The organism is Pseudomonas sp. KBW05, from assembly GCF_003852405.1.
Taxonomy (GTDB): domain Bacteria; phylum Pseudomonadota; class Gammaproteobacteria; order Pseudomonadales; family Pseudomonadaceae; genus Aquipseudomonas.
In genome coordinates, this window is the sequence record NZ_QAJM01000019.1 from 172,397 (window position 1) to 227,519 (window position 55,123).

Sequence of the window (55,123 nt, forward strand, 5' to 3'; positions counted from 1 at the left end):
CGGTCCTGTCATTCGTTTTCACTGCGGGTTTCAAGCATCCACTCGTCGCCATGGACCTGTAGATCGAAAATGATCGGGCGGCAACACACCTGGCAGTCCTCTATATAGTTCTGGTCACCGCCAGACAAATCCACCGTTGTCTCAACCTCTTCACCACAATAAGGACAATCGTACGTCGCGGTTTCCAGCATCGCAGCCTCCAGAGTGACTTGTGCGTATAATCGCCGGTCTATTTACAGGGCTATTTCCGGCCGGGCCCATTTCCCGGACCGTTCCCTGGCATTTCCTTTACTTACCCTAGCCGTTTCTAACAAGAGAGCATGATGGGCCAATTCGATACCATCCGACCTTACAACGACAGCGAAGTCCCGGCAGTGCTGGACCGGCTGTTCAGTGACAAGGCCTTTCTGGACATCCTGACCCACTTCCGCTTTCCGCGCTTCGCCGGCGCCCTGGGCTGGCTGCTCAAGCCGATGATCGCCCGCAAGCTGCGCCGTGAATTCGCCGGCGTCACCACCGTGGCGACGCTGCAGGACAAAGTCGAGTACTACGTCGACCACACCATCGACCGCGCGACCGACGGCGTGACCTACACCGGCGTCGAGCAGCTCAAGTCCGGCACCGCCTACCTGTTCCTGGCCAACCACCGCGACATCGTGATGGACCCGGCCTTCGTCAACTACGCCGTGTACCACGCCGGCCTGCCGACGCCGCGCATCGCCATCGGCGACAACCTGCTGCAAAAGCCGTTTGTCAGCGACCTGATGCGTCTGAACAAGAGTTTTATCGTGCACCGCTCGATCACCGGGCGCAAAGAGAAGATGGCGGCGTTCAACCTGCTGTCGGCCTACATCAACCATTCGATCCGCAACGACTGCGAGTCGATCTGGATCGCCCAGGCCGAAGGCCGTGCCAAGGATGGGGATGACCGCACCGAGTCGGCGATCCTCAAGATGTTCCACGTCAGCCGCAAGGACGAGCCGTTTGCCGAGGTGATCCAGTCGCTGAACCTGACGCCGGTGTCCATCAGCTACGAATACGACCCCTGCGACTCGGCCAAGGCCCGCGAGCTGTACATCCGCGCCACCACCGGCACCTACTGCAAGGCACCGGGCGAAGATGACGTGAGCATCGCCCTGGGCATCACCGGCTACAAGGGCCGGGTGCATGTGAACTTCGCCCCGCCGATCACCGAGCGCTTCGAAGACACCAAAGTGCTGGCGATGGAAATGGACCGGCAGATTCTCGGCGGTTACCGGTTGTTCCCGGTGCATTACCTGGCGTATGCGCAATGGAGCGAGGCTGACCCGCAGTTGCAGGTACCAACGGCAGCCGAGGTGTTCCCGGCGGATGAACTGGCCAAGGCGAAGGCGGAGTGGGAACGGCGCTTGAACGAATGCCCGGTTGAGCATCGGCCGTTTCTGGTGGTGCAGTATGCGACGCCGGTGCGTAACCAGTACCGCGTGAAAGCTGGTATTGCGCTATAAGCGCCGATGCAAAAAAATGTGGGAGCGGGCTTGTGTGGGAGCGGGCTTGCTCGCGAATGCAGTGGGTCAGTGAATGCATCTTTGCCTGACACTCCGCCTTCGCGAGCAAGCCCGCTCCCACACAAGCCAGCTCCCACATTTGTTTTAGGGTGTTGCTAAAGGCGGGTGCTGATCCAGGAGATCAGCAGCGCCAACCCCAGGCAGGCGAACCCGATGCGGTACGCCAAGCGATGCGCCCGTTCGGTGCGCACATCCAGAAACAGCATCGGCTGGTCAATCGCGCGCGCTTCGCTTTGTGCGGTCAGGTCGGCCATCGCACGTTGCTCGCGCAGGCGGGTGATCGCCAGCAGCGCCGCCCCCGGAAAAGCCAGCGTTAAAGCCACAGCATTGATCAATAGTGCGGGCAGCGCCATCGCAAACCTCGGTAACACAGTGTCTGGGTATCAGTTCGGATACATATCGGGACGTAACAGCCTCGTCAGCCACCACTCTTGCATCCCAACATGAACGGCTAATGTATCCAGTAATTTACGGCGTCACCTGAACGTCACCTTAACAAGCCACTCTGTTGCCCTTCGAACGTTCGGGAGCTTGTCATGCTGCACGCGCACAACCAGGATCGGCTGTATCTGATCGCCCCCAGCGACGAGCAAGAGGCGCTGGTCGGCGGCCTCGCGTTCAACGTGCAGGATCGCCACTGGCTGGTGTATTGCGCCCTCGGCGGGCACCAGCATGCGGACTTGCCGGAAGCGGATTTATTGACCGGTGTGAGCCTGCTGGACTTCTGTATCGACACCGCCGCGTGAAACTCAAGGCGCAAAAAAAACGGGCTCATCGCTGAGCCCGGTTTTTTTATGCAGTGGTTATTGCGAGCTGAGCAACGAACCGATGCTTGGGTCCTTGAACAGGCGGGTCAAGGCGTCGCTCAACACGTCGCTGACCAGCTTGGTGTTGGTTTCCTGGTTCGGCGACATGCCGAAGCGCTGGTTCAGCGATGCGCCGTAGCGGCCACTGTAGCGACGGGTGCCCGCCGTGACGTCGGACTTGAACGTCGCGCCGATCGAGGCTTCGGTCACATACAGGCCTTCCTTGGGCGACTGGTATTTCAGTTCAGCCAAAGTGATGGTCAACTGCGGTGCGCCCGGCGCGTTCGGGCTTGGGGTAAAGCCCAGCAGACGTACGGCGGCTTCAGCCTGGGCTTGCAACTTGGGCAGTACGTCCTGGCCGGTGACCGAAATCAGCGCAGTCTCCGGGTACAAGCCACCACGGGAGCCCAGGGTTGGCGACGGACGGCCGTCCACCACACGCACCGACACCGGCTGGCCGTGGCCCACTGGCGCCAGCTGCGTGGTGAGTTTCGGTTGCGGGCTGAGTTGTTGCGGGCTGTTGGCGCAGCCAACCAGGGCCAAACTGGTCACAGTGATCAAACCGAACAACAGGCGTTGCAACATGCGCTTCTCTCCAGAAATCAGGTACCGACAGACGGGCAGTATAGCGGTGCGCCACTGCCGGGAACTAGCATCAGTTACATCCTGTGACCGGCACCGGTCGCTACGGTTCGATGTCACCGAGATGTCACAGCCGATACATGCGCTCGTCATCCCGGGATGACAAGCTTTGCCTCAATCTCAAGAGGCAATCACCATGAATTTTCTCTGGTCGCTGTTCATGCGCAAACCCGCCCTGCGTCAGTTCGCCCTGCTCGATGCGCAAGGCCGCTGCCAGGCCTTCAAAGAGTGCAACCAACCACCGGTGGGTAATGGCTGGGTGGAAATCGACGAGATTCGCCTGAGCTGGATGCACCGCCCGCTGCCGGCCCGAGCCCGCGTAAGCCCGCGTCCAGCGCAGTCGTCCCGGCACCAGCCGTTGGCCGCCTGACCGAACACCTAATAAAAGTCATAAAACACGCCCATTTCCTTGGCGTTCTTCGCTACAATCTCCCCCCGATTATAAGGACGTCTCCTGATCGGGCCCCGCAACATCGTTAATGCCTCGGTATTAACCCCCCAATCGCCCACAGAGAGCCGCCCACACAGATCGAATAGAGCTGGCGTGCTTGCTGTTTTCGTTGCAAACCACCCCTCTTTATATCGCATCTGCCAGAGCTGCCATTGCGCTCGGCCACTTGAGTTGTTTGCCCGTTTTGCCGCGTGTCGGCAAGGTATCCGGGCCAGGTGCCAGGCTGAGGCAGCCCTTTTTTGAGGTTCACGTCTTCAAAAGAGCGTGAAAAAAACGGGTTTTCACAACTTCACAAGAGTGTGGCGAGCAAATGAATAGTTTGGCGTTTGTACAAGCACCATCAGCGTCTTTAACAGCCCAACCACACAGGACCGAGCACTCCTCAAAAACCGGAGCTTGAGCCTGTCCGCTACGGATTGGTTGCACGAATCGCACGCTTTGACCATAAGTCGAATTGCCACAGGCGCCCATGAATGCGTTCATAGGCAGATTAGCCCGGCAGGAAGCGTGTGCTGAAGTTGCAAAGAATTGCGAAACGGACATGGCGATCCTGGCCATGGGTAACCTGGGGCAACACGTGAACCGCCCCGTCACTCCTGGCAGCCATGCCGTCAATTTGGTGCTGCAGATTTTGGAGACGCGTTAAATGGCGCATAACGAAGCAGTCGACGTAGTACTGGTAGGGGCCGGCATCATGAGTGCCACCCTGGCCGTGCTGCTCAAAGAGCTCGACCCCGGCCTCAAGCTGGAAGTCGTTGAGCTGATGGATTCGGGTGCCGCGGAAAGTTCCAACCCGTGGAACAACGCCGGTACCGGCCATGCTGGGCTGTGTGAGCTGAACTACACGCCGCAGGCCGCCGATGGCTCCATCGACATCAAGAAGGCCGTGCACATCAACACCCAATTCGAGGTGTCGAAGCAGTTCTGGGCGTACCTGACCCAAAAGGGCACCTTTGGCTCGTCCAAGTCCTTTATCAGCCCGGTGCCGCACCTGAGCTTCGTGCAGGGCGAAAAAGGCGTGGACTTCCTCAAGAAGCGCTTTGAATCCCTCAGCCAGCACCACGCGTTTTCGGACATGCACTACACCGAAGACCGCAGCGAGATGGCCGAGTGGATGCCGCTGATGATGCCGGGCCGCCCGCTCGACGAAAAAATCGCCGCCACCCGCGTGCTCAACGGCACCGACGTCAACTTCGGCGCCCTGACCAACCAGCTGCTGGGTCACCTGACCAGCTCGCCGGACGCCCAGGTCAAGTACTGCAAGCGCGTCACTGGCCTCAAGCGCAATGGCGACGGCTGGACCGTGAGCATCAAGGACGTCAACAGCGGCAACAGCCGTGAAGTGGACGCCAAGTTCGTCTTCCTCGGCGCCGGTGGTGCGGCCCTGCCGCTGCTGCAAGCCTCGGGCATTGAAGAAAGCAAAGGTTTTGGCGGTTTCCCGGTCAGCGGCCAGTGGCTGCGTTGCGACAACCCGGACGTGGTCAAGCACCACCAGGCCAAGGTCTACAGCCAGGCCGCCGTGGGTTCGCCGCCGATGTCCGTGCCGCACTTGGACACCCGTGTGGTCGATGGCAAGAAATCCCTGCTGTTCGGGCCATACGCCGGCTTCACCACCAAGTTCCTCAAGCACGGCTCGTTCCTCGACCTGCCGCTGTCGATCCGCGCCGGCAACATCGGCCCGATGCTGGCCGTGGCCCGCGATAACATGGACCTGACCAAGTACCTGGTCAGCGAAGTGCGCCAGTCCATGGAGCAGCGCCTCGAATCCCTGCGCCGCTTCTACCCTGAAGCGAAAGCCGAAGACTGGCGCCTGGAAGTGGCCGGCCAACGGGTGCAGATCATCAAGAAAGACCCCAAGAAAGGCGGCGTGCTGCAATTCGGCACCGAGTTGGTCGCGGCCAAGGACGGCTCGCTGGCCGCACTGCTGGGCGCATCCCCGGGTGCTTCGGTGACGGTTTCGATCATGCTGGAACTGATCGAGAAGTGCTTCCCGCAGAAAGCGGCTGGTGAATGGGCAGCCAAGCTGCACGAGATCTTCCCGGCACGGGAAAAGGTTCTGGAAACGGATGCCGACCTGTACCGCAAGATCAACACGCAGAACAACATCAGCCTGGAACTGGTTGAGCCTGCCGCCGAGACCGAGAGCTACGCTTGAGGTTGTGCCGCATAGCGTCACCGGATGCATTCCCACGCAGAGCGTGGGAACGAGCGCCCCGCCCTCTGCATGAGGACGGGGCGTTTTTTTATGCCTTGGGAATCAGCCGCGGGCTTTTTCGATCAGTTCGATGTACTCGTCCGCGTTGCGCTGATCCTTGATCAGGTCAACGAAGGTCTGGCCATGCTCGTCCTTGCCGTCGAGGTCCAGGCCGGCTTCCTTGAAAAAGCCCAGGAAACGCTCGAAGTCGTCGATACGCAAGCCACGGTAGGCCTTGATCAGTTTGTGCAGGGACGGGGAAGTCGCGTCAACCGGCTCGAAGTCCAGGAACAACTTGATTTGATCGTCGCCGATCTCATCGCCAATCACCTGTTTCTTATCTTTACGCATTACCGACTCCAGCCTGCAGACATTTACACGGGACTGGAAGTCTACCTGCGAGACGCCGCCTTCGAAAGCGCTGGAGGACCAATGTGGGAGCGGGCTTGCTCGCTCCCACATTTGGATCTACGGTGTTCTGACTATTTGGTACGGACGGCACCGGTGTGCAGGTCTGCCCAGATGTGGCCATTGGCATAGCTGAGGAATTGCACATACAGGGTGTCGTTACGCAGCAAGTCGACGATGACGCGGTACTGCGCCACCGGATACGACAAAGTCAGGGTCTTGCTCTTATCGTCATACGCCGGCTTTTTCAGGCTTTTGCTTTCAGCGTCGAAATTGAGCACCACTTGAGTAATGGTCGCGCCCTTGTTCAGGGACTTGCCCTTGAGGCGGATCATCAGTGGCGACGTCACCGGAATCGGTTGCTGGCTGGATTGACGCTGATTCCCCACCACCACCGCGTACTCGGTGACTTGCAGCAATTGCTGCTGGTCGGGCGCTTCAGCGCGCAGGGTCAGGTCGTCTGGTGGCAGGAATTGGCTGTGCAGGGGGGCTGCAGCCAGGGGCAAACTGAGGGTCAGCGCCAGGGCGGCGCACGTGCGGATCAACAGGCTCATGACAGGCTCCAGACGCAGGGCCAGGCACTCTAGCATGCCGGCCCCACACCTGATGAAGCGCGTTTACATGCCTTTGACGGCGTAGATGCCGTTGGCATTGCGCCAGTAGCCTTTGTAGTCCATGCCGTAACCGAAGATGTAACGGTCAACGCACGGCAGGCCGACGAAATCCGCTTTCAGCTCAGGGCGTGCCTTGCGGTCGTGATCTTTATCGATCAGCACGGCGGTGTGCACTTTGCGCGCGCCGGCGTGTTTGCAGAAGTCGATGATCGCGCCGAGGGTGTGACCTTCGTCGAGGATGTCGTCGATGATCAGCACGTCGCGGTCGATGAACGACACTTCTGGCTTGGCTTTCCAGAACAGGTCGCCGCCGCTGGTTTCATTACGATAACGAGTGGCATGCAGGTAAGAAGCTTCCAGCGGGAATTGCAGATGAGTGAGCAATTTGCCGGCGAAAATCAGGCCGCCGTTCATCACACAGAAAACCACCGGGTTGGTGTCGGCCATTTCGCGGCTGATATGGGCGCCGACCTTGGCGATAGCCTCTTCGACTTGCGCTTCGGTGTACAGGCAGTCAGCCTCGCGCATGATTTGACGGATATGCTCGAGATCAGCGGACATGGCGCTCTCCAAGGGGGTGCTGTGGCAAGAAAAGCGGGCGAAGGTACGCTTCTCGTGCGCTTGGATCAAGCCTTAATGGACTAACGTACTAGATGTCTATAGGACAACACCCTCGGATAGATTAATCTAGGCCGGTTTTTTTGCCCGCCGCCGGAGCCTTTCCCATGCCCACTCGCGAGATCCGCCACCCGCTGATCCAACACAAACTCGGCCTTATGCGCCGCGCCGACATCAGCACGAAGAATTTCCGTGAGCTTGCTCAGGAAGTCGGAGCGTTGCTCACTTACGAAGCCACCAAGGATCTGCCCCTGGAAACCTACGAGATTCCAGGTTGGGCCGGTCCCGTCCAGGTCGAGAAAATCGCCGGCAAGAAGATCACTGTGGTGCCGATCCTGCGCGCCGGTATCGGCATGCTCGAAGGCGTGCTCAGCCTGATCCCGGGCGCCAAGGTCAGCGCTGTGGGCGTCGCCCGCAATGAAGAAACCCTGGAAGCGCACACCTACCTGGAAAAACTCGTCCCGGAAATCGACGAGCGCCTGGCCATGATCATCGACCCGATGCTCGCCACCGGCAGCTCCATGGTTGCCACCATCGACCTGCTGAAAAAAGCCGGTTGCAAGGACATTCGCGCCATGGTGCTGGTGGCCGCTCCCGAAGGTATCGCTGCCGTCGAGAAAGCCCACCCGGATGTGCAGATCTACACCGCGTCCATCGATCAGTGCCTGAACGAACACGGCTACATCATCCCAGGCCTGGGCGATGCCGGTGACAAGATCTTCGGCACCAAGCAGAAGGACGCGTGAGCATGCAGGATGAATTCAACGACCCGCTTTGGCGCCAGATCCTGTCTGGCGCACAAATGCTCTTCGTGGCATTTGGCGCGCTGGTGTTGATGCCGCTGATCACAGGTCTTGATCCAAACGTTGCACTGTTTACCGCTGGCCTGGGCACGCTGTTGTTCCAGCTGGTCACAGGGCGGCAGGTGCCGGTTTTCCTGGCGTCGAGCTTTGCCTTTATCACCCCGATCATTCTCGCCAAGCAGCAATTCGGCCTGGCGGCGACCATGGGTGGGGTGATGGCGGCCGGTTTCGTCTACACCTTCCTCGGCGCTGCCGTGAAGATCAAGGGCACCGGTTTCATCGACCGCTTGCTGCCACCGGTGGTGATCGGTCCGGTAATCATCTCCATCGGCCTGGCCATGGCGCCGATTGCCGCCAATATGGCCATGGGCAAAGCCGGTGATGGCAGCGAGCTGATTCACTACCAGACGGCGATGATGATTTCGATGCCGGCGCTGCTGACCACGTTGATCGTGGCGGTGTTCGGCAAGGGCATTTTCCGCCTGGTGCCGATCATCTCTGGCGTGCTGGTGGGCTTTGCGATGGCGTTCTACTTTGACGTGGTCGACACGGCGAAGATCGCCGCCGCGCCATGGTTCGCCCTGCCCCACTTCACCGCGCCGGAATTCAACTGGCAGGCGATCCTGTTCATCGTCCCCGTGGCCCTTGCCCCGGCGATCGAACATATCGGTGGTGTGATTGCGGTGGGCAGCGTGACCGGTCGCGACTACCTGAAGAAGCCGGGCCTGCATCGCACCCTGCTGGGTGACGGCATTGCCACCACGGCTGCCGGGATGTTTGGCGGCCCGCCGAACACCACCTACGCCGAAGTGACCGGCGCCGTGATGCTGACCAAGAACTACAACCCGAAAATCATGACCTGGGCCGCGGTGTTTGCTATCAGCCTGGCGTTTATCGGCAAATTCGGCGCACTGCTGCAAAGCATCCCGGTGCCGGTGATGGGCGGGATTCTGTGCCTGCTGTTCGGTTCGATTGCTGCGGTGGGGATGAACACGCTGATTCGCCACAAGATCGACCTGGGTGAGGCGCGCAACCTGGTGATTGTCTCGGTGACCCTGGTGTTCGGGATTGGCGGTGTGCTGGTCGGCACCGGTACTGGCCCGGACGATTTCGGCCTGAAGGGCATTGCCCTGTGTGCGGTGGTGGCGATTGCCTTGAACCTGCTGCTGCCGGGCAATGATGGCTGGAAGAACAAGAAGCCTGACGAGCCACTGCTGTAACTAACGCCGCAAAACCAATGTGGGAGCGGGCTTGCTCGCGAAAGCGGAGTGTCAGTCTAGAGATGTTTGACTGATACGCCGCCTTCGCGAGCAAGCCCGCTCCCACACAAAGCGCCTACCACATTCTTTGATATTCAGCGTGGCTTACAGCTCGCCTAGCCCATCAATCAACGCCTGGTTCTGCTCCGGCGTACCAATGCTGATCCGCAGGAACTGGGCAATCCGCTCCTGCTTGAAGTGCCGCACGATCACACCCTGCTCACGCAACTTGGCCGCCAGGCCGGCAGCGTCGTGCTTGGGGTGACGGGCAAAGATAAAGTTGGCCGCCGACGGCAACACTTCAAAACCCTTCCCTTCCAGCTGCGCAACCACGGTGTTGCGACTGTCGATCACCAGTTGGCAGGTCTTCTCGAAGTACTCACGGTCTTCAAACGCCGCCGCCGCGCCGACAATCGCCAGGCGATCCAGCGGATAGGAGTTGAAGCTGTTCTTGACGCGTTCCAGCGCCTCGATCAGGTCCGGGTGGCCCACCGCCAGGCCCACGCGCAAACCGGCCAGTGAGCGCGATTTGGACAGGGTCTGCGTCACCAGCAGGTTCGGGTAGCGGTCCACCAGGCTGATGGCAGTTTCGCCGCCGAAGTCGATATAGGCTTCATCGACCACCACCACCGAATCCGGGCTGGCCTTGAGGATCTGCTCCACCGCGTCCAGCGCCAGCACGCAGCCGGTCGGCGCGTTCGGGTTGGGGAAGATGATCCCGCCGTTCGGCTTGGCGTAGTCCGCCACGCGGATCTGGAATTGCTCGTCCAGCGGTACCGGGTCGGACTTGATGCCGTACAGACCGCAGTAAACCGGGTAGAAGCTGTAGCTGATATCCGGGAACAGCAGCGGCAAGTTGTGCTGAAACAGGCCGTGGAAGATGTGTGCGAGCACTTCATCCGAACCGTTGCCGAGAAACACTTTGCCCGCATCCACGCCATAGTACTTTGCAACGGCCTGCTTGAGCAGGTCGCTGTTGGGGTCGGGGTACAGGCGCAGGTTGTCGTTCAACTCGGCCTGCATCGCGGCCAATGCCTTGGGCGATGGGCCATAGGGGTTTTCATTGGTGTTGAGTTTGACCAGCTTGGTCAGCTTCGGTTGTTCACCCGGCACGTAAGGCACGAGGTCCTTGACGAAGGGGCTCCAGAATTTGCTCATGCCTCACTCTCCCTTGACGATGCGGTATTCGGCGCTACGTGCGTGTGCGCTCAGCGATTCGCCACGGGCCAGCACCGAGGCAGTCTTGCCCAGCTCGGACGCGCCTTGTGGCGAGCAGAAGATGATCGACGAACGCTTCTGGAAGTCATACACCCCCAGCGGCGACGAAAAGCGTGCAGTGCCAGAGGTCGGCAGCACGTGGTTGGGGCCTGCGCAGTAGTCGCCCAGGGCTTCGCTGGTGTGGCGACCCATGAAGATCGCACCGGCATGGCGAATCGATGGCAGCCAGGCTTGTGGGTCGGCTACCGACAGCTCCAAGTGCTCCGGCGCGATGCGGTTGGCCACTTCAATGGCCTGCTCCATGTCACGCACCAGGATTAACGCGCCACGGCCATTGATCGACTTCTCGATGATCTCGGCGCGCTCCATGGTCGGCAGCAGCTTGTCGATGCTCGCGGCGACCTTGTCGAGGAACTCGGCGTCCGGGCTGACCAGGATCGCCTGGGCGTCTTCGTCGTGCTCGGCCTGGGAGAACAGGTCCATGGCGATCCAGTCCGGGTCGGTCTGGCCATCACACACCACGAGGATTTCCGAAGGGCCGGCGATCATGTCGATACCTACCTGGCCAAACACGTGGCGCTTGGCGGTGGCGACGTAGATGTTGCCTGGGCCGACCACCTTGTCCACTTTCGGCACGCTTTCGGTGCCGTAGGCCAGGGCGGCAACGGCCTGGGCACCGCCGATGGTGAATACGCGGTCAACACCGGCGATACACGCAGCGGCCAGCACCAGTTCGTTGATTTCACCGCGCGGGGTCGGCACGACCATGACCACTTCGGTCACGCCCGCCACTTTGGCCGGAATCGCGTTCATCAGTACCGACGACGGGTACGACGCCTTGCCGCCCGGCACGTACAGGCCGGCACGGTCCAGCGGAGTGACCTTCTGGCCCAGCACGGTGCCGTCGGCCTCGGTGTAGCTCCAGGAATCCTGCTTCTGCTTTTCGTGGTAGCTGCGCACCCGCGTCGCCGCCACTTCCAGCGCTTCGCGCTGCGGGGCAGTGATGCGCGTCAGCGCCAACTCCAGGCGTTCGCGGGGCAGGATCAGGTCGGCCATGGACGCCACGTCCAGGCCGTCGAACTGGCGGGTGAAATCCACCAGCGCCGCATCACCGCGCTCGCGCACGGCCTTGATGATGTCGAGTACTCGCCCGTTGACCGACTCGTCGGACACGCTTTCCCAGCTCAGCAGATGATCCAGATGATGGGCGAAATCCGGGTCGGCAGCGTTGAGTCGGGCAATTGCAGTGGACGTGGTCATAGCGAGGGCCTCAATAGAATTGGCAAAAACTCAGGCGCCCTAAACTAGCAGTCGTTTCCGCTTGGGCACCTGAGAATTCTGGCTATGAGGCGGATAGACGGGCGCGACCTAGGGCCGCGCGGGTGAGTCAACCGCGGTGTCGCGACTCCACTGCCGTGCGCAGGGTGTCGATCAACGCCTGGATACGGGCGTGCTGCATCTTCATCGAGGCCTTGTTGACGATCAGGCGAGAGCTGATGTCGGCAATGAATTCCTGCGGTTCAAGACCGTTGGCACGCAGGGTGTTGCCGGTGTCAACCACGTCGATGATCTTGTCGGCCAGGCCAATCAGCGGCGCCAGTTCCATCGAGCCGTAGAGCTTGATGATATCGACCTGGCGGCCTTGCTCGGCGTAGTAGCGCTTGGCGACGTTGACGAACTTGGTGGCCACGCGCAGGCGGCCCTTGGGCTCGACGTCACCGACACGGCCGGCGGTCATCAGCTTGCACAGGGCGATACGCAGGTCCAGGGGCTCGTACAGGCCCTGGCCGCCGTATTCCATCAGCACGTCTTTACCGGCGACACCCAGGTCGGCCGCGCCATGTTCAACATAGGTCGGCACGTCGGTAGCCCGCACGATCAACAGGCGAACGTCGTCCTGGGTCGTGGGGATGATCAGCTTGCGGCTCTTGTCCGGATTCTCGGTCGGCACGATGCCCGCTTCAGCCAGAAGCGGCAAAGTGTCGTCAAGGATGCGGCCCTTGGACAGTGCGATGGTCAACATGGGAAACGTCAGTCCTTCATCAGGCTATTGCGGTCCGGTCGCAAACGGCGCCGGACACAGATCGAGGCCATGACAGCCTCGATTTGAAACAAATCCTGTGGTGAGAGAGCAAGCTCCCTCACCAGCATTGCAGCCTCGGGAACTAGCCCGGTACGCGGCGGATTTTCGCGCCGAGCATCTGCAGTTTTTCTTCGATGCACTCGTAGCCACGGTCGATGTGGTAGATGCGGTCGATCAGCGTGTCGCCGTCGGCGCACAGTGCCGAAATCACCAGGCTGGCCGAAGCACGCAGGTCGGTGGCCATGACTGGCGCGCCCTTGAGCTTTTCGATACCGGTGACGATGGCAGTGTTGCCCTCGACCTGGATCTTCGCGCCCATGCGGTGCAGTTCGTACACGTGCATGAAGCGGTTTTCGAAGATGGTCTCGATCACTGCGCCGGTGCCTTCGGCAATCGCGTTCAGGGAGATGAACTGCGCTTGCATGTCCGTAGGGAACGCTGGGTACGGAGCGGTACGCACGTTGACGGCTTTTGGCCGCTTGCCGTGCATGTTCAGCTCGATCCAGTCTTCGCCGGTAGTGATGTCTGCGCCAGCTTCACGCAGTTTTTCCAGGACGGCTTCCAGGATGGTCGGATCAGTGTCCTTGACCTTGACGCGGCCACCGGTGACGGCAGCGGCAACCAGGTAGGTGCCGGTCTCGATACGGTCGGGCATGACCTTGTAGGTCGCGGTGTGCAGACGCTCGACACCATCAATGGTGATGGTGTCGGTGCCAGCGCCGGAAACCTTGGCGCCCATGGCGTTCAGGAAGTTGGCCAGATCGACCACTTCCGGCTCGCGCGCGGCGTTCTGCAGGACGCTGCGGCCCTTGGCCAGGGCAGCGGCCATCATGATGTTCTCGGTACCGGTCACGCTGACGGTATCAAAGAAGAAGTTGGCGCCACGCAGGCCGCCTTCCGGCGCCTTGGCCTTGATGTAGCCGCCCTCGACGTCAATCACTGCGCCCATGGCTTCAAGACCACGGATGTGCAGGTCAACCGGACGCGAGCCAATGGCGCAACCGCCAGGCAGTGCGACTTCGGCTTCGCCGAAACGGGCAACCATCGGGCCCAGTACCAGGATCGACGCACGCATGGTTTTCACCAGTTCGTACGGTGCGATCAGGGTCTTGATGGTGCGCGGGTCGATTTCGACCGAGAGCTTCTCGTCGATCACCGGCTCAATGCCCATGCGACCGAACAGCTCGATCATGGTGGTGATGTCGTGCAAGTGCGGCAGGTTGGCCACGGTGACCGGGCCATCACACAGCAGGGTCGCTGCCAGGATCGGCAAGGCGGAGTTTTTCGCGCCGGAGATGCGGATCTCGCCATCAAGGCGGGCACCACCGGTAATAATCAATTTATCCATAAGAATCTCGACGCCTTGGGGGCTCAGGTGCGCTCGGCCCAGGCCGCGCGGCTGAAAAATTTCATAGTGACCGCATGGATGCTGCCATCGGTGATCCACGGGTTCAAATGGGCATAGATCTGCTGCTGACGCTTGACCGGGCTCAATGCCGCCAGTTCATCGCTAATCACGTTCAGCTGGAAATTGCAGCCTTCGCCTTCAACTGCAACCTCAGTATCCGGCAGCTTTCCTTCAAGGAAGCTCTTAACTTCTAGGGCCTGCATGCTCAACCTCTATCGGCGCCCAGTGCGCACGGGTCGCACATCATACAAAAAAGCCCCGCGCCTGCGAACCCCGCATAGCAGGACTCTGACGGGGGGCTTCTCTAATAATGTGTATTAAGGATGTGCCAACAGCTCGGTCAGACCGGAAACTTCGGCAATTTCACGCATGTCTTCGGGCATGGCACGGATGCTGACCGTTTTATTGGCCGCCTCGGCGTCACGCATGAAGCACAGCAGCAAGGACAAACCCACGCTGCTGGATTTGGTCACTTGCGAGCAATCCACCACCAGTGCGGGCGCGGTGCTGCTGTTGATCAGAGCCTGGCCCTGCTTGCGCAGGCCCGGCCCGGAGCGATAGTCCAGCACGCCACTGATGAACAACTCGCCGGCATCGCCGAGACGAACGGCCGATTCGGTCATTGCGCAGGCTTCCCGGCAGCTTGCTTGTCGGTTTCTTCCTTGGCCTTGGCGACTTCACCGGCCCAACCATTGATGGTCTTGTCCAGGTCGTTGCCATTGCGCTGCATGGCGTCGGCGAACTGGTCACGGAACAGCTTGCCGATGTTGATGCCGTTGATGATCACGTTGCGCAGTTTCCACTCGCCGTTGATCTTCTCCAGGGTGTACTGCACAGGATAGACCGCGCCGTTGGTGCCCTTGACGGTCATGCCAACGCTGGTGCGGTCACCGGATTCATCCTTGGCCGGATCGACGGTAATGCCCTGGTTGTTGTACTCAAGCAAAGCGTTGCCATAGAACTGGAACAGGCCTTTCTTGAAGTTTTCCTGGAAGGTCTGCATCTGTGCAGGCGTGGCCTTGCGCGAATACTTGACCGTCATGATGCTGCGGGAAATACCTTCGGCATCGACCACCGGGCCGACAATGGTGTTCAGCGCGTCGTAGAACTTGGTCGGGTCTTGCTTGTACTGTTCTTTGTTGGCCGTCAGGTCAGCCAACATTTTGTTGGTCGTATCCTGCACCAGTTCGTGCGCAGAACCTGCCGCGTTGGCCATCAGCGGCAACGCTGCAAGCAGTACCAGCAGGCCACGTCGCAAGGTAGAGATCATGAACAGATTCCTCATTTGGCGTCTTTATTGACCGTATTGAGCAGGAATTTACCGATCAGGTCCTCAAGCACCAGCGACGACTGCGTGTCGTGGATGGTCGAGCCATCCTTGAGCAGGGCTGTCTCCCCACCCACGCTGACACCGATGTACTTCTCGCCCAGCAAACCCGCAGTGAGGATAGATGCCGTGGAGTCAGTCGGCAGATTATCTACCTTCTTGTCCAACTGCATCGTCACTCGACCGGTGAAGCTGTCGCGATCCAGATCGATTGCCGTGACCTTGCCGATGGTTACACCAGCCATGGTCACTTTAGCTCTGACAGTCAAACCGGCGATATTGTCGAAGTACGCGTAAAGTTTATAAGTATCGGCGGTCGGGCTGGCCGAAAGGCCGCTGACTCGCAGGGCCAGCAACAGTAAAGCCAGGATGCCAGCCAGCAAGAAAAGGCCGACACCGATTTCCACAGTGCGGTTTTGCATCAGAAATCTCCAAACATCAAGGCGGTCAAAATGAAGTCAAGGCCCAGTACCGCCAGCGAGGCGTACACAACGGTCTTGGTGGTGGCGCGACTGATCCCTTCTGAGGTGGGCTCACAGTCGTAGCCTTGGAATACGGCGATCCAGGTCACTACAAAGGCGAAGACAATGCTCTTTATGATGCCATTGAGCACGTCACCGCTGAAGGTCACGCTGTTTTGCATGTTGGCCCAATAAGAGCCGTCGTAGACCCCCAGCCAGTCCACCGCCACCCACGAACCGCCCCAGATACCGACCACGCTGAAGATCATCGCCAGCAGTGGCAGGGAAATGAAGCCGGCCCACAGGCGCGGGGCAACAATGTACTTGAGCGGGTCCACGCCGATCATTTCCAGGCTGGACAGTTGCTCGGTGGACTTCATGTTGCCGATCTCGGCGGTCAATGCAGAACCTGCGCGCCCGGCGAACAGCAAGGCGGTGACCACCGGCCCCAGTTCCCGCAGCAGCGTCAGGGCCACCATCTGCCCTACCGCCTGCTCCGAACCGTAGCTGGAGAGGATATTGAAGCCCTGCAACGCCAGCACCATGCCGATAAAGACCCCGGAGACCACGATGATCACCAGGGACATCACGCCCACTGCGTGCAGTTGCTTGATCAGCAGGCCAAAACCGCCACCAATGCCGCCGCGGCCCAGCAAGGCGTGAAAGAGGAAAATCGTCGAACGGCCGAGCACTTCGATGATGTCGATGCCGGAACGACCGAAAAGGCGGACCTTCTCGATAAGTGAAGTCTTGCGCATCAACGCTTCCCCAGAAGATCTGAGCGGTAGTCCGCTGCCGGAAAATGGAAAGGCACCGGGCCATCGGGGTCGCCCGTCATGAATTGGCGAATGCGCGGGTTATCGGCGTTCATCAGTTCTTCAGGCGTGCCCTGCCCCAGCACCTGGCCATCGCCGACCACATAAAGGTAGTCGGCAATGCTCGCGGTTTCTGCCAGGTCGTGGGAAACCACGATACTGGTAATGCCCAGCGCATCGTTGAGCAGGCGGATCAGGCGCACGAGCACGCCCATGGCGATCGGGTCCTGGCCCACGAAAGGCTCGTCGTACATGAGGATCTGCGGGTCGAGGGCAATGGCACGGGCCAGGGCCACACGGCGCTTCATGCCGCCGGACAGCTCGTCGGGCATCAGGTCGATGGCACCACGCAGCCCTACGGCCTGTAGTTTCAGCAACACGATGTCACGAATCATTTCATCGGACAGCTGGGTATGCACCCGCAGCGGGAAGGCTACGTTTTCGAAAACATCGAGATCGGTGAACAGCGCACCGCTCTGGAACAGCACACCCATGTGCTTGCGCGCATCGAACAGATCGCTGCGCGACAACGTCGGCAGGTTCTGGCCGTTGACCCATACTTCACCGGCAGTCGGGCGCAATTGCATGCCCATCAGGCGCAGCAAAGTGGTCTTGCCGCAACCGGAAGGCCCCATGATGCCCGTGACCTTGCCGCGGGGAATGCGGATATCGACGTTATTGAAGATGCTGCGCGTCCCGCGCTTGAAGGTAAGGCCCTTCAGCTCGACCGCGTAGGCGTTATCGGCACTCATCTAAACTCCTTGGGATGCAGCCTTTCACTCAGACACCATGTTTGCGCCAAACGTTTGCAACGTTCGTGCAATAGTTAGCCACATGGGCTGGGCGGACCGAACTGGCGGCGAACTATATCACTGCTGGTACAACGCGCCCAAGGCCGGAACCGTGCTTGTTCAGACACAGGACAGGGAAAAAGCGTTGCTTTAGATGAATCTCACGGGCATTGCGAATAAACCCTGACGAACTTGCGTGAGGGAATTGCGCATTGCCGCTATAATCGCCGACTTTTCGTCAGGCTATACGATTTCAGACATGAGCCAATCCAGCGACCTTATTCAATCCGCACAACGCACCATCCGCCTTGAGCTTGAAGCCGTAGAAGGCTTGCTGGCCCATATCGACGCGGATTTCGTACGCGCTTGCGAGATGATTCTGGCCAGCAAGGGCCGCGTTGTCGTGGTCGGCATGGGCAAATCCGGCCATGTCGGCAACAAGATTGCCGCCACCCTGGCCAGCACCGGGACCACCGCATTTTTTGTGCACCCCGCCGAGGCGAGCCACGGCGACATGGGCATGATTACCAAGGATGACATCATCCTGGCATTGTCCAATTCGGGCACCACCAACGAGATCGTGACCCTGTTGCCGCTGATCAAGCGCCTGGGCATCAAGATGATCAGCCTCACCGGCAACCCCGATTCGACGCTGGCCAAGGCTGCCGAAGTGAACCTCAATGTTCACGTAGCCCACGAAGCCTGCCCGCTAAACCTGGCGCCGACCTCGTCCACCACCGCCGCATTGGTCATGGGCGACGCCCTGGCCGTGGCGTTGCTGGAAGCCCGCGGCTTTACTGCAGAAGACTTCGCATTTTCCCACCCGGGCGGCGCCCTCGGCCGTCGCCTGCTACTGAAAGTAGAAAACGTCATGCATTCGGGCGATGAATTGCCCCACGTCCAACGCGGCACGCTGCTGAAAGACGCGCTGATGGAAATGACCCGCAAGGGCCTGGGCATGACAGTGATCCTGGAAACCGACGGCAAACTGGCCGGCGTCTTCACTGACGGCGACCTGCGCCGCACCCTGGACCGTACCATCGACATCCACACCGCGACCATCGACGCAGTGATGACGCCCCACGGCAAGACTGCCCGCCCCGAGATGCTGGCGGCCGAAGCCTTGAAAATCATGGAAGACCACAAGATCGGTGCGCTGGTGGTCGTTGACAGCAACGATTGCCCAATCGGCGCCCTGAACATGCACGACTTGCTGCGTGCGGGAGTGATGTAAATGACCAGCGACCTGCTGCAACGCGGCAAACACATCAAATTGGCGATTTTCGACGTGGACGGCGTGCTGACTGACGGCCGCCTGTATTTCCTCGAAGATGGCAGCGAATTCAAGACCTTCAACACCCTCGACGGCCAAGGCATCAAGATGCTGATGGCGGCGGGCGTGCAAACGGCGATTATCAGCGGCAGAAAAACCCCCGTTGTGGAACGCCGCGCACAAAACCTGGGGATTCCTCACCTGTATCAGGGCCGCGAGGATAAACTGGTGGTCTTGGACGAGCTTCTTGGCCAACTCAACCTAAGCTATGAGCAGGTCGCCTACTTGGGCGACGACTTGCCTGACCTGCCGGTGATCCGCCGGGTCGGCCTGGGCATGGCCGTTGCCAATGCGGCGGCGTTTGTTCGCGAGCACGCCCACGGCATCACCACCGCCCGCGGCGGTGAAGGTGCCGCCCGTGAGTTCTGCGAGCTGATCCTGCGTGCCCAAGGCAGCCTTGAAGCGGCCCACGCCGCCTACCTATAGAGCGTTTTATGCTGAGTAAAAAGATTCGCAACTTCCTGTTATTCGGGGTCATCGCCGCGCTGTTCCTGGCGGTGGGCTACTGGAATATCAGCCCGGAGCGCTTTCTCGACCAGCCTGTCGCGCAGGTTGATGAAGGCGCTATCGACTATTACGCCACCAATGCCTACAGCATCCAGTATCTGCCGGATGGCAAGGTGCAGTACGAGATCACCTCGGACAAGGTCGAGCATTTGAAGACGTCCGAAGTCACCCTGCTGACCAACCCGGACATGAACATCTACCGCGGCACCGAGTTTCCGTGGCACGTCACCAGCAAGCGTGGCGAGGTCAACCCGGACGGCACCGAAGTGGAACTGATCGACTCGGTACGCGTTGCGCGTACCGATGATAAAAACCGTGACACCGTGATTACCAGCAGTCGCATGACCGTATTCCCGCAGAAGCAATATGCGCAGACCGAGCAAGACGTTAGAATCGACGGCGCTGGCGGGGTATCGACTGGCAAGGGAATGAAAGCGTATTTGAAAGAAAGCAGGATACACCTGCTATCGAACGTAAGAGGACAGTATGAGGCTCGTTAAAACTCTCCCTATTTTGCTCAGTCTGGGCGCAGCACTGGGAAGCGTGAGCGCCTGGGCTCTGCCGAACGATAGCCAGCAACCGATCCACATTTCGGCTGACGATGCGCAACTGGATGACAAGCAAGGCGTCGCCACCTACACCGGCGGCGTAATCATCACCCAAGGCTCGATGAAGATCACCGGCAACACGGTGACCCTGACCCGTACCGCCAATGGCGACATTGACGTGGTGACCTCGGTGGGCAACCTGGCTTACTTCGAACAGAAGCAGTCGCCTACCGACACCGGCCCGATGAAGGGCTACGGCAAGACCATCCAGTACCACGCCCAGCAGAACCGCATTGTCCTGATCGACCAGGCCAAGGTGCTCAGCCCGGACGGCAACTCCACGGAAGGCGAGAAAATCACCTACGACACCGTGAAGCAAATCGCCAACGCCGGCCGCGCCAATGGCACCAAGGTGACTGCACCACGTCCGCGTATCGACATGGTTATCCAGCCGAAGAAGAAGGCCGAGTAATGGCAACCCTGAAAGCCCAGCATCTGGCCAAGGCCTACAAAAGCCGTCAGGTCGTGCGTGACGTCAGCCTGTCGATCGACAGCGGCCAGATCGTCGGCTTGCTCGGCCCCAACGGCGCCGGCAAGACGACCTGCTTCTATATGATCGTCGGCCTGGTCCAGGCGGATCAGGGTCGCGTCCTGATCGACGACCTGGACGTGAGCCACCAGCCCATGCACGGTCGTGCACGCGCCGGCATCGGCTATCTTCCGCAGGAGGCGTCGATCTTCCGCAAACTGTCGGTAGCCGACAACATCATGGCGATCCTCGAGACCCGCAAGGAACTCGACCGTGACGGCCGTCGCAAGGAGCTGGAAAGCCTCCTGCAGGAATTCCACATCAACCACATTCGCGACAACCTCGGCATGAGCTTGTCGGGTGGTGAGCGTCGTCGTGTAGAAATCGCCCGCGCCCTCGCCACCGCGCCAAAGTTCATCTTGCTGGACGAACCGTTTGCCGGCGTCGACCCGATCTCGGTCGGCGATATCAAGCAGATCATCCATCACCTCAAGGCGAAGGGCATCGGCGTACTGATCACCGACCACAACGTGCGCGAAACCCTCGATATCTGCGAAACCGCGTATATCGTCAACGATGGCCAGTTGATTGCCGAAGGCGACGCCGAGACTATCCTTGCCAACGAACTGGTGAAGGAAGTGTACCTGGGTCACGAGTTCCGCCTGTAAACACCGTGGTGTCACGGCCGCTGCCAAGATGCGCGGGAGTCAATGAAAACCTCTGGATTTTTATTGTTACCGCGCTCTAGGCAAAGCCCGCGATATCAGGCATATAATTTGCTTATGTTTGGCGCTCACGCGCCCTGTCGTGGATGGCGCATTGCGCCGGCGAATAAGGTGTTAAGCCCCTGCCATGAAACCATCGCTAGTCCTGAGAATGGGCCAGCAGCTGACGATGACACCGCAGCTGCAACAGGCCATCCGCCTGCTCCAATTGTCGACCCTGGACCTGCAACAGGAAATCCAGGAGGCCCTGGAGTCCAATCCGATGCTCGAACGCCAGGAAGAAGGCGACGACTTCGATAATGCAGACCCGCTGGCCGACAACATCGAGCAAAAACCCAACTCCGACGTGCAAGAACCCTCCTATCAGGAAACCGCCCCAACGGTGGATAACCTGGAAGAAGGCGAATGGAACGAACGCATTCCCAACGAGCTTCCCGTGGACACCGCCTGGGAAGACGTCTACCAGACCAGCGCCAGCAGCCTGCCCAGCAACGATGACGACGAGTGGGACTTCACCACCCGCACCTCCGCCGGTGAAAGCCTGCAGAGCCATCTGCTGTGGCAACTGAACCTCGCGCCGATGTCGGACACCGATCGCCTGATCGCCGTGACCCTCATCGACTGCATCAACAACCAGGGCTACCTGGACGAGACGCTGGAGGAGATCCTCGAAGCGTTCGACCCGGAACTGGACATCGAACTGGACGAGATCGAAGCCGTCCTGCACCGCATCCAGCAGTTCGAGCCCGCCGGCATTGGCGCCCGCACCCTCAGCGAATGCCTATTGCTGCAACTGCGCCAACTGCCCGCCAAGACCCCTTGGCTCGCTGAAGCCCAACGCCTGGTCACGGATTACATCGACCTGCTGGGCAGCCGCGACTACAGCCAGTTGATGCGCCGCATGAAGCTCAAGGAAGACGACCTGCGCCAGGTCATCGAGCTGGTGCAGAGCCTCAACCCGCGCCCAGGCTCGCAGATCGAGTCCAGCGAAGCCGAATACGTGGTCCCTGACGTGATCGTGCGCAAGGACAACGAGCGCTGGCTGGTGGAGCTGAACCAGGAATCGGTGCCGCGCCTGCGGGTCAACCCGCAATACGCGGGCTTTGTGCGCCGCGCCGACACCAGCGCCGACAACACCTTCATGCGCAACCAGTTGCAGGAGGCCCGCTGGTTCATCAAGAGCCTGCAAAGCCGCAACGAAACCCTGATGAAAGTCGCGACCCAGATCGTCGAGCACCAGCGCGGCTTCCTGGAGTACGGCGACGAAGCGATGAAACCGTTGGTGCTGCATGACATCGCCGAAGCGGTTGGCATGCACGAATCGACGATTTCACGGGTGACCACGCAAAAATTCATGCATACCCCACGGGGTATTTATGAGCTGAAATACTTTTTCTCCAGCCACGTCAGCACCTCCGAAGGCGGCGAATGCTCGTCCACGGCGATCCGCGCGATCATCAAAAAACTGGTTGCCGCGGAAAATCAGAAAAAGCCATTGAGTGACAGTAAGATCGCTGGTTTACTGGAGGCACAAGGCATTCAGGTCGCCCGTCGAACCGTCGCCAAGTACCGCGAGTCCCTCGGGATCGCGCCTTCCAGCGAGCGTAAGCGTTTGATGTGACGGGCGGGCCACAGCGTTCCAGTGGCAGGCGCTTTTGCCTGCCGCTTTATGCACTGGCAACGAAGGAGAAGCTGTATGCAAGTCAACATCAGTGGACACCAACTGGAAGTGACCGAACCGCTGCGCGCCTATATCGGCGAAAAACTCAAAAGAATTGAGGGGCATTTCGACAAGATCACCAACGTGCAAGTCATCATGACTGTCGAAAAGCTGAAGCAGAAAATCGAAGCCACCTTGCGTATACCCGGCGGGGAAGTAGTCGCCAATGCCGAGCATTCAGATATGTATGCCGCCATTGACGACCTGACCGACAAGCTGGATCGCCAAATCAAAAAGCATAAGGAAAAGCAGCAGAGCCTTCTCCAGGGCACTGGCCGCTAACACTCCCCACCCATGATTCGACTTGAAACCATCCTGACCCCCGGCCGTTCCCTCGTGAACGCGCCGGGTGGCAGTAAAAAGAAAGCCCTCGAACAAATTGCCAACCTGATCAGCCGCGAAGTGCCTGACCTGGAGATGCAAGATGTGTACGAGGCTCTGATTGCCCGTGAAAAACTCGGTTCCACCGGTTTTGGCAACGGCATCGCCATTCCCCATTGCCGCCTCAAAAGCTGTGAGGCACCTGTCAGCGCCCTGCTGCACCTGGACGCTCCCATCGATTTCGACGCCATCGATGGCGCCCCGGTTGACCTGCTGTTCGTCCTGCTGGTCCCGCAAGCCGCCACCGATGCACACCTGGAACTGCTCCGGCAGATCGCCAGCATGCTCGACCGCAAGGAAGTACGCGACAAACTGCGCAGCGCCAGCAGCAACGAGGCGCTGTACCAGGTTGTCCTGGATGAACAGAACGGGCAGTAATCATGCGTTTGATCATCGTCAGCGGCCGCTCCGGCTCGGGTAAAAGCACCGCCCTCAACGTTCTTGAGGATAACGGTTTCTATTGCATCGACAACCTGCCCGCCGGCTTGCTGCCGGAGCTGGCGGAGCGCGCGCTGATCCACACCGAACTGGCGCAACCTCTGGTGGCCGTTTCGATCGATGCCCGCAACCTGCCCAGCCACCTTGAGCGGTTCCCGCAACTGCTTGAGGAAGTTCGCGCCAAGCACATTCATTGTGATGTGCTGTACCTGGACGCCGACGAAGAAACGCTACTCAAGCGCTTTTCCGAAACCCGCCGGCGCCACCCCCTCAGCAGCCCACATCGCTCCCTGGCAGAAGCCATCGAAGACGAAACCAAGTTGCTGGGGCCGATCATCGACCTCGCCGATCTGAAAATAAACACCACCAGCCTCAACCTGTACCAGCTGCGCGACGCCATCAAGCTGCGCCTGCTGAACCAGCCAGAGCCTGGCACCGCGTTCCTCGTCGAGTCGTTTGGCTTCAAGCGTGGCATGCCGGTGGATGCCGACCTGGTGTTCGATGTGCGCTGCCTACCGAACCCCTATTGGAAACCCGAGCTGCGTGAGCAGTCCGGGCTGGATCAGCCCGTGGCCGATTACCTGGCAGCGCAGCCGGATGTTGAAGAGATGTTCCAGGATATCTCCAGCTACCTGCTCAAATGGCTGCCGCGCTTTGCTGCAAGCAATCGGGCGTATGTCACCATTGCCATTGGCTGCACCGGCGGCCACCACCGCTCGGTCTACTTGACCGAACGCCTGGGCCAGGTGCTTCAACAAACTCTCAAGAACGTCCAGGTTCGCCACCGCGACCTTAGCTGAAAGGATCACCCCCGCGATGCCCGCTCTGGAAATTGAAATCATCAACAAGCTGGGCTTGCATGCCCGGGCTTCTGCGAAGTTCGTCGGCGTCGCCGGGCAGTTCCCTTGCCAGATCCGTGCGGGGCGCACCCCGGAATCCATGGTCGATGGCAAAAGCATCATGGCCATGATGATGCTGGCCGCCGGCAAGGGCACCAGGATTCACCTGAAGACAGAGGGTGAGCAAGAGCAGGAAGCGATGGACGCCCTGGTGGCGCTGATCAACAACTTCTTTGATGAGGGTGAGTAAACTCACCCTTTGAGGCGGGCGTGAAGTCGCAACGACTTCAGCCCAATGCGGTATCCATCACCATCATCAAGCAAAAACCGATGCACAACCCCAGGCTGGCAAGCTTTTCGTGACCGTTGCGCCGCGATTCGGGGATCACTTCATGAGTCACCACCAGCAACATCGCCCCGGCCGCCAACGCCAGCCCGAGTGGCAGCAGCACCTCTGCCAGGCTCACCAACCAGGCACACAGCACGGCGAATACCGGCTCGACCAAACCTGAAGCCGCACCGATCAGGAACGCCTTGACCCGCGACATCCCTGCCCCGGCCAATACCAAGGCAATCACCAGACCTTCGGGTACATCCTGCAAGGCGATGCCCATGGCCAGGCTATCGGCATCAGGCATACCGCCGCCTGCCGAAACCCCCACCGCCATGCCCTCCGGGATGTTATGGGCAATGATGGCAAACACGAACAGCCAGATACGCGGCGGTATCACCGGGTGATCCGTTGTCCCCACCAACATTTCCGGGCTCGCGCCGGAGACCTTGCGATCAACCAGATACAGCCCGAACGCGCCCAGCATGATACCGAAGCTGATTAACCCACTGGCGCCCCAGGGCGTGAGCCCCAGGCTTTCAGCAGCGGCGATCCCCGGCACGATCAGCGAAAAGGCTGTCGCCGCCAGCATCACCCCGGCACCAAAACCCAACAATGTGTCGCTCAGCGCTACCGGCATCCGTCGTATGACCAATACGGGCACCGCGCCAAGCGCCGTGCCCAGTGCGCAAATCGATCCACCTTGCAGGGCGCGCAGAATGCGCGGCTCCAGGTTCAGCCAGTCCAGCCCATGGGCCACCAGCAATGCAGTACCTGCCAATAGCAGCAGCGAGCCAAACGCATAACGAAACATCCGCCCGCTGCTGATCGCCAGTGTTTCAATGCCCATAGTCGGCCTTAGATCTTGTTGTGGTGGTCAATGTCAGGCCAAGGCGGCCTGATAGCGTGCGGCGACTTCCGGCCAGTTGATAACGCTGTAGAAGGCGTTGATGTATTCCGGGCGACGGTTCTGATACCGCAGGTAGTAGGCGTGCTCCCAGACGTCCAGGCCGAGGATCGGCGTATTGCCATTCATCAGCGGGCTGTCCTGGTTACCGCTGCTTTCCACTACCAGGGTCTTTTGCGGGGTCACGCTGAGCCAGGCCCAACCGCTGCCGAAACGGGTCAACGCAGCCTTGGTGAAGGCTTCCTTGAAGCTGTCGAAACCACCGACTTGCTCATCGATAGCCTTGGCCAGCGCGCCTTCAGGCTTGCCGCCACCTTTGGGCGACATCACCGCCCAGAACAGCGAATGGTTGGCATGGCCGCCACCTTGGTTGATCACGGCGGCCCGCAGTTTTTCCGGCAGCTGCTGCACGCTGGACACCAGTTTCTCGACCGGCCAGCCCGCGAATTCGGTGCCCTCGACAGCGGCGTTGAGGTTGTTGATATAGGTCTGGTGGTGCTTGGTGTAGTGAATCTCCATGGTTTGCGCATCGATGTGCGGTTCCAGGGCGTCGTAGGCGTAAGGCAAGGCAGGCAAGGTGTAGGACATTTCAATGTGCTCCGTAATAAGGACTGTTGCGAGTCGACGCATCCTGTTGCGCCGCGGTACCACCCAGCAGGCGATGGGTACGCGGGTACTCGCCGTGATCGCTGATGAAGTTCAACAGTTCGACATAGGTCTTGCTGCTCTGGCGCAGCGCCGCCTCACGCAATTGCGGGGTCAGGCGCGGGTCCTGCATGGCTTGCAGCAGGCGCTGATGGATAGCGCAGAGGTATTCCGCGCTTTCCTCCGGCTGGTTCAGGCGCAGATGCAGGTCCGCCAGGTTGTGATGGGAAATGACGCAAGCCGCCACTGCTTCGTCGGCATCCGCCCAGCGTTCGAACAGCACTTGGGCCAGGGCCAGGGCTTGCAAATAGGCCTCGCGAGCATCAACCAGTTCGCCCGCCATAAAGCAGCGATTGGCCCGTTCGATCGTGCGTTTCCAGTGCTCCATGGTGAGCCTCCAAAGCAGGGTCGGTGATTACACGCCGCCGGCCGTGAGCTTTTCCGGGTCCAGCAGGACTTCCAGTTGGCTGCGGGGCAAGTCGGTGTGTTCAAGGGCCACATCAATCACCGGGCGGCCTTGTTGATAGGCTTTCTTGGCAATTTCAGCGGCCTTCTGGTAGCCAATGATCGGGTTGAGTGCCGTAACCAGGATCGGGTTGCGCGACAGCGCTTCCTTGAGCTTGGCTTCGTTGACCTTGAAGGTGGCGATGGCCTTGTCCGCCAGCAAGCGGCTGGAATTGGCCAGCAATTCGAGGCTGCTGAGCAGGTTCTGGGCGATGATCGGCAGCATCACGTTCAGCTCGAAGTTGCCGGATTGGCCCGCGACAGTGATGACCGTGTCATTACCGATCACTTGCGCGGCGACCATGGCGGTGGCTTCCGGGATCACCGGATTGACCTTGCCCGGCATGATCGAAGAGCCCGGTTGCAAGCCTTCCAGCTCGATTTCACCGAGGCCGGCGAGCGGGCCGGAGTTCATCCAGCGCAAGTCGTTGGCGATTTTCATCAGCGACACGGCAGTGGCTTTCAACTGGCCGGAGACGGCGACGGCGGTGTCCTGGGAACCAATCAGCGCAAACAGGTTCTTGCCCGGCGTGAATGTCACGTCCGTCAGGCTGCTCAACTGCTGGCTGAAACGTGCCGCAAATTCCGGGTGGGCGTTGATCCCGGTGCCGACTGCCGTACCACCTTGGGCCAAGGCCTGCAGGCTCGGGAGCAAATCCTGCAAGTGACCGATGTTGGCCTTGAGTTGCTGTGCCCAACCGTTGAGCACCTGGCTCATGCGCACCGGCATGGCGTCCATCAGGTGCGTGCGGCCGGTCTTGATGAACGGGTGGACTTCCTCCGCCTTGCGCTCGATCACCTGCACCAGGTGCAGCAACGCCGGCAGGGTTTGCTCATGCAGGACCAGCGCAGCGCTGACGTGGATGGTGGTCGGGATGATGTCGTTGCTGCTTTGGCCGCAGTTCACGTGGTCATTGGGGTTGACCGCCTCGCCCAGCAAACGGCTGGCCAGGGTCGCGATCACTTCGTTGGCGTTCATGTTGGAGCTGGTGCCGGAGCCGGTCTGGAAGATATCCACCGGGAAGTGCTGCATGAAGTCGCCTTCGAGCAAGCCCTGGGCGGCATCGACGATGGCCTTGCCCTGCCCTTCGGTGATTTGCTTGAGGTCGACGTTGACCTTGGCGGCGGCGGCCTTGGCCAGGATCAGGGCGCGAATGAATTGCGCCGGCATGCGCTGATGACTGATCGGGAAGTTGTTCACCGCGCGCTGGGTTTGTGCGCCATACAAGGCCTCGGCCGGCACTTGCAGTTCGCCCATGCTGTCGCGTTCGATACGGGTGTTACTCATCGTTAGATCCTTGCACCAGGTCAGAAACAGAAATCGAGGGCAGCAATTCGCAGGTCGCCAATCGCCACGCAAAGCTCTGCCAACGCTTGAGGCGGCAGGCACAGTGAGAGAGTTTTTCCAGGTCACGCAGGGGGCGCCAGGCCTGGTCCAGGCACATGGAGCGCCAATGCCAGGGCAATGCGATATCGCTGGCGGTATCGAGCAGCAGACGGAATGAGGTTTCAGCGATCGTCCACGGATGGGTCGCGGTGCAGCACGCCAGGTAGCGACCCTCATTGAGGTAATGCTCGATCAGGCGCGGCTCGTTGGGGTTGAGGCCGCAGCGAATCTGGCGACTCATCCAGCGCCAGCTCTCCAGGTAAGGATCCTCATGCAGGACTGAACTCATGATCCACACTCATCCGGTAATGATATTTATTATTAAATGATATTGAGAATCAAAACAAGAGTGACCGATTAATCTGCCTGCAACGCGGCCACAAAAAAAGGCGCGCCATCGTTGAGATGGCGCGCCTTTTTTAGGTGAAGCGTCGGAAGGATCAGCTGCCGGCGACCGTCATCCGCTCGATCAGCACCGAGCCTGTGCGAATGTTGCTGCGCAGTTCCAGATCGTTACCGACCGCGACAATTTGCTTGAACATGTCGCGCATGTTGCCGGCGATGGTGACTTCCTGGACGGCGAACTGGATCTCTCCGTTTTCCACCCAGAAACCCGCCGCACCCCGGGAGTAATCACCGGTCACCATGTTCAGGCCATGGCCCATCAACTCCGTCACCAGCAGGCCACGCCCCATGCGACGCAACAACGCTGCCTGGTCTTCATCACCATGGGTGACGAACAGGTTGTGCACACCACCGGAGTTGGCCGTGCTTGGCAGGCCGAGCTTGCGGCCGGAGTACGTCCCCAGCACATAGGACACCAACTCGCCGTTTTCGACGAACGGTTTGGCATAGGTCGCCAGGCCATCGCCGTCAAACGCCGAGCTACCCATGGCGCGCATCAAGTGTGGACGCTCATCGAGGGTCAGCCACTCCGGGAACAGCTTTTGCCCGATTGCGCCCTCAAGGAACGACGACTTGCGGTACAGGTTGCCGCCGGAAATCGCGCTGAGGAAACTACCGAACAAACCACCGGCCAACTCCGCCGAAAACAGCACCGGCACTTCGCATGTTGGCACCGGGCGGGCGCCCAAGCGGCTGGCGGCACGTTGCGCGGCACGCTGGCCAATGCTGACCGGGTCCGCCAGCAACTCGCCCTGGCGGCTTACGTCGTACCAGTAGTCGCGCTGCATCTGGCCGTTGGCTTCAGCGATCATCACGCAGCTCAAGCTATGGCGGGTGGACGCATAACCGCCGATAAAACCATGGCTGTTGCCATACACACGGCAACCTTGATGCGTGCTCAACGTGGTGCCATCCGCGTTCTTGATGCGGGCATCAGCGTCAAACGCAGCTGCTTCACAGATCAAGGCCTTCTCGATGGCCTGCTCTGGGGTGATGTCCCATTCATGGAACAGGTCGAAGTCTTTCAAATCCTTGGCCATCAGCGCCTTGTCGGCCAAGCCCGAGCTTTCATCCTCGGAGGTGTGCTGGGCAATCGCCAACGCGGCGGCGACGGTCTCGCGAATCGCTTCCGGGCCGCTGGCCGAAGTGCTGGCCGAGCCCTTGCGATGCCCCACATACAGGGTGATGCCAAAACCCTGGTCACGGTTGAACTCAACGGTTTCCACTTCGCGCTGGCGTACCGACGTCGACAGCCCCTGCTCCAGCGACACCGCCACTTCACAGGCACTGGCCCCCTGGCGCTTGGCCTCGGCAAGGATCTGCTCGACTTGTTCCTGCAGTGCCGGTAACGCTTGCGGACCGACGCTTTGGGCTGCACTCATGGTTTTCTCCACTCAAATTCTGCTTTCGGTTAAGGCCATCGAGCGACCGGGCCGGACAAGCGGCCCCCGACTGGTTATCATGGCGGCGTTTCTTTGCGGACTGCCACCATGGTTGATTCTTACGACGACTCCCTCGATGGGGAGAAAAGCAAAACCCAGGTCAAACGTGAGCTGCATGCTCTGGTTGACCTTGGCGAGCGCCTTACAACGCTCAAGAAAGACTTGATTGCAAAACTGCCCCTGACCGACGAAATGCGCCGGGCGCTTGCGGATGCACCCAAGCACACCGCGAATATCGCGCGTAAACGGCACATTATGTTTATCGGCAAGCTGATGCGCGATCAGGACACTGACGCCATTCTGGCCCTGCTCGATCAAACCGATGCCTCCACTCGCCAGTACAACGAACGCTTCCATAACCTGGAACGTTGGCGTGACCGCCTGATCGCGGGCGATGACGCCGTGCTGGAGAAATTCGTGCTGGACTACCCGGACGCGGACCGCCAGCAATTGCGCTCCCTGATCCGCCAGGCCCAGCATGAGCAGGCGCATAACAAGGCGCCGGCCACCAGCCGTAAAATCTTCAAGTACATCCGTGAGCTGGACGAGACTCAACGCGGTCTGCGCTGATCCTCTTCCCCGGGTGGCGATCTTCGCCACCCGAAGCTCCACCTTTCCTACGAGCCCGTGCCACCCACGGTGATCGCATCAATTTTCAGCGTTGGCTGGCCGACACCTACCGGCACCGACTGCCCATCCTTGCCGCATGTGCCCACGCCGCTGTCCAGCGACAGGTCGTTACCGACCATCGACACCTTGCTCATGGCTTCCGGCCCGTTACCAATCAACGTTGCCCCTTTGACCGGCGCGGTAATCTTGCCGTCTTCGATCAGGTACGCCTCGCTGGTGGAGAACACGAACTTGCCGCTGGTGATGTCCACCTGGCCGCCGCCGAGGTTGGCGCAGTAGATACCGCGTTTTACCGAGGCGATGATCTCCGCCGGGTCGCTTTCGCCGGCGAGCATGTAGGTGTTGGTCATGCGTGGCATCGGCAGGTGCGCGTAGGACTCGCGACGACCATTACCGGTACGTGCCACGCCCATCAGGCGGGCGTTGAGCTTGTCTTGCATATAGCCCTTGAGCACGCCGTTTTCGATCAGCGTGGTGCACTCGGTCGGCGTACCTTCATCGTCAACGCTCAGCGAGCCACGACGGCCAGCCAACGTGCCGTCATCGACAATGGTGCACAGCTTGGACGCAACCATCTCGCCCATGCGCCCGCTGTAGGCGGAACTGCCCTTGCGGTTGAAGTCGCCTTCCAGACCATGGCCCACGGCTTCGTGCAGCAGTACACCGGACCAACCCGAGCCCAATACCACCGGCAACGTACCGGCCGGTGCTGGAATGGCCTCCAGGTTGACCAAGGCCTGGCGCAGCGCTTCACGGGCATAACCCATGGCGCGGTCATCACTGAGGAAATAACGGTAGTCGGTACGCCCGCCGCCGCCATGCCCGCCGCGCTCACGGCGGCCATTCTGCTCGACGATCACACTGACATTGAAGCGCACCAGCGGCCGTACATCCGCCGCCAGGCTGCCGTCGGTGGAGGCCACCAGGATGCGCTCCCACACACCGGCCATGCTCACGGTGACTTGCTGGATACGCGGATCAAGGGCGCGGGTAGCCGCGTCGACACGCTTGAGCAGCTCGACTTTTTCCGCACGGCTGATCACTTCCAGCGGGTTATCCGGCCCATACAACTGCGCCACGTCCTGGGTGGTAAACGCTTGCACCGTGCCGTTCTGGCCTGCACGGGAGATAGAACGTGCCGCACGCGCCGCCAGGCCCAGGGCTTCCAGCGTGATGGCATTGCTGTAGGCAAAACCGGTTTTTTCACCGGATTGCGCGCGCACGCCTACACCCTGATCCAGGTTGAAGCTGCCTTCCTTGACGATGCCGTCTTCGAGGGCCCAGGACTCGGAAATCTGCCCTTGGAAATACAGGTCGGCCGCGTCGATACCCGGCCCGGCCAGATCGCCTAGCACGGTTTGCAAGCTTTCGATGGTCACGCCACCGGGTGCCAGGAGGTGTTCACTGACTGAGGACAACAACTCGCTCATAGGTTTGGCCTTAAATTCATCGTTCCGAAGCAGGCCGCTGTGCGCCCTGCGAGAAAAAGCGCCGATGGTTGACCACCGGCATGCGCGCCCGTATCGACGCTTGTTCACTGCTGTCGCGTTCGGCCAACAACACCGCTTCGCCTTGGTCCTGTTGTGCCAGCACGCGCCCCCACGGGTCGACAATCGCCGCGTGACCATGGGTTTCCCGCGGCCCTGGGTGCACGCCACCCTGGGCCGCCGCCAGCAGGTAACACTGGGTTTCGATGGCGCGTGCGCGAATCAGCACGTCCCAATGCGCGGCGCCGGTCACCGCCGTAAAGGCCGACGGCGCAGTAATCAATTCAGCCCCCGCCGCCCGCAATTCACTGTACAGCTCGGGAAAGCGCAGGTCGTAACACACGGTCAGGCCCAAGCGCCCCACCGGCGTATCTGCCACCACCACGTTGCTCCCGAAAGCATAGTCGTCGGATTCGCGATAACGACCGCGCGCATCGGCAACATCCACATCGAACAGGTGCAGCTTGTCGTAACGAGCAACGATTTCGCCCCGGTCATCGACCAGCAGCGAGCAGGCGTTGGACTTGGCGTTCGGCTGATCCTTGGGCGGCAACGGCAAGGTGCCGGCCACTATCCATAAGGTGAGGTCGCGGGCGGTCTGTTTCAACCACGGCAGGATCGGCCCTTCGCCCAACGCCTCCGCGCGGCCGATATCGGCCACGTCACGGCGGCCCATGGCGGCGAAATTTTCCGGCAGCACGGCCAGCTTTGCACCGCCTGCCGCCGCCTGTTCCAGCAGGCGCCGGGCCTGGGCCAGATTGGCCAGCACATCGCTCTGGCTGACCATTTGAATTACCGCAAAGGACATGGGCCGACTCTCCGTAATGGGCGTGCGGCCATGCTACTCCACAGCCTCTCAGTTTGGCTTTTCAAATGGCTTGTCGAAGGTGATTTTCGGGTCCTTCCAGGGCCCTTCCACTTTGTATTGCACGCTGGCAAACCGCGACACACGGTCACCGATCAGCTTGTCGATCAGGAACAACGCACCGCCAATGGCCGGCGCGCCCACGATCAGCGCGGCAATCGGCAAGTTGTTGGTGACCGGCAACGTCACCAGCAGCTTGGCGTCGACACGGTCAGCCACCAGGTCCAGGGTGCCGTTAAGTTCCAGGTTGGTCGATGGCCCGGTCATGGTGATCGGCTCACGGGTGACAAATACGCCGTTACTCGCGGCCAACAAGCCTTTGACCCGGTCGTAGCTCAAGCCCTTGCCGAGCAAGTCGGAAAAGTCCAGGCGCAGCCGGCGCCCGATGGAGTTGAAGTTGAGCAGGCCAAACACACGCAGCGCCTGCGCACCGCCTTCCACTTCAACAAACTGGCCGCTGCGGAATGTCGCATCCAGGCTGCCGGAGAAACGTTTAGGCCCCACATAAGCCGGCGAACCCGGCCAGCGGCCGTCCACGTCCAGATGGAAGTCCTTGCTCGTCACGGTCGGCGCATAACCCCAGCCTTTGAGCACATCGCCGATATTCTTGCCGTCCAGGCGCCCCTTGTACCAACTGCTGCTGGTCCCGGGTGCGCCTTCCCAGCCGCCGTCGCCCTTGAGCTGCATGCCCTTGAGGCCCAGGTCCAGGTTATTGAAGGTCAGGCCCTTGGTCGTCGGGCGGATCTTCAGCGACCAGGCGCCGATCAGGTCCGGGCCCTGGAACAGTTGATCAATGGCGATATCCAGCGCGGGAATGTCCTTGGGATCGATGTTGGCCAAGGGGTCCGGCGCGTTTTCGTCGGCCTGGACGCTCGGGTCCACCGCCGGCAACTTCACGTACTGCAGGTTGATCGCAATCGGCGCGGCCTTGGCGTCCGGCAGGTTGACGCTGCCCTTGGCCTGCTGGCTGTCGAGCTGCAAGGCCCAGGCGGCGGGCTTGCGGTCCAGCTGCAGTTTGACCTGGTCGAACTGGGTGCCGAAACCGGTCAGCTTGCCGACCTTGAAATCGGCGCCACTGAGCAACTGCTTGGCGCTACCGCCGGGGTCATTGCCGGCATAACGGTCTACGAGTTTTTTCCACGGATCGATGTCGAGTTCCGACAAGACCCCGCGAATACGCAAGCCTTTGACCGTAGGCAGCAGCGCATCGCCATCACCGAGGAACAACTCGCCACGGCCTTCGTTGAACTTGTCTGGCGGCGCGGCAAAGGTGAAATTCGCCAACTCGCCATAATCGAACCAGTAGCGCCGCTCGTTACCCTGCAGGGTCATGCGGAACACGCTGTCACGCCCCTGGCTGGCCGGCATGCCGAAAGGCGCCGGCAAATCCACCGCCACGCCCTTGAGGTTGGAGCTGACCATCAGTTGGCTGTCGGCCCCATCCAGGTTCAGTTGCAACTGGTAGGGAATGTCGCCGGACACTGGCAACGGCTGGCTGACTTTCAACCAGTCCATCAGCCGCTTGACCGTGACTTGGCCCTTGGCAGTCACGCGTGTGCTGATATTGCCCGCCTTGCCGTCGGCAAAGATCTGCGCGGTGATGGGCCGATCAAATGCCTGGGCCGTGATGTTCTGGCCGCTGAGGCCCTTGGCACTGTCGAAACGGAAATCGCCCTTGAGCTGGGTCAGGTCCAGTGTGGGCTCGGCCAGTTGCAGGCGTGCCTTGTCGGTCTTGAAGTCCACCACGATTTTCGGCTCGGTACCCTTGGCCAGCGGCACATCCAGGTCCAGGCTGCCTTGCAGGTCGCCCTCGCCCTTCCAGCCGGCAAAGGTTGCAGCCGTACCAATCGGCGCTTCCTGGAGGATCTTCAGGCCATCACCCAAGCCTCCGGCGAAACCACCGGTGAGCAATAGATGGCTGTCCTTGCCAGCGGGCGCATGGGGAATATTGACGTAGATATCCTTGACCTTGGTGTCGAGCAACTGCCCCTTGCTGGCGAGGATGCGCACGCCGCTTTCCTCGACAAACACCTCACCCTTGACCTTGCTCACATGGGGCCAGCCGGGCTGGAACGCCAGCTCGGCGTCATGCACCTTGAAGAACAGGCTGATATTGCGCGAGGCCGGCAGCGCGTCGTGGTTCAGCGAGCCTTGGTATTGGAAGAAACCCTCGTCAACCGCGCCCTTGAGAATCGCCGTACGCAGCCATTCATCCAGCGCCGGGCTCAACACCGCAGGCAGGTATTTGGGGGTGAAGCGCCCATCACCATCGACCATGCCGACCCGCAGGTCCATGTAGTCTTCCTGGCTGTGGTCGAAATGCAGGCGGATCAGGAAGTCGGCAGCGACCTTGCCTTCTTCGCCCAGCACCTTGATATACGGCGCGATCAGGGTGAAGCCTTCTTTATCCAGCTTCCACGTCAGGCGTGCGTTGGCCTGGATGTACTGCCAGGGCTTGGCGAAGATCGGATCTAGGTGCAGGGAGAAGTCCTTGCTGTCCATGCGCAATTCGCCATGGCCAAGGTCACCGCTGATGCTGCCGGAAATGTTACGGGCAGCCGGCGCACCGAAGTAGGCGTCAAAACCGACCCGCTCCAGGTTGGCGGCAAAACTGACTTTTTGATCCGTGGTGTCCTGGGGGCGGAAGTCCACCAGTACATTGCGCAGCAGACCCGTGGCTTTCAAGTGTTCGATGGTTTTGGCAAAACCCTCCGGCAACGGTGCCAGGGCATTCAACAGCGGTGTGATGGGAGTCAGGTCCAGGCGGTCAGCCTGGAGTTTCCAGGTTTCCTGCTCCTTGTCGGTAGCCAGGCTCTGCTGCAATTGCAGGCGTGATTCCCAGCGGGTCTCCCCGAGGTTCATCGCCAGCGAATCGAACACCACCTTGAGGCCCGTATCACTGCGTTGCAGGTAGGCGTTGAGCGCAAGGTTTTCAATGTGCACCGGCTTACGCTCGGCGTAGCTGCCCTTCACCTGTGGCGAGTTGAGGCGCACCACTGCGCTTTGCACGGCGCCCTTGGCCCAGGTCAGCCAGAATTCGCCGCCGGCCTTGAATTGGGTGAGTTTCCACTGCTGCGTCAGCCGGGCCGGAATCCACTTGGCCCAGTCGCTCTGTGGCAGGCTCAAGTAAGCCTGGACTTCACCGTCCTGCCATTGGCTCGCGCGAATCCGCGTGCGCAAGCTCAACGCCAGCGGCTGGCCGTCGGGCAGGGTCAGGCGTGCGTCGAGGCGCTGACGGGTAATGCCGGTGTGCAGGCTCAGGCCGACGTAGGTCAGGGTCAACGGCGGCTGGTCGAAGGGTTGCAGGGTGACCTGGCTGTCGAGCAACGACACGCGCTTGACCATCTGCATGCGCTGCAACAATTGCTGCGGGTCCAGCGGTTGCTCATCCTGCACCGGCAGGCCTTGCAGCGCCCAGTGGCCGTCCTTGTCTTCCTTGACGCTCAGTTGCAGGCCGCTGACTTCCAGGTGGGCAATACGCACCTCACGGGCCATCAGGCTGGCCCACACATCCGGCACCACTTCGACCTGGTCCAGGCGCAAGGCACTGCTGCCCTCGCCGACCATCACGTCGTGGGCCAACAGCACCGGGGCAAAGCCGCTCCAGCGGCCTTCAAGGCTGCCAATGTGCAGGGGCATATCCACCGCTGCCTGGGCCTTGGCTTCAACCTCGGCACGGTATTCGGCCACCAGCGGGGTCAATTCACGACCCAGGCTCACATACACCGCCGCCAGGACCAGCAGCAATGCACAGAGGCCCAGGCCCCAACGGGTCAAAGCGGCAAAAAAGCGTATCAGACGCTCCATGTCAGGCGACCCTCAAGGCAGTAAATAGAAAGCGAATGGGGATCAGAGCAGCACCACGTCGTATTGTTCCTGGGAATACATGGTTTCAACCTGGAAACGAATCGTGCGCCCGATAAACCCCTCCAATTCCGCGACGTTGCCGGACTCTTCATCCAGCAGCCGGTCGACCACTTTCTGGTTGGCAAGCACTCTATAACCTTCAGCCTGGTAGGCTCGCGCCTCTCGTAAGATTTCCCGGAAAATCTCGTAGCAAACCGTTTCCGGGGTCTTCAACTTACCGCGGCCCTGGCAACTGCTGCACGGCTCGCACAGCACTTGCTCAAGGCTTTCGCGGGTGCGCTTGCGGGTCATTTGCACCAGGCCCAGCTCGGTGATGCCGATGATATTGGTCTTGGCGTGATCGCGCTCCAGCTGCTTCTCCAGAGTGCGCAGCACCTGGCGCTGGTGCTCTTCATCTTCCATGTCGATGAAGTCGATGATGATAATGCCGCCCAGGTTGCGCAGGCGCAGCTGACGGGCAATCGCGGTGGCCGCTTCCAGGTTGGTCTTGAAGATGGTTTCTTCGAGATTGCGATGGCCCACGAACGCGCCAGTGTTGACGTCGATGGTGGTCATGGCTTCCGCCGGGTCGACCACCAGGTAGCCACCGGACTTGAGTGGCACCTTGCGCTCCAGGGCTTTCTGGATTTCATCTTCGACGCCATACAGGTCAAAGATCGGTCGCTCACCCGGGTAGTGTTCCAGGCGATCAGCAATTTCCGGCATCAGCTCGGCAACAAACTGCGTGGTGCGCTGGAAGGTTTCCCGCGAGTCGATGCGAATTTTCTCGATCTTCGGGCTGACCAGGTCACGCAGGGTGCGCAGGGCCAGACCGAGGTCTTCATAGATCACACTCGGCGCGCCAATGGTTTTGATCTGTGCGCCGATCTGGTCCCACAGGCGTCGCAGGTAACGAATGTCCATGAGGATTTCATCGCCACCGGCACCTTCGGCTGCCGTGCGCAGGATAAACCCGCCGGCTTCCTTGATGCCTTCGGCGGCCACGCAGTCGCTAACGACCTTTTTCAGGCGCTCACGCTCGGCTTCGTCTTCGATCTTCAGGGAAATACCGACATGGGCGGTACGCGGCATGTACACCAGGTAGCGCGATGGAATCGACAGTTGCGTGGTCAGGCGTGCGCCTTTGGAACCGATGGGGTCCTTGGTGACTTGCACCACCAGGCTCTGCCCTTCATGCACCAGGGCGCTGATGCTCTCTACTGCCGGGCCTTCGCGCAGGGAAATTTCCGATGCGTGGATAAACGCGGCGCGATCCAGGCCGATATCGACGAACGCCGCCTGCATCCCCGGCAGCACGCGGACGACCTTGCCTTTGTAGATATTGCCGACAATCCCGCGCTTCTGGGTGCGCTCGACGTGCACTTCTTGCAGAACACCGTTCTCTACCACCGCCACGCGCGATTCCATCGGCGTGATATTGATCAGAATCTCTTCACTCATGGCTGGGTCTCGTTCAGGCGTTTTCACAATAGTGACCGATCGCTTATGGCTGGGCGCTGGAGTAAGGCGTTCAGCGCGCGGTAAGGTTTTGCCAACAGGGTATGCCGAATTGGTCGAGCAGTTGCGCGGTTTCGCACACTGGCAGGCCTACCACGGCGGAATAACTGCCATTGAGCCCGGCGACAAACACCGATCCAAGCCCTTGAATAGCATAGCCGCCCGCCTTGTCCTGGGGTTCGCCACTGTGCCAGTAGGTTGTAGCTTCCTCGACAGTAATAGCGCGAAAACGTACACGACTGCTTACACAAACGGTTTCGCAACGCGAGCCGTCGGTGAGCGCAATGGCAGTGAGGACTTCATGTTCACGCCCCGCCAGGGCCATCAACATCGCCAGGGCGTCCGCCTGATCCACCGGTTTGCCGAGGATCTTGCCGTCCACGATCACCGCCGTGTCAGCGCCCAGCACACAGGCACCGGAGGTGTTTTCGAGCACAGCAAAACCCGCCGCTGCCTTGCCGCGCGCAAGACGCTCGACGTAGGAAACGGCAGATTCATTTGTAAGAGGGGTTTCATCAATCGCGGCGCTGACCACGGTGAAAGGCACACCGATCTGGGTCAGCAGTTCACGCCGCCTCGGAGAGCCCGAGGCCAGATAAAGCGAATTCATGCAGACTCTCCCTGTAGGGCGCGATAACCAGGCAGAGCCTCGCAATCCATTCAATTGATCTTATAGCGACGACGTAACCCACGCAGGCCAAAACTGATCCAAGGCCACAGCAACGCACTCACCAACGCCGGCAACACCAACGCCAGGGTTGGCTGGCGATTGCCGGTCAAGGCGCTGAGCCACAGTTGAACAAGCTGCGCCAGGCCGAAGATAACCAGGATCACCAGGCACTGCTGCCACATCGGAAACATCCGCAAACGCTGCTGCAACGACAACACCAGGAACGTGATCAGCGTAAGGATCAACGCGTTCTGGCCCAGCAAGGTGCCATACAGCACATCTTCCGCCAAGCCCAGAAACAGTGCGGTGACCATGCCGATTTTATGTGGCAGGTTCAGCGCCCAGAAGGCCAGCAGCAATGCCAGCCACAGCGGACGCAGGATTTCCATGAATTGCGGCAAGGGTGAAACGCTGAGCAGCAAGCCGACCGCAAAGGTCAGCCAGACGATCCAGCCATTGCGCGAATGAGTACCGGCCATTATTCCTCCCTCTGCCGCGTGGTTGCCGGGGCCGTTGCCGCTGGACGGGCAGCTGGGGCAGCAGCAGGCGGTTTAGTCGCCGGCGTTGCAGTGGTGGGCGTCGAAGCCGGTGGCTTGGTGGCCGCAGGCTTGACCGGCTGCGCGTTGTGCGCGGCAGGCTTGACGGGGGTTGCAACAGGCGCGGCCGCAGCGGGAGCAGGTGTGGCCGGGGTGGCAACGGCAGGCTTGGGCACGGTTGCTGGGACAATCGGCGTGATGCCGTTCTGCTTGTCTTCTGCTTCCTGGGCCTGGGCGGCCTCATTGGCGCGCTCTTCCGGCGTGCGGTTGTCGCTGAACACCAGCAGCAGGTAGCGGCTGCGGTTCAGGGCGGCCGTCGGCACGGCGCGGACGATGGCAAACGGCTGGCCTGAATCGTGGATCACTTCCTTGACCGTCGCCACCGGATAACCCGCCGGGAACCGCTGACCCAGGCCGGAGCTGACCAACAGGTCGCCTTCCTTGATATCGGCGGTGTCGGCCACGTGGCGCAATTCCAGGCGCTCAGGGTTGCCGGTGCCGCTGGCAATCGCACGCAAGCCGTTGCGGTTGACCTGCACCGGAATGCTGTGGGTGGTGTCCGTCAGCAGCAGTACGCGTGAGGTGTAGGGCATCAACTCGACCACCTGGCCCATCAGGCCACGGGCGTCGAGCACCGGCTGGCCAAGGACCACACCGTCGCGCTCACCTTTGTTGATGATGATGCGATGGGTGAAGGGGTTGGGGTCCATGCCGATCAACTCGGCGACTTCGACCTTCTCATTGACCAGCGCAGAAGAGTTGAGCAGCTCGCGCAGCCGAACGTTCTGCTCGGTGAGGGCCGCGAGCTTTTGCATGCGCCCCTGCAACAGCAGGTTTTCAGTCTTGAGTTTTTCGTTCTCGGCGACCAGTTCGGTGCGGCTGCCAAATTGGCTGGCCACGCCCTGGTAGAGACGTTGCGGCAGGTCGGTGATCCAGTAGGTCTGCATCAACACCAGCGACATCTGGCTGCGCACGGGCTTGAGCAATGCAAAACGGGCATCGACCACCATCAGCGCGACCGAAAGCACGACCAGCACCAGCAGGCGCACGCCCAATGAGGGGCCTTTGGCAAAAAGCGGTTTAATAAGCCGCTCCTCCCAGGCAAATGTTTTCTTTATTCATACGGCTTCTAACCGGCCTGGATGCAGATTGAAGAAGATAAACGCCAACAGGCAGCACTGCAAAGTGCTGCCTGTTGGCCAAGCCTGTACCGCTCAACGCAGCTTATTCGCTGGAGAGCAGGTCCATGGTGTGTTTATCCATCATTTCCAGTGCACGACCACCGCCACGGGCAACGCAGGTCAGCGGGTCTTCGGCGACGATCACCGGCAGGCCAGTCTCTTGGGCCAGCAGCTTGTCGAGGTCGCGCAGCAAGGCGCCACCACCGGTCAGCACCAGGCCACGCTCGGCGATGTCGGAAGCCAGTTCCGGCGGCGATTGCTCCAGGGCGCTTTTCACAGCCTGAACGATGGTTGCCAGGGACTCTTGCAGAGCTTCCAGCACTTCATTGGAGTTCAGGGTGAAGGCACGCGGAACGCCTTCGGCCAGGTTGCGACCGCGAACATCGACTTCGCGCACTTCGCCGCCCGGGTAAGCGGTACCGATTTCCTGCTTGATGCGCTCTGCGGTGGATTCACCGATCAGGCTGCCGTAGTTGCGACGCACATAAGTGATGATCGCTTCGTCGAAACGGTCGCCGCCAACACGTACGGATTCGGCATACACCACACCGTTCAGGGAGATCAGGGCGATTTCAGTGGTACCACCACCGATATCCACCACCATCGAACCGCGGGCTTCTTCAACCGGCAGGCCGGCACCGATCGCAGCAGCCATTGGCTCTTCGATCAGGAACACTTCACGGGCACCGGCGCCAAGGGCCGATTCACGGATGGCACGACGCTCCACCTGGGTGGATTTGCACGGAACGCAGATCAGCACACGAGGGCTGGGCTGCAGGAAACTGTTTTCGTGAACCTTGTTGATGAAGTACTGCAGCATCTTCTCGCAGACACTGAAGTCGGCGATCACGCCGTCTTTCATCGGACGAATGGCAGCAATATTGCCTGGTGTACGGCCGAGCATGCGCTTGGCCTCGGTGCCGACGGCAACGACACTTTTCTGATTACCATGGGTCCGAATGGCCACAACCGATGGCTCATTCAGGACGATACCGCGCTCGCGCACGTAAATAAGGGTGTTGGCAGTGCCCAGGTCAATGGAAAGATCGCTGGAAAACATGCCACGCAGTTTCTTGAACATGGGGAAAGGACCCTAGGCAACGCGTGGGTAAAAAAGTGCGGCAAACTCTAACAACGACAGGGATTTTGGGCAAGGCGCCAATGTGCTAAATTGGCCGACTTTCTACGCACCAACCCCCACAATCGCGGCCATATGACCGTAGAAATGCGGTAGTGTTCCGACAATCTAACACACGGACGCCCTCCGTTCTGTTTTCCACTGGAGAATCCCATGGCGCTTGACCGCTCCGACGTGGAAAAAATCGCTCACCTCGCCCACCTGGGCCTGGCTGAAGCCGATCTTCCACCGATTACCGCAGCCCTGAACAGCATTCTCGGGCTGGTTGACCAAATGCAGGCCGTGAATACCGACGGCATCGAGCCCCTGGCGCACCCGCTGGAAGCCAGCCAGCGCCTGCGCGCAGACGTTGTAACCGAAAGTAATAATCGCGAGGCCTACCAGTCCATCGCGCCAGCGGTCGAAAACGGCCTGTACCTGGTTCCGAAAGTCATCGACTAAAGGGAAAGAGCCTTTCATGCATCACATGACTCTGGCCGAGATCGCCCGCGGTCTCGCCGACAAAAAGTTTTCTTCCGAAGAGCTGACCAAGACCCTGCTGGCGCGTATCGCCGAGCACGATCCCAAGGTCAACAGCTTCATCAGCCTCACCGAAGAACTGGCCCTGAGCCAGGCCAAGGCCGCCGACGTACGTCGCGCCAACGGTGAAAACGGTGCGTTGCTGGGTGCTCCCATCGCCCACAAGGACTTGTTCTGCACCCAGGGCATCCGCACCAGCTGCGGCTCGAAGATGCTCGACAACTTCAAGGCGCCCTACGACGCCACCGTGGTGTCCAAGCTGGCTGCCGCCGGGGCCGTGACCTTGGGCAAGACCAACATGGACGAATTCGCCATGGGTTCGGCCAACGAATCGAGCTACTACGGCGCGGTGAAAAACCCGTGGAACCTGGAGCACGTGCCCGGCGGTTCGTCCGGCGGCTCGGCGGCAGCCGTGGCGGCGCGCTTCCTGCCGGCGGCCACTGCCACCGACACCGGCGGTTCGATCCGCCAGCCAGCGGCGTTCACCAACCTCACCGGCCTGAAGCCGACCTACGGTCGCGTGTCCCGTTGGGGCATGATCGCCTACGCCTCCAGCCTCGATCAGGGCGGCCCTCTGGCACGCACTGCGGAAGACTGCGCAATTTTGTTACAAGGCATGGCAGGGTTCGATAAACAGGACTCCACCAGCATCGATGAGCCAGTGCCGGACTACAGCGCCAGCCTGAACACCTCGATCAAGGGCCTGCGCATCGGCGTGCCGAAGGAATACTTCAGCGCCGGTCTCGACCCACGCATCGCAGAGCTGGTGCACAACAGCGTCAAGGAGCTGGAAAAGCTCGGCGCCGTGATCAAGGAAATCAGCCTGCCGAACAACGGGCACGCGATTCCTGCGTACTACGTGATCGCGCCAGCAGAGGCCTCGTCCAACCTGTCGCGTTTCGACGGCGTGCGTTTCGGCTACCGCTGCGAAAACCCGAAAGACCTCACCGACCTGTACAAACGCTCCCGTGGCGAAGGCTTCGGTGCCGAAGTACAACGCCGAATCATGGTCGGTGCCTACGCCCTGTCGGCCGGCTACTACGACGCGTACTACCTCAAGGCGCAAAAAATCCGTCGCCTGGTGAAGAACGACTTCATGGCGGCCTTTGAAGAAGTCGACGTGATCCTCGGCCCAACCACGCCAAACCCGGCCTGGAAGCTTGGCGCCAAGAATGGCGACCCGGTAGCTGCGTACCTCGAAGACCTGTACACCATCACCGCCAACCTCGCGGGCCTGCCGGGCTTGTCCATGCCTGCCGGTTTCGTCGATGGCCTGCCGGTCGGCGTGCAATTGCTCGCCCCGTATTTCCAGGAAGGCCGCCTGCTCAATGTGGCGCACCAGTACCAGTTGAATACCGACTGGCACACCCGCACCCCTACCGGCTTCTGAGGAGAACACTATGCAATGGGAAGTCGTGATCGGGCTGGAGATTCATACCCAGCTCGCCACCCAATCGAAGATTTTCTCCGGTAGCGCCACCACGTTCGGCTCCGAGCCCAACACCCAGGCCAGCCTGGTCGACCTGGGCATGCCCGGCGTGCTGCCGGTGCTGAACCAGGAAGCGGTGCGCATGGCGGTGATGTTCGGCTTGGCGATTGACGCCGAGATCGGCCAGCACAACGTGTTCGCGCGCAAGAACTACTTCTACCCGGACCTGCCCAAGGGCTACCAGATCAGCCAGATGGAATTGCCGATCGTCGGCAAGGGCCACCTGGACATCCCCCTGGAAGACGGCACCATCAAGCGCGTCGGCGTAACTCGTGCGCACCTGGAAGAAGATGCCGGCAAGAGCCTGCATGAAGAATTCCCGGGCGCCACCGGTATCGACCTGAACCGTGCCGGCACGCCGCTGCTGGAGATCGTCTCCGAGCCGGACATGCGCAGCGCCAAAGAGGCCGTGGCCTACGTCAAGACTATCCACGCGCTGGTGCGCTACCTGGGCATCTGCGACGGCAACATGGCTGAAGGCTCGCTGCGTTGCGACTGCAACGTGTCGATCCGTCCAAAGGGCCAGGCCGAGTACGGCACCCGCTGCGAGATCAAGAACGTCAACTCGTTCCGCTTCATCGAGAAGGCGATCAACAGCGAAGTGCGTCGCCAGATCGAGCTGATCGAAGACGGCGGCAAGGTCATCCAGCAGACCCGCCTGTACGACCCGAACAAAGACGAAACCCGCGCCATGCGCAGCAAGGAGGAAGCCAACGATTACCGTTACTTCCCCGACCCGGACCTGTTGCCGGTGGTCATCGAGGACTCGTTCCTCAATGACGTGCGCGCCACCCTGCCGGAATTGCCGCAGCAGAAACGCGAGCGCTTCCAGGAGCAGTTCGGCCTGTCGGTCTACGATGCCAGCGTCCTGGCTTCCAGCCGTGAACAAGCCAACTACTTCGAAAAAGTCGTGAGCATTGCCGGTGACGCCAAGCTGGCGGCCAACTGGGTGATGGTTGAGCTGGGCAGCCTGTTGAACAAACAGGGCCTGGAAATCGACGAAGCCCCGGTCACTGCCGAGCAGTTGGGCGGCATGCTGCTGCGCATCAAGGACAACACCATCTCCGGCAAGATCGCCAAGACCGTGTTCGAAGCCATGGCGGCAGGCGAAGGCAACGCTGACGAAATCATCGACAAGCGCGGCCTCAAGCAAGTCACCGACAGCGGCGCGATTTCCGCCGTGCTGGATGAAATGCTCGCGGCCAACGCCGAGCAGGTCGAGCAATACCGCGCGGCAGACGAAGCCAAGCGCGGCAAGATGTTCGGCTTCTTTGTGGGCCAGGCGATGAAAGCCTCCAAAGGCAAGGCCAACCCGCAACAGGTGAACGAATTGCTGAAAAGCAAGCTCGAAGGCTGACAGCGATGAATGGTCCGGGTGGATTCTCACATCCAACCCGGATCCCTTGTGGGAGCGGGCTTGCTCGCGAATGCGGTGGATCAGTAAATGAATGCTGAGCTGACACACCGCATTCGCGAGCAAGCCCGCTCCCACATTTGAAAGGGGGATAACCTGGAAATGAAGCGTCTATTAGGCCTCCTGGCCTTGTTCTCCCTGTTGACCGGCTGCGCCAGCGGCCTCGTCAACCCCAACGGCTACGACGAAACCGGCACCGCCTCCTATTACGGCGCCAAACACCACGGCAAAAAAACCGCCAGCGGTGAACCCTTCAACCAGAACGCCCTGACCGCCGCCCACCGGCAATTGCCGTTCGGCACCCAGGTCAAGGTGACCAACCTCGCCAACGACAGATCCGTGGTGGTGCGTATCAATGATCGCGGCCCGCATACCCGTGGGCGCTTGATCGATCTTTCACGCAAGGCTGCCGAGCAGCTGGGTATGCTCAACAGCGGCACCGCGCGGGTGCGCGTGCAAGCCCTGAGCAACTAACACGGAGCCCTGGCCATTTTCGGATTAACTGCCCTCTCGCCCTGGAGCCTGCTGGAACTGGTCAGCGGCTTGCTGTTGCTGATCACCGGCGCGGAAATCCTGGTGCGTGCCGCGGTGCGCCTGGCCGCCAGCCTCAAGGTGCGGCCGCTGATCATCGGCTTGACCATCGTCGCCTTCGGCAGCAGCGCGCCGCAGATGACCGTCAGCCTGCAAGCCACCCTGGCCGGCAACACCGATATCGCCGTGGGCAGTGTGATCGGCAGCAGCATCTTCAACATCCTGGTGACCTTGGGCCTGTCGGCGCTGATCATTCCGCTGCGGGTCTCGCGCCAGCTGGTGCGCCTGGATATCCCGGTGATGATCATCGCAGGCCTGCTGGTGTTTACCCTCGCCGCCAATGAAGCGCTCACACCTGCCGACGGCTTGCTGCTGTTGGTGGCCCTGCTCGCCTACCTCGGCGTGTTGCACTACCAGACCCGCCACTCCCGCCGCCCGCGCACCCTGGACACGGTGGCCAAGGCGCCCTGGCTGAGCAGTGTGCTGCTGTTGCTCGGCGGGTTCCTGGTGCTGGTGCTGGCTGGGCACTTGCTGCTGGGCGCAGCGGTGGATGTGGCCGGCGACCTGGGGCTGTCGGAACGCGTGATCGGCCTGACGCTGATCGGCGTCGGCACCTCCCTGCCGTGCCTGGCCACCTCGCTGATCGCCGCCCTGCGCGGCGAGCGGGACATTGCCGTGGGCAACGTGATCGGCAGCAACCTGTTCAACCTGCTCGGCGTGCTGGGGTTTACCGCGCTGGTGGCGCCGACGCCGCTGTCGGTCTCGCCCAATGCCCTGGACTTCGACCTGCCAGTGATGCTCGCCGCCTTGACGTTGTGCCTGCCGGTGTTCTACACCGGCTACCGCGTGACCCGCGCCGAAGGCCTGGTGCTGCTGGGGCTGTACCTGGCGTACGGGCTGCATGTGATGTCGTTCACCACCGGCATGCCCCTGGCCACCAAGCTTGAACACCTGATGCTCTATTACGTCCTGCCAGTGCTGGTGGCTTTCCTGTTGTTCAGCACGCTGCGAGCCTGGCGCCGCCAACACAAGAGGGAATCGCAATGACCGATCAGAAAAAGTCCGGGGTTGAGATGCGTCGCCAGGTCATGGGCGATGTGTTCGTTGACCGCGCCCTGGGCAATGCCACTGAGTTCACCCAGCCGTTGCAGGATTTCGTCAACGAGCACGCCTGGGGCGGTGTGTGGAATCGCGAGGGTTTGCCGCTGAAAACCCGCAGCCTGATCACCCTCGCCGCCCTGACCGCGCTCAAGTGCCCGCAGGAACTCAAGGGCCACGTGCGCGGCGCGTTGAACAATGGTTGTACCGTGGAGGAGATTCGCGAGGCGCTGCTGCATTGCGCGGTATATGCGGGTGTGCCGGCGGCGATTGATGCGTTTCGGGCGGCGCAGGAAGTGATCGAGGCGTATCAGGCTGATCAACAGTGACTGCTAGATAGCTATCGCAGCGATGCGGCGACCCGACAAGCCAGCTCCCACAGTTGACCGCATTCTCATGTTGGAACTCGGTCAACTGTGGGAGCTGGCTTGCCTGCGATTGGCCCTCACAGACACGCAAAAACTCAGATCCAGCCACCCGCCTGCAACACAAAAATCCCGATATTCGTCGTCACCGCCGCCATCAGCGTAGTAATCACGATAATCGCCGCCGCCAGCTCATGATTGCCCTCTGCCGCCCTGGCCATCACAAAACTGGCCGCCGCCGTCGGTGCACCGAAGTACAAGAACAGAATCCCCAACTCCGGCCCCCGGAACCCCAGCAGCCAGGCGCCCAACGTGGCCACCAGGGGCAAACCGATCATCTTCACCAGGCTCGCGCTCAAGGCCATGCCGCCGCTTTTGCGCAGCGCCGCCAGCGACAAGGTGCCGCCAATGCAGATCAGCGCCAGCGGCAGGGTCATGTCCGCCAGGTAGCGGCCCGACGACTCCAGCCAACCCGGCAAGCCGATCTGGAACACCGCGAACGGCGTGGCGACGATCACGCTGATGATCAACGGGTTGGCCACCACGCTTTTGAGGATGCTCCACGGGTCGGACTTGATCACCGGGCTGTACACCGCCAGCACAATGGTCGACAGGGTGTTGTAGAACAGGATCACCAGCGCGGCGAGGATCGCGCCGAGGGAGATGCCGTAATCGCCGTACATGCTGGCCGCCAGCGCCAGGCCGATCACGCCGTTATTACCGCGAAACGCGCCTTGGGTGTAGATACCACGGTCTTCACGCGGGCAACGCCAGATCGCCCAGCCCCAGGCCAGGGCAAAACTGAGCAAGGTGGCGACAGCGAAGTAGATCAGCAAGCCCGGCTTGAGCGCCGAGTGCAGGTCGGCATGCAGGATGCCCAGGAACAGCAGCGCCGGCATGGTGACGTTGAACACCAGGGACGACGCCGTGTGGATAAAGTTGTCGTTGATCCAGTCGATGCGCTTGAGCAGCACACCCAAAAACAGCATGGCAAACACCGGCGCGGTGATGGACAGGGTAGTGAGGAAAATTGCCAGCATGCCGGGGAGAACCTTGGTGAGCGTCGTTAGGTGGCTAATGATAAGCCATGCTGGCCTGTGGCGCCTGGTAAGACGCCTTCGACTTGCTCGCGAAGCAGGCGACTCGGTCTCAGGTAATGGGCGCCGGATTGAACAGGGTAATGTCGTTATGCAGCTTATGCCGCTCCGCCCAGGTCTGCTTCTTGCCGCTGGCCACATCCAGGTAGAAGTGGAACAACTCCCACCCCAACTCCTCAATGCTCGCACGCCCCGTGGCAATGCGTCCGGCATCGATATCGATCAAATCCGGCCAGCGCTGCGCCAATTCCGTACGCGTCGACACCTTCACCACCGGCGCCATCGCCAGCCCATACGGCGTGCCACGCCCGGTAGTGAACACATGCAGGTTCATCCCCGCTGCCAACTGCAAGGTGCCGCACACAAAGTCGCTGGCCGGCGTCGCGCAAAAGATCAGGCCCTTGCCCTTGAAACGCTCGCCCGGGCCCAGCACGCCGTTGATCGCGCTGCTGCCGGACTTGACGATGGAGCCCAAGGACTTCTCGACAATGTTCGACAGCCCGCCCTTCTTGTTGCCCGGCGTGGTGTTGGCGCTGCGATCGGCCTCGCCCTTGGCCAGGTAACGGTCGTACCAGTCCATTTCCCTGACAAGCTCTTGGGCGACTTCCTTGCTCTCGGCGCGTGAAGTCAGCAGGTAGATTGCATCACGGACTTCAGTCACTTCGGAAAACATCACTGTCGCCCCGGCCCGCAGCAGCAAGTCCGAGGCATAACCCAACGCCGGGTTGGCGGTGATGCCGGAAAATGCATCACTGCCACCGCACTGCATGCCCAGGATCAGCTCCGACGCTGGTACGGTTTCGCGGCGGCGCTGGTCGAGCTTCTTCAAGCGCGTCTCGGCCAGTTCCATGATCTGCTCAATCATCTCGGTAAAGCCGTGGCTGGCGTCCTGCAGCCGATACAACCACGGCTCGCTCAGGTCCACCGAGCTGTCGTTGTCGTGCATCACCTGCCCGGCCTGCAATTTTTCGCAGCCCAGGCTGATCACCAGGGCTTCGCCGCCCAGGTTCGGGTTGCGCGCCAGGTTGCGCACGGTGCGGATCGGGATGTAGGCATCCGTCGCGGTAATCGCCACGCCGCAGCCGTAACTGTGGGTCAGCGCCACCACGTCATCGACGTGGGGGTACTTGGGCAGCAGTTCGTCCTTGATGCGCTTGACCGCGTGGTCCAGCACCCCCGTGACACACTGCACGGTGGTGGTGATGCCGAGAATATTGCGCGTGCCCACGGTGCCGTCGGCGTTGCGATACCCCTCGAAGGTAAACCCCTCCAACGGCGCCTGGGCTTGCGGCACCTCGGTGGACAGCGGCAAGCTGTCCAGCGGCGGCGCAGTGGGCATGCGCAGTTGATCTTCCTGGACCCAACTGCCGCGCGGAATCGGTGCCAAGGCGTAACCGATGGTCTGGCCATAGCGAATAATCTGACCGCCCTCGGGGATATCTTCCAGGGTCACCTTGTGGCTCTGGGGGATGAAATCCACGGTCACCAGGCCGTCCGGGAACTCGGTCCCGGCCGGTACGCCCTGGTCGTTCACCACGATCACTACGTTGTCGCGCTCGTGCAAACGAATGGAGCGCGGCGAGTCGGCATGTTCAATCAACTGCATTACATCGCCCCTCAGGAGTGCGCTTCGGTAAGTTGGGTCAGCTCTGGGCCCTTGGTTGGCGGCTCTTTGAGCACCACGCGCTTGATCGGGCCAACGATGACCAGGTAGCTGAACACCGCCACCAGCGCGTTGGCGCCGACGAACACCAAGGCCCATTTGAACGAGCCTGTGGTGCTGATGATGTAGCCGATGACAATCGGCGTAGTGATCGATGCGAGGTTACCGAAGGTGTTGAACAAGCCGCCACTGAGGCCGGCGATTTGTTTCGGCGAAGTGTCGGACACCACCGCCCAACCCAGTGCGCCAACGCCTTTACCGAAGAAGGCCAAGGCCATGAAGCCCACCACCATCCATTCGATATCCACGTAGTTGCAGGCCACGATGCTGCTGGAGATCAGCAGGCCACCGATGATCGGCGCCTTGCGGGCGAAGGTCAGCGAATGGCCCTTGCGCAGCAGGTAGTCGGAAATCACCCCGCCGAGCACACCGCCGATAAAGCCGCAGATCGCCGGCAACGAGGCGATAAAACCGGCCTTGAGGATGGTCATGCCACGGTCCTGCACCAGGTACACCGGGAACCAGGTCAGGAAGAAGTAGGTAATGCCGTTGATGCAGTATTGGCCCAGGTACACGCCAAGCATCATGCGGTTGGTCAGCAGTTGACGGATGTAATCCCACTTCGGACCGTCAGTTTTTTTACCTTTGCCCTTGTCTTGGTCCATATCCACCATCGCACCATTGGCGGCAATGTGGTTGAACTCGGCTTCGTTGATCAGCGGGTGCTGGCGCGGGCTGTGGATAACTTTCAGCCAGATCAGCGAGAAGATGATGCCGATCACGCCCATCACGATAAACACATGCTGCCAGCCGAAGCTGTAGACGATCCAGCCCATCAGCGGTGCAAACAATACCGTGGCGAAGTACTGCGCCGAGTTGAAGATCGCCGAAGCCGTACCGCGCTCGGCCGTAGGAAACCACGCCGCGACAATACGGGCGTTTCCGGGAAACGAAGGCGCTTCGGCCAGGCCCACCATGAAGCGCAGCATAAACAGCGCGACGACGGCGGTGGAGACACCGAACTCACCGACATAGCCTTGCAGCACGGTGAACAGTGACCAGGTGAAGATGCTCAGGGCATAGACTTTTTTCGAGCCGAACCGGTCCAGCAGCCAGCCACCGGGAATTTGCCCGGCCACGTAGGCCCAACCGAATGCAGAGAAGATGTAACCGAGGGTGACCGCGTCGATGCCGAGGTCTTTTTGCAGGCTGGAGCCCGCGATGGCGATGGTGGCCCGGTCGGCGTAGTTGATCGTGGTCACCAGGAACAGCATGAGCAATATCAAATAGCGGACGTGGGTCGGCTTGGTCGCTTGCATAAAGAAGTACTCCCACTAATTATTTTTTTTGCGGGTAATTATTTGTTGTTGCCACTGAGGACGGCTGTCTGTGGGAGCTGGCTTGCCTGCGATAGCATCACCGCGGTGTGCCGGACACACCGAGGTGCCTGTATCGCAGGCAAGCCAGCTCCCACAGGAACCGGCGCCTACAGGTGTTGCGTATTACGAACCGATGTAGCTGGTCTTCACCACGGTGTAGAACTCTTGCGCATAGCGACCTTGCTCACGCGAACCATAGGATGAGCCCTTACGGCCACCAAATGGAACGTGATAGTCCACGCCGGCGGTCGGCAGGTTGACCATCACCATCCCGGCCTGGGAATGACGCTTGAAGTGGTTGGCATACTTGAGCGACGTAGTGGCAATGCCCGCCGACAAGCCGAACTCGGTGTCATTGGCCATGGCCAGTGCTGCTTCGTAGTCCGCCACGCGCACCACGTTGGCCACCGGGCCGAAGATCTCTTCGCGGCTGATGCGCATGGCGGCTTCGCTGTCGGCAAACAGCGTCGGCGCCAGGTAGTAACCTTCGGTGTCGCAGGTCACCAGGCCGCCACCGCTCACCAGCCGTGCGCCTTCGCTTTGGCCGATGTCGATGTACTTCAAGTCCTGATCCAACTGGGCCTGGGAAACCACCGGGCCGATGTCGGTGCCGCTTTTCAGCGCGTGGCCGACCTTGATCGACTTCATGCGCTCAGCCATCGCCGCGACGAACTGGTCGTGAATACCGGCTGTGACGATCAGGCGGCTGGAAGCCGTGCAACGCTGGCCGGTGGAGTAGAACGCGCTCTGCACCGACAGCTCGACAGCCTGCTTGAGGTCGGCGTCGTCGAGAATGATCTGCGGATTCTTGCCGCCCATTTCCAACTGCACCTTGGCCTGACGCGACACACAGCTGACAGCGATCTGACGGCCCACACCGACGGAACCGGTGAAGCTGATGCCATCGACTTTCGCGCTGTTGACCAGCACGTCGCCGACCACGCGGCCGCTGCCCATCACCAGGTTGAACACGCCAGCCGGGAAGCCGGCGCGGGAGATGATTTCCGCCAGGGCCCAGGCGCAGCCCGGCACCAGTTCGGCGGGTTTGATCACCACACAGTTGCCGTAGGCCAGGGCCGGGGCGATTTTCCACGCAGGGATCGCGATCGGGAAGTTCCAGGGGGTGATCAGGCCTACCACGCCAAGGGCTTCGCGGGTCACTTCAACGTTGACGCCCGGGCGCACCGACGGCACGTAGTCGCCGGACAAACGCAGGCATTCACCGGCAAAGAACTTGAAGATATTACCGGCGCGGGTCACTTCGCCAATGGCTTCGGGCAGGGTCTTGCCCTCTTCCCGGGCCAGCAAGGTGCCGAGCTCTTCGCGACGGGCGAGGATTTCGCTGCCGACTTTATCCAGGGCATCGTGGCGCGCCTGAATCCCGGAGGTGGACCAGGCCGGGAACGCGGCGCGTGCTGCCTCGATGGCGGCGTTGACTTGGCCGACATCGGCCTTGGCGTATTCGCCAATCACATCGGACAAGTCCGACGGGTTGAGGTTGACGCAATAGTCGGCACCGGCCACCCATTGGCCGTTGATGTAGTTTTCAAAACGCTGGGCTTGGGACACGAATCTTCTCCTGACGCAAAAGGCCGCTGATCTCTCAGCGGCCTTGTAGATAAGTTATTGCGCGCCTTGCTTGTCGATCAGCGCGGCCAGGGCTTCGTATTCTTCCGGCAGCAGGTCGGTCAGCGGGGTGCGCACCGGGCCCGCGTCATAGCCGACGATCTTGGCGCCCGCCTTGACGATGCTCACGGCATAGCCAGCCTTGCGGTTACGGATGTCCAGGTACGGCAGGAAGAAGTCGTCGATGATCTTGTCGACGGTGGCGTGATCTTCGCGGGCAATGGCGTGGTAGAAATCCATCGCGGTTTTCGGGATGAAGTTGAACACCGCCGAGGAGTACACCGGCACGCCCAGGGCCTTGTAGGCCGCAGCGTAAACCTCTGCAGTCGGCAGGCCGCCGAGGTAGCTGAAACGATCACCGAGGCGACGGCGGATCGAGACCATCAACTCGATATCGCCCAGGCCATCTTTGTAACCGATCAGGTTCGGGCAGCGTTCGGCCAGGCGTTCCAGCAGCGGCGCGGTCAGGCGGCAAACGTTGCGGTTGTACACCACCACACCAATCTTGACCGACTTGCACACCGCCTCGACGTGGGCGGCAACCCCGTCCTGACTGGCTTCGGTGAGGTAGTGCGGCAGCAGCAGCAGGCCTTTGGCCCCCAGGCGCTCGGCTTCCTGGGCGTACTCGATGGCCTGGCGGGTCGAACCGCCCACACCGGCGAGGATTGGCACGCTGGTGGCGCAGGTATCAACCGCGGTTTTCACCACTTGGGAATACTCGCTGGCGGCTAGGGAGAAAAACTCACCGGTGCCGCCGGCCGCGAAAAGGGCCGTAGCGCCGTAGGGCGCCAGCCATTCCAGACGCTTGATGTAGCCCGCCTGGTGGAAGTCACCCTGCGCATTGAAATCGGTCACGGGGAAAGACAGCAGACCGTGGGAGAGGATGGACTTCAGTTCTTGTGGATTCATTATTCGAACACCCTGGGCGAAGACTTTCTGTCGAAAGGTTGTTGTTGGTTTTGGTGATGTCGTACGTCATCGTACAACTATAAAAAGATTCGTCAACTGCAATTCGTCGAGGTCCGTCCAGGGCTCGATGTCTTGCCTGCCTTCTTGACGTAGGAAATTATTCCTCTATGCTGGCAGTAACTGTATATACATACAGTTATTACGGAAGATTCCTACGACATAGCAAGGAGCTAACATGTCAGGTCTTGAACTCGCAGCACCCGCAAAACACCTACCGATCCTGCGCTTCGAAGGCGGCGAACACACTGCCATCGGCGACGACACCCTGTTGCGTTTCGCCAAGGACGCCCCGGCCATCCCCGCCCGACAAGTCGAGCTGCACCTGCCCAACGGCCTGGCGCTGACCTACGGCCAAGTGATCGCCCTGGGCGGCGACTTCTATGGCATTCCCGGTCAACCCATCAGCGATGGCGCCTCCCCTGCCGATCGCGTGCAGCGCTTTACCGCCGCGTTCAACTCGCTGGCGGTTTTGCCGGCGTCGCGGGAAGAAGCGCGCAAGATCCTCGCGGTGATGCAAAAGGAGATTAACGCGGTCAACCAGGCGATCAGGGACGGCAAGCAAGCCCATGAAGCCTACGACGCGCTGGGTGATACGTTGTCCGAGGAGTGGAACCGTATCACCGGTGGCGGCAGTGCGGTTTCGGCTTTGATTCCGTTGGGACGCTATTTGAAATTGGCGGCGGACAATGCCGACCACTTTGGTGAATGGGCGCTGTCGGCGTATCTGGCGGGGCATACGGCGGCGCTGCAACAAGCCGTCGTAGCTCACCAGACCGGCACCGACCAAGCACTGGAACTGGCCTATGCCATGAACAGTTTTGCTGATCACTTTTTGACCGACCTGTTTTCCGCAGGGCACTTGCGGGTGCCACGCAAACAGTTGGCGGCCGTAGTGACGCCGGGGGAATTGGGTTCGCTGATCAGCCGCTTCATGCACGATGAAGACAGCAAGTTCGGGCTCAAGGTGCGCAATGCCCTCGGGGATCAGTGGCATGCCTATGGGGACAAACGCTACT

The 55,123-nt window shown here is 60.7% G+C and carries 59 protein-coding genes (1 of these 59 only partly in view); 24 read left to right on the top strand and 35 right to left on the bottom strand.

The window, feature by feature from the left end:
• Positions 1 to 8 precede the first annotated feature (8 nt).
• A complete protein-coding gene (locus tag DBR46_RS19205) occupies positions 9 to 191 on the bottom strand; it encodes a CPXCG motif-containing cysteine-rich protein (RefSeq protein WP_017738733.1) in 183 nt (60 codons plus the stop codon).
• A gap of 132 nt (positions 192 to 323) precedes the next feature.
• Between DBR46_RS19205 and DBR46_RS19210 the strand changes: the two genes are divergently transcribed.
• The gene (locus DBR46_RS19210; RefSeq protein WP_177414095.1) at positions 324 to 1,487 is read left to right on the top strand and encodes a 1-acyl-sn-glycerol-3-phosphate acyltransferase; all 1,164 of its coding nucleotides are present in this window, start codon (positions 324 to 326) and stop codon (positions 1,485 to 1,487) included.
• A 155-nt stretch (positions 1,488 to 1,642) separates the two neighbouring features.
• Here the strand turns inward: DBR46_RS19210 and DBR46_RS19215 are convergent, their stop codons facing one another.
• Positions 1,643 to 1,900 carry a hypothetical protein gene (locus tag DBR46_RS19215; RefSeq protein WP_124527453.1) on the bottom strand — a complete coding sequence of 86 codons (258 nt, stop codon included), beginning with the start codon at positions 1,898 to 1,900 and terminating at the stop codon, positions 1,643 to 1,645.
• A 183-nt stretch (positions 1,901 to 2,083) separates the two neighbouring features.
• Here DBR46_RS19215 and DBR46_RS19220 point away from each other — a divergent pair, with 183 nt between their 5' ends.
• Positions 2,084 to 2,293, top strand: a complete 210-nt coding sequence (locus DBR46_RS19220) for a hypothetical protein (RefSeq protein ID WP_017738736.1) — start codon at positions 2,084 to 2,086, stop codon at positions 2,291 to 2,293.
• A gap of 57 nt (positions 2,294 to 2,350) precedes the next feature.
• Here DBR46_RS19220 and DBR46_RS19225 read toward each other — a convergent pair whose 3' ends face one another.
• On the bottom strand, positions 2,351 to 2,938 hold the full coding sequence (locus DBR46_RS19225; RefSeq protein ID WP_124527454.1) for a YajG family lipoprotein: 588 nt from the start codon (positions 2,936 to 2,938) through the stop codon (positions 2,351 to 2,353).
• Positions 2,939 to 3,131: 193 nt separating this feature from the next.
• Here DBR46_RS19225 and DBR46_RS19230 point away from each other — a divergent pair, with 193 nt between their 5' ends.
• Both DBR46_RS19230 and mqo read left to right on the top strand, forming a co-directional pair.
• Positions 3,132 to 3,365: a hypothetical protein gene (locus DBR46_RS19230; RefSeq protein ID WP_124527455.1), complete on the top strand. Its 234-nt coding sequence runs from the start codon at positions 3,132 to 3,134 to the stop codon at positions 3,363 to 3,365.
• Between the two features lie 727 nt (positions 3,366 to 4,092).
• Positions 4,093 to 5,601 carry a malate dehydrogenase (quinone) gene (gene mqo, locus DBR46_RS19235; RefSeq protein ID WP_124527456.1) on the top strand — a complete coding sequence of 503 codons (1,509 nt, stop codon included), beginning with the start codon at positions 4,093 to 4,095 and terminating at the stop codon, positions 5,599 to 5,601.
• Positions 5,602 to 5,703: 102 nt separating this feature from the next.
• Here the strand turns inward: mqo and DBR46_RS19240 are convergent, their stop codons facing one another.
• From DBR46_RS19240 to DBR46_RS19250, 3 genes are all read right to left on the bottom strand, one after another.
• Positions 5,704 to 5,991 carry a PA4642 family protein gene (locus DBR46_RS19240; protein ID WP_017738740.1) on the bottom strand — a complete coding sequence of 96 codons (288 nt, stop codon included), beginning with the start codon at positions 5,989 to 5,991 and terminating at the stop codon, positions 5,704 to 5,706.
• Positions 5,992 to 6,122: 131 nt separating this feature from the next.
• Positions 6,123 to 6,602, bottom strand: a complete 480-nt coding sequence (locus tag DBR46_RS19245) for a hypothetical protein (RefSeq protein WP_124527457.1) — start codon at positions 6,600 to 6,602, stop codon at positions 6,123 to 6,125.
• 63 nt (positions 6,603 to 6,665) lie between these two features.
• Positions 6,666 to 7,223, bottom strand: a complete 558-nt coding sequence (locus tag DBR46_RS19250) for a hypoxanthine-guanine phosphoribosyltransferase (protein WP_017738742.1) — start codon at positions 7,221 to 7,223, stop codon at positions 6,666 to 6,668.
• 164 nt (positions 7,224 to 7,387) lie between these two features.
• Between DBR46_RS19250 and upp the strand changes: the two genes are divergently transcribed.
• Together upp and DBR46_RS19260 are read left to right on the top strand one after the other, a co-directional pair.
• Positions 7,388 to 8,026 carry a uracil phosphoribosyltransferase gene (upp, locus tag DBR46_RS19255; RefSeq protein ID WP_017738743.1) on the top strand — a complete coding sequence of 213 codons (639 nt, stop codon included), beginning with the start codon at positions 7,388 to 7,390 and terminating at the stop codon, positions 8,024 to 8,026.
• 2 nt (positions 8,027 to 8,028) lie between these two features.
• The gene (locus tag DBR46_RS19260; protein ID WP_124527458.1) at positions 8,029 to 9,303 is read left to right on the top strand and encodes a uracil-xanthine permease family protein; all 1,275 of its coding nucleotides are present in this window, start codon (positions 8,029 to 8,031) and stop codon (positions 9,301 to 9,303) included.
• A gap of 144 nt (positions 9,304 to 9,447) precedes the next feature.
• On the opposite strand, the gene hisC is transcribed toward DBR46_RS19260, so the two are convergent.
• The 10 genes from hisC to DBR46_RS19310 all read right to left on the bottom strand — a co-directional run bounded on the left by hisC (position 9,448) and on the right by DBR46_RS19310 (position 17,406).
• Positions 9,448 to 10,500: a histidinol-phosphate transaminase gene (gene hisC / locus DBR46_RS19265; RefSeq protein ID WP_124527459.1), complete on the bottom strand. Its 1,053-nt coding sequence runs from the start codon at positions 10,498 to 10,500 to the stop codon at positions 9,448 to 9,450.
• 3 nt (positions 10,501 to 10,503) lie between these two features.
• A complete protein-coding gene (gene hisD, locus DBR46_RS19270) occupies positions 10,504 to 11,820 on the bottom strand; it encodes a histidinol dehydrogenase (RefSeq protein ID WP_124527460.1) in 1,317 nt (438 codons plus the stop codon).
• 127 nt (positions 11,821 to 11,947) lie between these two features.
• Complete coding sequence (hisG, locus tag DBR46_RS19275; RefSeq protein WP_071494135.1) at positions 11,948 to 12,583, bottom strand: ATP phosphoribosyltransferase; 636 nt, start codon at positions 12,581 to 12,583, stop codon at positions 11,948 to 11,950.
• Positions 12,584 to 12,725: 142 nt separating this feature from the next.
• Positions 12,726 to 13,991: a UDP-N-acetylglucosamine 1-carboxyvinyltransferase gene (gene murA, locus DBR46_RS19280; RefSeq protein ID WP_017738747.1), complete on the bottom strand. Its 1,266-nt coding sequence runs from the start codon at positions 13,989 to 13,991 to the stop codon at positions 12,726 to 12,728.
• A gap of 23 nt (positions 13,992 to 14,014) precedes the next feature.
• Complete coding sequence (locus DBR46_RS19285) at positions 14,015 to 14,254, bottom strand: BolA family protein (protein ID WP_105520873.1); 240 nt, start codon at positions 14,252 to 14,254, stop codon at positions 14,015 to 14,017.
• Between the two features lie 114 nt (positions 14,255 to 14,368).
• Positions 14,369 to 14,674, bottom strand: coding sequence for a lipid asymmetry maintenance protein MlaB (locus DBR46_RS19290; RefSeq protein WP_124527461.1), 306 nt, complete (start codon positions 14,672 to 14,674; stop codon positions 14,369 to 14,371).
• Complete coding sequence (locus DBR46_RS19295) at positions 14,671 to 15,321, bottom strand: phospholipid-binding protein MlaC (RefSeq protein ID WP_124527462.1); 651 nt, start codon at positions 15,319 to 15,321, stop codon at positions 14,671 to 14,673. The genes DBR46_RS19290 and DBR46_RS19295 overlap by 4 nt, the downstream gene beginning before the upstream one ends.
• A gap of 11 nt (positions 15,322 to 15,332) precedes the next feature.
• Positions 15,333 to 15,800 carry an outer membrane lipid asymmetry maintenance protein MlaD gene (gene mlaD, locus DBR46_RS19300; RefSeq protein WP_003171814.1) on the bottom strand — a complete coding sequence of 156 codons (468 nt, stop codon included), beginning with the start codon at positions 15,798 to 15,800 and terminating at the stop codon, positions 15,333 to 15,335.
• Positions 15,800 to 16,597, bottom strand: coding sequence for a lipid asymmetry maintenance ABC transporter permease subunit MlaE (gene mlaE / locus DBR46_RS19305; protein WP_017738750.1), 798 nt, complete (start codon positions 16,595 to 16,597; stop codon positions 15,800 to 15,802). The genes mlaD and mlaE overlap by 1 nt, the downstream gene beginning before the upstream one ends.
• Positions 16,597 to 17,406, bottom strand: a complete 810-nt coding sequence (locus DBR46_RS19310) for an ATP-binding cassette domain-containing protein (RefSeq protein ID WP_017738751.1) — start codon at positions 17,404 to 17,406, stop codon at positions 16,597 to 16,599. Before DBR46_RS19310 ends, mlaE begins: the two co-directional genes overlap by 1 nt.
• Before the next feature lie 298 nt (positions 17,407 to 17,704).
• On the opposite strand from DBR46_RS19310, the gene DBR46_RS19315 reads away from it, so the two are divergent.
• The 10 genes from DBR46_RS19315 (at position 17,705) to DBR46_RS19360 (ending at position 24,715) form a co-directional block, all read left to right on the top strand.
• On the top strand, positions 17,705 to 18,679 hold the full coding sequence (locus DBR46_RS19315) for a KpsF/GutQ family sugar-phosphate isomerase (protein WP_124527463.1): 975 nt from the start codon (positions 17,705 to 17,707) through the stop codon (positions 18,677 to 18,679).
• Positions 18,680 to 19,204, top strand: coding sequence for an HAD family hydrolase (locus DBR46_RS19320; RefSeq protein ID WP_017738753.1), 525 nt, complete (start codon positions 18,680 to 18,682; stop codon positions 19,202 to 19,204).
• 8 nt (positions 19,205 to 19,212) lie between these two features.
• Positions 19,213 to 19,785: an LPS export ABC transporter periplasmic protein LptC gene (gene lptC, locus DBR46_RS19325; RefSeq protein WP_124527464.1), complete on the top strand. Its 573-nt coding sequence runs from the start codon at positions 19,213 to 19,215 to the stop codon at positions 19,783 to 19,785.
• Positions 19,772 to 20,305, top strand: coding sequence for a lipopolysaccharide transport periplasmic protein LptA (lptA, locus tag DBR46_RS19330; protein ID WP_124527465.1), 534 nt, complete (start codon positions 19,772 to 19,774; stop codon positions 20,303 to 20,305). Before lptC ends, lptA begins: the two co-directional genes overlap by 14 nt.
• Positions 20,305 to 21,030, top strand: coding sequence for an LPS export ABC transporter ATP-binding protein (lptB, locus tag DBR46_RS19335; protein WP_005784841.1), 726 nt, complete (start codon positions 20,305 to 20,307; stop codon positions 21,028 to 21,030). Before lptA ends, lptB begins: the two co-directional genes overlap by 1 nt.
• Positions 21,031 to 21,214: 184 nt before the next feature.
• The gene (locus tag DBR46_RS19340) at positions 21,215 to 22,708 is read left to right on the top strand and encodes an RNA polymerase factor sigma-54 (RefSeq protein ID WP_016974289.1); all 1,494 of its coding nucleotides are present in this window, start codon (positions 21,215 to 21,217) and stop codon (positions 22,706 to 22,708) included.
• Between the two features lie 75 nt (positions 22,709 to 22,783).
• The gene (raiA, locus tag DBR46_RS19345; RefSeq protein ID WP_010170586.1) at positions 22,784 to 23,089 is read left to right on the top strand and encodes a ribosome-associated translation inhibitor RaiA; all 306 of its coding nucleotides are present in this window, start codon (positions 22,784 to 22,786) and stop codon (positions 23,087 to 23,089) included.
• Between the two features lie 12 nt (positions 23,090 to 23,101).
• Positions 23,102 to 23,566, top strand: a complete 465-nt coding sequence (gene ptsN / locus DBR46_RS19350) for a PTS IIA-like nitrogen regulatory protein PtsN (protein WP_017738757.1) — start codon at positions 23,102 to 23,104, stop codon at positions 23,564 to 23,566.
• Between the two features lie 2 nt (positions 23,567 to 23,568).
• On the top strand, positions 23,569 to 24,426 hold the full coding sequence (gene rapZ / locus DBR46_RS19355) for an RNase adapter RapZ (protein ID WP_028618857.1): 858 nt from the start codon (positions 23,569 to 23,571) through the stop codon (positions 24,424 to 24,426).
• A 16-nt stretch (positions 24,427 to 24,442) separates the two neighbouring features.
• Positions 24,443 to 24,715, top strand: a complete 273-nt coding sequence (locus DBR46_RS19360; RefSeq protein WP_017738759.1) for an HPr family phosphocarrier protein — start codon at positions 24,443 to 24,445, stop codon at positions 24,713 to 24,715.
• A 37-nt stretch (positions 24,716 to 24,752) separates the two neighbouring features.
• Here DBR46_RS19360 and DBR46_RS19365 read toward each other — a convergent pair whose 3' ends face one another.
• The 6 genes from DBR46_RS19365 to pmbA form a co-directional block, all read right to left on the bottom strand.
• Positions 24,753 to 25,646, bottom strand: coding sequence for a ZIP family metal transporter (locus DBR46_RS19365; protein WP_124527466.1), 894 nt, complete (start codon positions 25,644 to 25,646; stop codon positions 24,753 to 24,755).
• A gap of 33 nt (positions 25,647 to 25,679) precedes the next feature.
• A complete protein-coding gene (locus DBR46_RS19370; RefSeq protein ID WP_124527467.1) occupies positions 25,680 to 26,291 on the bottom strand; it encodes a superoxide dismutase in 612 nt (203 codons plus the stop codon).
• A 1-nt stretch (position 26,292) separates the two neighbouring features.
• Complete coding sequence (locus DBR46_RS19375) at positions 26,293 to 26,736, bottom strand: hypothetical protein (RefSeq protein WP_124527468.1); 444 nt, start codon at positions 26,734 to 26,736, stop codon at positions 26,293 to 26,295.
• A 27-nt stretch (positions 26,737 to 26,763) separates the two neighbouring features.
• A complete protein-coding gene (locus tag DBR46_RS19380; RefSeq protein ID WP_124527469.1) occupies positions 26,764 to 28,140 on the bottom strand; it encodes a lyase family protein in 1,377 nt (458 codons plus the stop codon).
• A complete protein-coding gene (locus tag DBR46_RS19385; protein WP_124527470.1) occupies positions 28,133 to 28,528 on the bottom strand; it encodes a FagA protein in 396 nt (131 codons plus the stop codon). Before DBR46_RS19385 ends, DBR46_RS19380 begins: the two co-directional genes overlap by 8 nt.
• Before the next feature lie 151 nt (positions 28,529 to 28,679).
• Positions 28,680 to 30,026: a metalloprotease PmbA gene (pmbA, locus tag DBR46_RS19390; protein WP_124527471.1), complete on the bottom strand. Its 1,347-nt coding sequence runs from the start codon at positions 30,024 to 30,026 to the stop codon at positions 28,680 to 28,682.
• A gap of 108 nt (positions 30,027 to 30,134) precedes the next feature.
• Here pmbA and yjgA point away from each other — a divergent pair, with 108 nt between their 5' ends.
• Positions 30,135 to 30,656, top strand: a complete 522-nt coding sequence (gene yjgA / locus DBR46_RS19395) for a ribosome biogenesis factor YjgA (protein WP_017738766.1) — start codon at positions 30,135 to 30,137, stop codon at positions 30,654 to 30,656.
• Positions 30,657 to 30,703: 47 nt separating this feature from the next.
• Here yjgA and tldD read toward each other — a convergent pair whose 3' ends face one another.
• The 8 genes from tldD to mreB form a co-directional block, all read right to left on the bottom strand.
• Positions 30,704 to 32,146: a metalloprotease TldD gene (tldD, locus tag DBR46_RS19400; RefSeq protein ID WP_124527472.1), complete on the bottom strand. Its 1,443-nt coding sequence runs from the start codon at positions 32,144 to 32,146 to the stop codon at positions 30,704 to 30,706.
• Positions 32,147 to 32,162: 16 nt separating this feature from the next.
• Complete coding sequence (locus DBR46_RS19405; protein ID WP_124527473.1) at positions 32,163 to 33,011, bottom strand: carbon-nitrogen hydrolase family protein; 849 nt, start codon at positions 33,009 to 33,011, stop codon at positions 32,163 to 32,165.
• Positions 33,012 to 33,059: 48 nt separating this feature from the next.
• Entirely contained in the window at positions 33,060 to 36,875 is a 3,816-nt protein-coding gene (locus DBR46_RS19410) for a YhdP family protein (RefSeq protein WP_124527474.1), read from the bottom strand.
• 42 nt (positions 36,876 to 36,917) lie between these two features.
• Positions 36,918 to 38,375, bottom strand: coding sequence for a ribonuclease G (rng, locus tag DBR46_RS19415; RefSeq protein WP_078740732.1), 1,458 nt, complete (start codon positions 38,373 to 38,375; stop codon positions 36,918 to 36,920).
• Positions 38,376 to 38,445: 70 nt separating this feature from the next.
• Complete coding sequence (locus DBR46_RS19420; protein ID WP_124527475.1) at positions 38,446 to 39,042, bottom strand: nucleoside triphosphate pyrophosphatase; 597 nt, start codon at positions 39,040 to 39,042, stop codon at positions 38,446 to 38,448.
• A gap of 50 nt (positions 39,043 to 39,092) precedes the next feature.
• On the bottom strand, positions 39,093 to 39,581 hold the full coding sequence (gene mreD, locus DBR46_RS19425) for a rod shape-determining protein MreD (protein WP_017738772.1): 489 nt from the start codon (positions 39,579 to 39,581) through the stop codon (positions 39,093 to 39,095).
• Positions 39,581 to 40,723, bottom strand: a complete 1,143-nt coding sequence (gene mreC / locus DBR46_RS19430; RefSeq protein ID WP_124527476.1) for a rod shape-determining protein MreC — start codon at positions 40,721 to 40,723, stop codon at positions 39,581 to 39,583. Before mreC ends, mreD begins: the two co-directional genes overlap by 1 nt.
• A gap of 139 nt (positions 40,724 to 40,862) precedes the next feature.
• The gene (gene mreB, locus DBR46_RS19435) at positions 40,863 to 41,900 is read right to left on the bottom strand and encodes a rod shape-determining protein MreB (protein WP_002555108.1); all 1,038 of its coding nucleotides are present in this window, start codon (positions 41,898 to 41,900) and stop codon (positions 40,863 to 40,865) included.
• 210 nt (positions 41,901 to 42,110) lie between these two features.
• Between mreB and gatC the strand changes: the two genes are divergently transcribed.
• The 6 genes from gatC to DBR46_RS19465 all read left to right on the top strand — a co-directional run bounded on the left by gatC (position 42,111) and on the right by DBR46_RS19465 (position 47,337).
• Positions 42,111 to 42,398: an Asp-tRNA(Asn)/Glu-tRNA(Gln) amidotransferase subunit GatC gene (gatC, locus tag DBR46_RS19440; RefSeq protein ID WP_017738774.1), complete on the top strand. Its 288-nt coding sequence runs from the start codon at positions 42,111 to 42,113 to the stop codon at positions 42,396 to 42,398.
• Between the two features lie 16 nt (positions 42,399 to 42,414).
• Positions 42,415 to 43,866, top strand: a complete 1,452-nt coding sequence (gene gatA, locus DBR46_RS19445) for an Asp-tRNA(Asn)/Glu-tRNA(Gln) amidotransferase subunit GatA (protein WP_124527477.1) — start codon at positions 42,415 to 42,417, stop codon at positions 43,864 to 43,866.
• Between the two features lie 10 nt (positions 43,867 to 43,876).
• Positions 43,877 to 45,322, top strand: coding sequence for an Asp-tRNA(Asn)/Glu-tRNA(Gln) amidotransferase subunit GatB (gatB, locus tag DBR46_RS19450; protein ID WP_017738776.1), 1,446 nt, complete (start codon positions 43,877 to 43,879; stop codon positions 45,320 to 45,322).
• Between the two features lie 159 nt (positions 45,323 to 45,481).
• Positions 45,482 to 45,853 (top strand): septal ring lytic transglycosylase RlpA family protein, encoded by a 372-nt coding sequence (locus DBR46_RS19455; RefSeq protein ID WP_124527478.1) that lies wholly within the window; start codon positions 45,482 to 45,484, stop codon positions 45,851 to 45,853.
• 57 nt (positions 45,854 to 45,910) lie between these two features.
• A complete protein-coding gene (locus tag DBR46_RS19460) occupies positions 45,911 to 46,957 on the top strand; it encodes a calcium/sodium antiporter (protein WP_124527479.1) in 1,047 nt (348 codons plus the stop codon).
• Positions 46,954 to 47,337: a carboxymuconolactone decarboxylase family protein gene (locus DBR46_RS19465; protein WP_124527480.1), complete on the top strand. Its 384-nt coding sequence runs from the start codon at positions 46,954 to 46,956 to the stop codon at positions 47,335 to 47,337. Before DBR46_RS19460 ends, DBR46_RS19465 begins: the two co-directional genes overlap by 4 nt.
• A gap of 134 nt (positions 47,338 to 47,471) precedes the next feature.
• Here DBR46_RS19465 and DBR46_RS19470 read toward each other — a convergent pair whose 3' ends face one another.
• The 5 genes from DBR46_RS19470 to kdgD all read right to left on the bottom strand — a co-directional run bounded on the left by DBR46_RS19470 (position 47,472) and on the right by kdgD (position 54,047).
• On the bottom strand, positions 47,472 to 48,413 hold the full coding sequence (locus DBR46_RS19470; protein ID WP_124527481.1) for an AEC family transporter: 942 nt from the start codon (positions 48,411 to 48,413) through the stop codon (positions 47,472 to 47,474).
• Positions 48,414 to 48,522: 109 nt separating this feature from the next.
• Positions 48,523 to 50,076 (bottom strand): galactarate dehydratase, encoded by a 1,554-nt coding sequence (gene garD / locus DBR46_RS19475; RefSeq protein ID WP_124527482.1) that lies wholly within the window; start codon positions 50,074 to 50,076, stop codon positions 48,523 to 48,525.
• An 11-nt stretch (positions 50,077 to 50,087) separates the two neighbouring features.
• A complete protein-coding gene (locus DBR46_RS19480; protein ID WP_017738782.1) occupies positions 50,088 to 51,452 on the bottom strand; it encodes an MFS transporter in 1,365 nt (454 codons plus the stop codon).
• Between the two features lie 183 nt (positions 51,453 to 51,635).
• Entirely contained in the window at positions 51,636 to 53,081 is a 1,446-nt protein-coding gene (locus DBR46_RS19485; protein ID WP_124527483.1) for an aldehyde dehydrogenase family protein, read from the bottom strand.
• A 54-nt stretch (positions 53,082 to 53,135) separates the two neighbouring features.
• On the bottom strand, positions 53,136 to 54,047 hold the full coding sequence (kdgD, locus tag DBR46_RS19490; RefSeq protein WP_124527484.1) for a 5-dehydro-4-deoxyglucarate dehydratase: 912 nt from the start codon (positions 54,045 to 54,047) through the stop codon (positions 53,136 to 53,138).
• A gap of 235 nt (positions 54,048 to 54,282) precedes the next feature.
• Between kdgD and DBR46_RS19495 the strand changes: the two genes are divergently transcribed.
• Positions 54,283 to 55,123, top strand: the 5' portion of a protein-coding gene (locus DBR46_RS19495; RefSeq protein ID WP_124527485.1) for a phospholipase. Its footprint extends 317 nt past the window's final position; only the first 841 of its 1,158 coding nucleotides appear in the window; it begins with the start codon at positions 54,283 to 54,285; its stop codon lies beyond the right edge, outside the window.

Bases quoted from the DNA above. Each gene is read 5' to 3' on its own strand.
- DBR46_RS19295 (WP_124527462.1), bottom strand. From the start codon at position 15,321: ATGATCTCTACCTTGCGACGTGGCCTGCTGGTACTGCTTGCAGCGTTG.
- hisG (WP_071494135.1), bottom strand. From the start codon at position 12,583: ATGTTGACCATCGCACTGTCCAAGGGCCGCATCCTTGACGACACTTTG.
- ptsN (WP_017738757.1), top strand. From the start codon at position 23,102: ATGATTCGACTTGAAACCATCCTGACCCCCGGCCGTTCCCTCGTGAAC.
- tldD (WP_124527472.1), bottom strand. From the start codon at position 32,146: ATGAGCGAGTTGTTGTCCTCAGTCAGTGAACACCTCCTGGCACCCGGT.
- lptB (WP_005784841.1), top strand. From the start codon at position 20,305: ATGGCAACCCTGAAAGCCCAGCATCTGGCCAAGGCCTACAAAAGCCGT.
- DBR46_RS19470 (WP_124527481.1), bottom strand. From the start codon at position 48,413: ATGCTGGCAATTTTCCTCACTACCCTGTCCATCACCGCGCCGGTGTTT.
- DBR46_RS19480 (WP_017738782.1), bottom strand. From the start codon at position 51,452: ATGCAAGCGACCAAGCCGACCCACGTCCGCTATTTGATATTGCTCATG.
- hisC (WP_124527459.1), bottom strand. From the start codon at position 10,500: ATGAGCAAATTCTGGAGCCCCTTCGTCAAGGACCTCGTGCCTTACGTG.
- raiA (WP_010170586.1), top strand. From the start codon at position 22,784: ATGCAAGTCAACATCAGTGGACACCAACTGGAAGTGACCGAACCGCTG.
- kdgD (WP_124527484.1), bottom strand. From the start codon at position 54,047: ATGAATCCACAAGAACTGAAGTCCATCCTCTCCCACGGTCTGCTGTCT.
- DBR46_RS19210 (WP_177414095.1), top strand. From the start codon at position 324: ATGGGCCAATTCGATACCATCCGACCTTACAACGACAGCGAAGTCCCG.
- DBR46_RS19240 (WP_017738740.1), bottom strand. From the start codon at position 5,991: ATGCGTAAAGATAAGAAACAGGTGATTGGCGATGAGATCGGCGACGAT.
- DBR46_RS19315 (WP_124527463.1), top strand. From the start codon at position 17,705: ATGAGCCAATCCAGCGACCTTATTCAATCCGCACAACGCACCATCCGC.
- gatB (WP_017738776.1), top strand. From the start codon at position 43,877: ATGCAATGGGAAGTCGTGATCGGGCTGGAGATTCATACCCAGCTCGCC.
- DBR46_RS19380 (WP_124527469.1), bottom strand. From the start codon at position 28,140: ATGAGTAACACCCGTATCGAACGCGACAGCATGGGCGAACTGCAAGTG.
- hisD (WP_124527460.1), bottom strand. From the start codon at position 11,820: ATGACCACGTCCACTGCAATTGCCCGACTCAACGCTGCCGACCCGGAT.
- DBR46_RS19410 (WP_124527474.1), bottom strand. From the start codon at position 36,875: ATGGAGCGTCTGATACGCTTTTTTGCCGCTTTGACCCGTTGGGGCCTG.
- upp (WP_017738743.1), top strand. From the start codon at position 7,388: ATGCCCACTCGCGAGATCCGCCACCCGCTGATCCAACACAAACTCGGC.
- DBR46_RS19230 (WP_124527455.1), top strand. From the start codon at position 3,132: ATGAATTTTCTCTGGTCGCTGTTCATGCGCAAACCCGCCCTGCGTCAG.
- mlaD (WP_003171814.1), bottom strand. From the start codon at position 15,800: ATGCAAAACCGCACTGTGGAAATCGGTGTCGGCCTTTTCTTGCTGGCT.
- DBR46_RS19385 (WP_124527470.1), bottom strand. From the start codon at position 28,528: ATGAGTTCAGTCCTGCATGAGGATCCTTACCTGGAGAGCTGGCGCTGG.
- DBR46_RS19360 (WP_017738759.1), top strand. From the start codon at position 24,443: ATGCCCGCTCTGGAAATTGAAATCATCAACAAGCTGGGCTTGCATGCC.
- DBR46_RS19310 (WP_017738751.1), bottom strand. From the start codon at position 17,406: ATGAGTGCCGATAACGCCTACGCGGTCGAGCTGAAGGGCCTTACCTTC.
- mqo (WP_124527456.1), top strand. From the start codon at position 4,093: ATGGCGCATAACGAAGCAGTCGACGTAGTACTGGTAGGGGCCGGCATC.
- DBR46_RS19285 (WP_105520873.1), bottom strand. From the start codon at position 14,254: ATGCAGGCCCTAGAAGTTAAGAGCTTCCTTGAAGGAAAGCTGCCGGAT.
- DBR46_RS19260 (WP_124527458.1), top strand. From the start codon at position 8,029: ATGCAGGATGAATTCAACGACCCGCTTTGGCGCCAGATCCTGTCTGGC.
- lptC (WP_124527464.1), top strand. From the start codon at position 19,213: ATGCTGAGTAAAAAGATTCGCAACTTCCTGTTATTCGGGGTCATCGCC.
- DBR46_RS19465 (WP_124527480.1), top strand. From the start codon at position 46,954: ATGACCGATCAGAAAAAGTCCGGGGTTGAGATGCGTCGCCAGGTCATG.
- yjgA (WP_017738766.1), top strand. From the start codon at position 30,135: ATGGTTGATTCTTACGACGACTCCCTCGATGGGGAGAAAAGCAAAACC.
- DBR46_RS19375 (WP_124527468.1), bottom strand. From the start codon at position 26,736: ATGGAGCACTGGAAACGCACGATCGAACGGGCCAATCGCTGCTTTATG.
- gatA (WP_124527477.1), top strand. From the start codon at position 42,415: ATGCATCACATGACTCTGGCCGAGATCGCCCGCGGTCTCGCCGACAAA.
- DBR46_RS19370 (WP_124527467.1), bottom strand. From the start codon at position 26,291: ATGTCCTACACCTTGCCTGCCTTGCCTTACGCCTACGACGCCCTGGAA.
- DBR46_RS19290 (WP_124527461.1), bottom strand. From the start codon at position 14,674: ATGACCGAATCGGCCGTTCGTCTCGGCGATGCCGGCGAGTTGTTCATC.
- rapZ (WP_028618857.1), top strand. From the start codon at position 23,569: ATGCGTTTGATCATCGTCAGCGGCCGCTCCGGCTCGGGTAAAAGCACC.
- DBR46_RS19250 (WP_017738742.1), bottom strand. From the start codon at position 7,223: ATGTCCGCTGATCTCGAGCATATCCGTCAAATCATGCGCGAGGCTGAC.
- DBR46_RS19205 (WP_017738733.1), bottom strand. From the start codon at position 191: ATGCTGGAAACCGCGACGTACGATTGTCCTTATTGTGGTGAAGAGGTT.
- mreB (WP_002555108.1), bottom strand. From the start codon at position 41,900: ATGTTCAAGAAACTGCGTGGCATGTTTTCCAGCGATCTTTCCATTGAC.
- rng (WP_078740732.1), bottom strand. From the start codon at position 38,375: ATGAGTGAAGAGATTCTGATCAATATCACGCCGATGGAATCGCGCGTG.
- DBR46_RS19420 (WP_124527475.1), bottom strand. From the start codon at position 39,042: ATGAATTCGCTTTATCTGGCCTCGGGCTCTCCGAGGCGGCGTGAACTG.
- DBR46_RS19405 (WP_124527473.1), bottom strand. From the start codon at position 33,011: ATGTCCTTTGCGGTAATTCAAATGGTCAGCCAGAGCGATGTGCTGGCC.
- DBR46_RS19455 (WP_124527478.1), top strand. From the start codon at position 45,482: ATGAAGCGTCTATTAGGCCTCCTGGCCTTGTTCTCCCTGTTGACCGGC.
- DBR46_RS19220 (WP_017738736.1), top strand. From the start codon at position 2,084: ATGCTGCACGCGCACAACCAGGATCGGCTGTATCTGATCGCCCCCAGC.
- gatC (WP_017738774.1), top strand. From the start codon at position 42,111: ATGGCGCTTGACCGCTCCGACGTGGAAAAAATCGCTCACCTCGCCCAC.
- garD (WP_124527482.1), bottom strand. From the start codon at position 50,076: ATGCAGTTGATTGAACATGCCGACTCGCCGCGCTCCATTCGTTTGCAC.
- DBR46_RS19245 (WP_124527457.1), bottom strand. From the start codon at position 6,602: ATGAGCCTGTTGATCCGCACGTGCGCCGCCCTGGCGCTGACCCTCAGT.
- mlaE (WP_017738750.1), bottom strand. From the start codon at position 16,597: ATGCGCAAGACTTCACTTATCGAGAAGGTCCGCCTTTTCGGTCGTTCC.
- pmbA (WP_124527471.1), bottom strand. From the start codon at position 30,026: ATGAGTGCAGCCCAAAGCGTCGGTCCGCAAGCGTTACCGGCACTGCAG.
- DBR46_RS19365 (WP_124527466.1), bottom strand. From the start codon at position 25,646: ATGGGCATTGAAACACTGGCGATCAGCAGCGGGCGGATGTTTCGTTAT.
- DBR46_RS19320 (WP_017738753.1), top strand. From the start codon at position 18,680: ATGACCAGCGACCTGCTGCAACGCGGCAAACACATCAAATTGGCGATT.
- DBR46_RS19340 (WP_016974289.1), top strand. From the start codon at position 21,215: ATGAAACCATCGCTAGTCCTGAGAATGGGCCAGCAGCTGACGATGACA.
- murA (WP_017738747.1), bottom strand. From the start codon at position 13,991: ATGGATAAATTGATTATTACCGGTGGTGCCCGCCTTGATGGCGAGATC.
- lptA (WP_124527465.1), top strand. From the start codon at position 19,772: ATGAGGCTCGTTAAAACTCTCCCTATTTTGCTCAGTCTGGGCGCAGCA.
- mreD (WP_017738772.1), bottom strand. From the start codon at position 39,581: ATGGCCGGTACTCATTCGCGCAATGGCTGGATCGTCTGGCTGACCTTT.
- DBR46_RS19215 (WP_124527453.1), bottom strand. From the start codon at position 1,900: ATGGCGCTGCCCGCACTATTGATCAATGCTGTGGCTTTAACGCTGGCT.
- DBR46_RS19225 (WP_124527454.1), bottom strand. From the start codon at position 2,938: ATGTTGCAACGCCTGTTGTTCGGTTTGATCACTGTGACCAGTTTGGCC.